Source organism: Clostridium sp. (assembly GCF_021372645.1).
Lineage (GTDB): Bacteria > Bacillota > Clostridia > Clostridiales > Clostridiaceae > Clostridium.
Map to the genome: position 1 here is coordinate 1 of NZ_JAJFUC010000089.1, position 57,671 is coordinate 57,671.

Here is a 57,671-nt window from a genome sequence, read left to right on the forward strand (position 1 = left end):
GATCCAACTCCACTCTCATAATCCATTAAAATTTTATACTTTTCATCCACTGCATATCTAGATCTTTTAGACATCAAAATACTCCCTTTCAAGTAACGGATTTTTATTTTTTAATCTGTCTACCTTAAAGGGAGCATATCATTTCTGAGTATACGGTATTTAATTATTTATTTTTTATTGTACATACTATACATGTATCAATTATACTTGTATTCCAACTATATTAGGTAATCTAATATTTGTTTATTATTAATTATCCATGTTTCTTTTCAGCAACTTATTCAGCAGGCTTAGTTACATGAACTACCCCGTGTGGATGTTGTGGTGGTGCATAGATAGAGTATACTTTAAGTGGTTTATTGCCCGTATTAATAACATTGTGCCAAGTACCAGCAGGTATCATAATTGCAAAGTCATCATATACGTTTTCTTGAAAATCTAGATTGTCTTTATTTCCTCCCATTTTAACAATTCCTTGTCCGTCTTCAATACGTATGAACTGATCAATTTGGGGATGAACTTCTAAACCTATGTCATCACCAACCTTGATACTCATCAATGTAACTTGAAGATTGTTTCCTGTCCATAAACCAATACGGTAATTATTGTTTTGCTTGGTGGCCTCATTAATATTAACTACGAAAGGTTGTGCCCCATAATCTTTCAATACAATTGGCACATTGTCCATTAATCTCGAATTATCTTCCGCTTCCTCATCAACTGGAACATAATGGTCATAAGAATAAGGAGACGGATAAGTTCTATAATCATTATAAATACCCTCTTGGTTATAATCACAATAAGGGCATGGTTGCAATCTATGAGTATTATTCATATTGTTTCTTCCTTCTATAATATTTCAAATTTATAATATGCTTTAGTTTTTTAAAGTGTTCTTATAATCATTGTGAAATAGAATAGGTACGGCTTTGATTGTATAATTTCCAACCTTTGCACGAAATTTATAAACTTCTTTTCCTTTGTTACCATTAGTCGATTACTCACCTCATGATTTTCATCTTTCCTTGCTAACATTTCATTGAAAACAAGTCCTCAATGCTATCAGCTTACCACGTTCCAATAATCATATCCTTACATATACTCTTAGGTAATTCCTTTAAGCCTGTTTGCTTGATACTGCCTGTAACATTTGACTTTTCAGATTATCAGTTCTACTAATTCATTCGAGTTAGTAGCTAATCTTTTCAATTAGCAACGTATCGCACTACCGCATTATTCAATTTTCAATTAATCAGTAACTATTCAGCTATAGTAAATTAATTATTTTGAGAATATAATTTCAGGTATGATAAATAGGGGTATCAACTTACAATTAATACCCCAAACACTATTTCTCTATAAAAAAAATTTTGCTTTGCTCAACCTTTTTAAAATTAACACTTCCACTTACTTACGATATAGCAGAACCACGGTCTCCACATGAGGAGTATTGGGAAACATATCCTTCACCTTAGTTTGAATCACTTCGTATCCTCTTTCTGTGAGTACCTTAAGGTCAGTGACTAATGTTTTGGGATTGCATGAAACATATATTATTTCTGGTGCATTGAATTTAATTACATAGTCAAGAGCTTTAGGATGCACTCCACTTCTTGGTGGATCTAGAATTATTATGTCTGGTTTATCTTTTACCTTTTTTATGATTTCTGCTACGTCTCCAGCTAAGAATTCGCAGTTATCTAATCCATTTAATTTAGCATTTTCCTTAGCTGCTTCAACTGCTTCTTCTATAAGTTCAATTCCAATAACTTTTTTTGCATTTGGAGCTACTATTTGACCAATTGTTCCTGTACCACAATAGAGATCAAATACAACTTTATTTTCACTATTGCCCATAAACTCTTTAACTATTGAATAAAGGCTTTCTGCACCTTTTGTATTTGTTTGGAAAAACGAGAATGGTGATATATTAAATTGTAGTCCAAGTACAGTTTCTCTAATATAATCTTTACCATATAATAAATTAACCTTTTCAGGTATTACTGCATCAGATAATGAATCATTTTCTGTATGTAATATTGATACAAGATTTCCTTTATAGCTTAGGCTTCTTAATAACTTAACATACTCAGTCAAATCAAAGTCAATTTGAGTTGTTGTTACTAGATTTACTAGTATCTCTCCTGTATTTTCAGCTTTTCTTATTACTAAATTTCTTAAATATCCTTCTGCTTTCATTATTCTATAATATGGTAAGTCTTGTTTACCAAAATAATCTGCAGTTAGTTTAATAATTTTTCTATAATCCTCATCAATAATTTGGCAATTATCTACAGTTAGTATTCCAAAAGATTTTCCTCTAATGTGCATCCCTAGTGATAGAGGTGCACCCTTAGCTTCATCACCAAAAGTAAATTCCATCTTGTTTCTATATTCCCATTGATTTGAACTTCCTTGAATCCCCAAGTATTCGCCTGTTGTAATGTCTGCATCCTTAAATAAATCTTTGACTTCTTCACTTAGAAATTCTAATTGGGTATCATATGGTATACTTTGTGATGAACAGCCTCCACAAATTCCAAAATGAGAGCATGGTGCTTCAATTTCATATTCTGCTTTTTCATCTACAGATAATAACTTAATTTCTGCATGATCTTCTCTCTTCTTTTTTACTCTTCCTGTTATTGTTTGACCAGGAAATGCATTTTTAACATATATTATTTTATCTTCTGCATAACCTATTCCTGTTGATGGAAATTGTGATTTTTCTATTTTAACTCTTAGATCGCTTCCTCTTCTCATTATTTACTCCTAATTGTATTAATATTTTTTATTATATTTATTTATATTATTATTTTAGCCTTAAGAAAATAGAAGAATATAAAAATATTTTTATATTCTATCCTTTGTTCAATGGTTAATTAAAAAAGTTAATTAATATTTAGTATCTTCTTTGCAATAGTATTTTTTGCCTTACTCTTCTCCATTATTGGAGCATAAATGCAGTTTAAAATAAAATATATAATTCCACCTGCTAACACTGTTGCCCCTGTTCCTTTTACAAACATATATCCGAATAACCTCAACACCATATCACATAATAATACTAAAACTGCAGAAGCTGCAACTAATAATGTTTGATCAAGAATAGTGGCTAAAATTAACTTAGTACATGAATTTTCCTTCTCATCTTTGTCGTTATTCTCATCATTTATCAATTTTTCAATTTCAACATTTGTATTTCCTTCCATGATATTCTGATTTTCAGAATTTGTCTGAGTTTCAGTACTTTCCATATTTGAAGTTTGAACTTCAGTTTCTTCTACCTCACTCTTTATTTCGTTTTCTTTTATATTGTCTTTTCCCAACAAAGTTTCCCCCTTATAATCTACTCCATACTCATTTCTGCATCTGCAAATTCATATTTTTTCGTAGATAATTTATATATAATACACGTTTGGGTGGCTATAATTTCTTCTTTTAAGCCATCTATTGTGTTATTTATCTCAACTTCTGTATCTCCTTTTTTTAATTTATCAATTATTTCTTTATTTATATTAGAATAATCTCTATTTTCTTGATCCGTAAATGCTTGTATGTACTTATTAAAGGATGTTTTTCCCAAATCAAAATTATTATTTTTTATAGCATTTTTACTATCAAAATTCAAACTTAACTTTAAGCTTATGTCTCCACTTTCTAACTTTTCACCATATGTTTTCATTCCAAAATACATACTTTCAATTTTGTTTGCTTCTGGCTTCTCATTATCAAAGTATATTGAATTATCATTGATGGACTCATTGTCTTCTTTCCTTATTTTTTCATCCTTCGTATATTTTACCCCTAATTCTTTTGTTATACTCTCTATTTTGGATAATTTTCCTTTAAAAAGCTTTTGTGTTTCTTCTAGTGTATACTTTTTTGCCCATTTCCCTTCTAAATTTGCATCATTCTTATCAGAATTATCTTCCGCTCCTGTTGCTGTTTCAGTTTTCTTTTCTACATTACTACCTAAACTTTTGCACCCTATTAATGAAGTTGCTATGATTAAACTCGTTACTATACTGATAATTTTCTTAGACAAAAAATCCTCCCCTTTTTACAGATGTTATTTATATTTATTATAAATTGTTTAATAATATCTCATCCATGTATAAATCTATTTAAAACATATATTATAACAATTAATTAATACATAACAAACTAATATAACAATCTTATCACTTTTGTATTACAACTATGTGTCAATATTATACTTTTGGGTTTGTTTACATATTTTTATAATCTTAGTAGTGATTTAAAGTTTATTTTATATAATTAAGTCACATGTATTTCTATTATATATTTTTTTATCATTCCGCGCAATTATAACCATTTTAATAATTCGAAATGTAGATACCCAGCTTTTTAACTAATTATTCTAAACTATTTAAAATGTCCTATGCTTAAAATCATATTTTAAGAAATGTTTATAAATAATAAATTCAAAGGCTTAAATGTAATATCAAAAAAGAATTAAAATAAATATTATTTTTAAGTTTCTATTTGTTCCTTTATTCTTTCAAACATCTTTTCGCCAATTCCAGTTACATTTTTTATATCTTCTTTTGATTTGAAGCCCCCATTTTGTTCTCTGTATTCAATTATGCTTTTAGCTTTTGAATCACCTATTCCATTTAATGTTTTCAGTTGTTCTATTGTTGCTGTGTTTATATTTACTATAGAATTGGTAACTCCTTGATTATTACTTGTATTTAATTCTGAATTTGTATTTCTGTCTTCTTTGGTTATATCACTTTTATTTGCAATATAAACCAACTCATGATTTTGTAACTTTTTTGCTCTATTTATATTACTTAAATCTGCATTTTCAGTAAGTCCACCAGCTGCTTCTATAAGCTCTTTTATTATAGCATTTTCATTCAATGTATACACATCTGGTTTTTTTACCTCACCTTTAATTTCTACCACTATGCTTTTATCCTTTATTGGAATAGTTACTTCTTTATTAGTTGTGCTAATACTATTATTGTTTGCTGTTCCTGCTGATGTATCAGTATCTTCCATTTCGTCAACAAAAATACTTTCTGTATCATTTTTCTTTAATTCTTTAAATCCAGATTTTAAATATAAAGTTCCAAATGCAATTAATACAATAATTAATATAATAAACATGCCTATTTTTTTCTTATCCTTTAGCAATTTTTGTATCATTTTTTGTCTCCTTGGCATACTATTTCTAGAAAACTTATATTTCTCTTTTACATATTGTTTCCATTTTTATTATACTTTAGACTATTATTGGAATTAATATTAACTTTTATATAGCATAATTCTAATTTTTTTGATAGAATATATTTTAATGTAACTAAAATATTTAATATATATGTTGTATCAACGAATCAATATAAAAATATCTAATAATAACTCAATTTAGTTAAAATTCACATTACAACATATATGGCATGGAGAATTTTATGAGAAGAATTTTAAAAACACTTAATATAATATTTTTATTTCTATTTTTCCTTACGTATATTAATGTACAAGCAGAGACAACTTCCCTTCAAATTAATGCTGAAGGATGTGTCTTAATAGATGCGTCTACTGGTGAAGTATTATATGGTAAAAATGAAGAAAAAGTTTTAGAGCCTGCTTCAACAACTAAAGTAATAACTGCACTTATAACTTTAGAAAAGTGCAAACTAGATGATGAAGTTACAGTTCAGGAAGACTTTACAAAAATAGATGGAACTACTATTGGACTATTAAAAGGCGATGTATTAACTGTGCGTGATTTACTTCTAGGTCTTCTTTTAGAATCTGGAAACGATTGTGCAAATGCTTTAGCTGATCATATATCCGGAAATATAACTGAGTTTTCTAAACTTATGAATGCTAAAGCAAAAGAACTTGGAGCCTTACATACAAACTTTAAAAATCCAAGTGGATTACCAGATCCAGAACATACAACAACAGCACATGATTTAGCATTGTTTTTAAAAGAAGCTATAAATAATAAAGATTATATTGATATTTCTACGACTCCATTTTATACAATAACACTGAAAAATAATCCTGCAAAATCTATCATAATAAACAATAAAAACTATATGATTAATAAAAATTCTAGATATTATTATCCTTTTGCCATATGTGGTAAAAATGGATATACAACTAAATCAAATCAAACTTATGTGGCTGCTGCTGAAAAGGATGGCCATGTACTTGTAGCTGCCTTTTTAAATGCACTTAATAAGGATCAAAATTTTCATGACATGCAAACTGTTTTTAATTATGGCTTTGATAATTATTCTTTAGTACATCTTTATAAGAAAGGTGATCAAATTTCAGAATATAAAATAAATAATGAACTTACAATACCCGTTATAAGTGCAAAGAATATAGATTATATTGTTCCTAAAGGAAAAGAGAATACAATATCTTCCAAGATTAAAATAGAAGATACTGATTTAAGTAAAAAATCTTTTAATAAAGGTGATCCTATATTAAAAGGAACAGTTTATGTAAATGATAAAGAATACATAACTGTTGATTTAGAAGCTGGAGTTTCTAGATCTTATGAACCTCTAATTTCAGTTAAAGCTTTATCTCAAAAATATAACATTCCAATTTATATTGGATCTAGTGTTGCTATTTTAGCTGGATTATTTGGTTTAATAAGATTTATAAATAATAAATTTTTAAAATAACCGAGCTATTTTAAAGTGAATTAATTGCTTTAAATTATTTTAATTTATTTATTAATTCCTTCATATCTTGTGGAAGTTCTGATTTAAGTGAAAGCATTTCTCCAGTTCTTGGAGATTTAAAATTTAGTGCATAAGCATGTAGTGCTTGCCTCTTTATTAATTCTTCTTCCTCTTCTCCATGTCCATATAAAGTATCCCCATAAATCGGATGGCCAATGCTACTTAAATGTACTCTAATTTGATGTGTTCTTCCTGTTTCAAGCTTACATTCAACTAAACTTGCATTTTCAAAATTTTCAATAACCTTATAATGAGTTATACTTCTTTGACCTCTTTCATCTATTATTCTCCTAATTCCATTTTCAATTCCTTCTGGCTTGTATATTGGTAAATCAATGGTTCCAGAATCTTTTTCTAAATTATCATGAACTATTGCTAAATACCTTTTCTCAACTTTATTTTCGCTCATTTCCTTTGATAGTGTTCCATGTGCGAATTGATTTTTAGCAATTATAATAAGTCCTGACGTGTTCATATCCAATCTAGAGACTAATCTAACTATACAGTTTTGATTACTTTCCATAAAGTAATTTATTAGTCCATTAGCAAGAGTTCCACTTTGATAATTTTTAGTTGGATGAACTACCATAAAAGGTTTTTTATTAACTACTAATATATCTTCATCTTCATAAATTCTATCTATATCCATCTTTTCTGGAGCTATATCTTGACTTTCATCTTTTGCTAAATCAATTTTTATAATTTCTCCAGCATTTAATATATGATTCATTTTTACCACTTCACCATTAACAAATATCCTTTTATCAATGGAAGCACTTCGTATTAATCTTGTTGATAATCCAAGCTCAGTTTTTAAATATTCTCTTATTTTAGTTCCTTCTTCTATCTTAATAATCTTTTTTTCTAAAATACTCATTTAATTTATCTACTCCTCATGTAACTGAATGATGAATGGATATTTTACTTATTCACCAAATGTTTTAAAATCTTTACCTAAAATTATGATTACATCATACTCATTATATTCTTGCTTATTATCTTTTTTATCACTATCTTTAATATTTAAATCTTGTTTAATAGTTTTTAATTTATCACTGTCATTAGCAAGTATTATACTCTTATCACTAATCTCAGTATTTCCTGTATCAATCTTTGTATATCCAGCATCATTCAATTCTTTTGTTACTTTAGCTGCTAATCCATTAATTTTAGTTGCATTTAATATTTTAATTCTAATATCATCTTTTGATGTATTTACAGATATATTTTTAGAAACAGAAGCTGAACTAAGTGATGATATTATATCTTTATTTACATTTTTATCAAATATTAAAAATGATTCTCCATTTATAGTCTTTGGTATTCCTGCTACTGTTAGCATTACTATATTTTCTTTTTTTATGTTCATGAATTTTAATCCATAACTTAAAATTTTAGTAGATGATATATTAGTTTCTATATTATTCCCTAAGGCTGACATTATACTCGGAACTCTAAATAATATAAAAGGACTTGTACACTTGTCAACAACTTTTGATATAAACTTTTGTTGATTTTCTATTCTATCTAAATCCCCATTAGCAAATCCACTTCCATCATTATTTTTTCTCCACCTAAAAAATTCTTCAGCTTTTTTACCATCTAAAGTTACAGTTTCTCCAGCTTTAAAATTAATATGAAGATTTTGACCTTCATCATCATAAATCATATTTCTTTCAATTTTCATTTCAATCCCCCCAATAGCATCAACAATTTCTCGGAAGGCATTATAATCTATTTTAACTATATAATTTATTTTTATATTCAACAAACTTTCAGCTTGCGATTTTATTTTAGGATATCCACCAATTGCGTAAGCTGCATTTATCTTAACATTTCTATCATTAAGATTTATTAATGTATCTCTTGGAATTGATATAATATTTAATTTCTTGTTTGTAGGATTATAATTTATCACCATTATTGTATCTGTTCTTTTAATTGATTCATTATCAACTTGCTTTGGATCTCCTATATCCATCCCAAGTAATAAAATATTTACTGGTTCATTTAATGATACATCTATGCCGCTTGGCATTGATTTACTTTCTATCTTCATTAAAGCAGAAATTCCTGATACCATTGAAATTATAATAAATGTTATTACAAGAGCTATTAATCCTAGAACTAATTTTTCGGGTATTATAGTAGAATTATCATTTTTTCTGAAAATTTTTGAAAATATTTTTTGCTTCCTTCTATTATCTGTTCTTCTCCCCATGTATCCACCCTCTTATATCTTGAGATCAGTTAATATATTTCACTAGAAATTATTTAACTTTATTCTAATTCAATGTAATTAACTACATTTTTTTAAAAATTATCCTTTAAATTTAGGATCAAATAAAAAATAATTCCTGGCTCTAATAGTGTTTTCATCAATTAGTAAATTCTTAGTTAATAAAAATTTTATACTATAAGTCAATCCATAATATACTCCCATGTCTAGACTTTCAAATGTAACTTTTCTTATGGATTCAACTCCCTCAAAGTTTCTGCTTGGTTCTACCATATCTGCAATATATATAATCTTCGTTAGAATAGACATATTTTCTTTTCCTGTAGTATGCCATCTTATTGCATCCAATATTTCTTCATCCTCAATCCCAAGTTTATCCTTAGCCTCTATATGTCCAATAATACTGTGCCATAAGTTTGCATTATTTTCTTCTACCTCTGAAAGAACAATGTTATGTTCTTTCATAATTTCTTTCATTTTATATTTAGATAAATTTTTGGCTACATCATGTGCAAGACCTGCAATTTCAGCTTTTTCTTCTACAACTCCATTTAACTTAGCTAATATTTTAGCTGTTTCTGCAACACCTAAAATATGTATATAACGTTTTTCTGTTAAATTTGCTTTAAGATATAATTTCATTTCTTCAATAGATAACAAAATTGTTCCTCCTTGTATTAGTCATTATATAATCCATTTTTATAAATAATATCCATAACTTTTAATGGTACAAAAAAGTCTATTTTTTTATTTTGATTTACTCTCTCCCTTATATCTGTTGAAGATATTTCAAGTTCTTTTAAATCTAAAATAATTATTTTCCCATTGTATTTTTTTTCTATTATTTGCTTCTTCTTTAGCATTTCTTCTTTGCTGATTCCACCTCTTGCAAAAACTACCAGGGTAGCTAATGAAAAAATCTTTTGAACATCTTTCCATTCTTCTAGACTAATTAAACAATCTGCTCCTGTTATAAAAAATAATTCTTTTTCTTGATTTTGAGCATCGTTTTTACCTTTAAAATATTGTAATGTCTCATGAGTAAAGCTAATACCTCCTTTTTCTATTTCATAACTTGAAATAGAAAATCCATCAAAGGGCTCTATTGCACTTTTAACCATTTCATATCTTAATTTAGAATCTGTTACTATATTGTTAGTTTTAAATGGTTGCTTTGCTGCGGGTATAAAAATCACTTTATCTAAACCTAATTGTTCTTTAGCTTCATAAGCTATATATAAATGTGCATTATGAATAGGATCAAATGTACCTCCTATTATACCATACCGTTTCATTAGCTTCCTCCTAAAGTAAAAATCACTATTTAAATATTATATCACGAAGTAATCTTAAATATTAAGCATATGAAAGAATATGCCTTATTTTAAATATATTAAGTTTTACAAAAAAGAAGTTGCTTCAAAATAATTTTTAAACAACTTCTTTTTATATACTAAAATTCTAAATTAAACTTACACTTTGAATATCTATTTATTTAGTTGGCAATTCTATCTTGGGCTTATTCTTTGATTGTTTATATAAAACTATCTTATTTCCAATTGCTTGAACTCCTTCACATTTAACAGCCTTACATATCATATCTGAAGTTTCTCTAGATTCTAATCCACTGTTTTCTAAAACCTTTATTTTAATTAATTCTCTAGCTTCTAATGCTTGAGAAACTTGTATTAAAAAGTTTTCTTCAACACCATTTTTGCCAATTTGAAATATTGGTGAAAGTTGATTAGCTAAGCCTCTTAAATAAGCTCTTTGTTTTCCTGTTATCATTATATTTTCCTCCTAAAATTTGTTTCAACATATATTTGTTGTATTAATTATCCTGGGGGGCTTTTTTAAATTCATTAAAGTACATATTCAAATTCAAAGTCATTTAATCTTACCATATCTCCATCTTTAATTCCCATTTCTCTAAGTTCATCAAATATACCTTTATTTCTAAGAACTTTGTGGAAATATCTTAAAGAATCTGCGTCATTTACATTAACAGCACTTAATAGTCTATCTACAAATGTACCGTTAACGACATAAACGTTATATCCCTCTTCTGCATTCTTTTCAATAGTAATATTATAAGTAAATCTCTTTTCTTCTGGTATATACATTTCATCTTCTGAAATTTCTAATTCTGTAACTGGAATTTCCTTAAGCATTCTTGCTGCTTCTTTCATTACAGCATCAACACCTTCATTTGTAGCTGCTGACATTTTAAATACCTTATCAAAGCCCATTTCTTGAACTTTCTTTTTAAACTCTTCAAAAATACTGTCATCATAAAGCATATCAGTTTTATTAGCTACTACAATTTGAGGTCTATCCCAAAGCTTAATAGAATACTTCTTTAATTCTTCGTTGATTTTAACAAAATCATCAAAAGGCTCTCTTCCTTCAACACCTGAAATATCTACTATGTGAACTAAAAGTCTAGTTCTTTCAATATGTCTTAAAAATTGTATTCCAAGACCAACACCTTCTGCTGCACCTTCAATAATACCTGGGATATCTGCCATAACAAATGGTTCAATTCCATCTACTGCAACAACTCCTAAGTTAGGTTTTATAGTAGTAAAATGATAATTTGCAATCTTTGGTTTTGCTTTTGTTGTCATAGAAAGTAATGTTGACTTTCCTACATTAGGAAATCCTAGTAGTCCAACGTCTGCAAGTAACTTTAATTCTAGAATTATATTTAGTTCCTCTCCCGGCATTCCTGGTTCTGCGTAGTGAGGTGCCTGTTTAATAGGCGTAGCAAACTTAGCGTTACCTTTTCCACCTTTTCCACCTTTTAATAGTACTAATTTTTGACCTTTATGAGAAAGATCTGCAATTATTTTATTAGTTTCAGCTTCTCTTATGATTGTTCCCATTGGTACTTTTATAAAAAGATCTTTACCATCTTTTCCATAGCACTTAGAACCACCACCTTTTTCACCTTCTTCTGCAACAAATCTCTTTTTATATTTAAAATCTAATAATGTAGTTATACTAGTATCAACTTGGAAAATGATGCTACCACCTTTTCCTCCATCTCCTCCATCTGGTCCACCTAATGGTACATACTTTTCTCTTCTAAAAGTAATAGCACCGTTACCGCCATCACCAGATTTAACGAAAACCTTGGCTATATCTATAAACATATAATCACCTTTCCTTATGTATTTTATTCTTTATCTGATATCTAGCAGCTCTAAAGCGCCCATATCCTTATATAGGAGTTTACTTAATAAGTATAATTTTTCTAAAGCATAATATAAATTATTATTCCCTAGAAAATCTCATCTTATTATATCATATTTGATTTAATATTTAATCTGAACTAAAAATTCTATTTTTTACTTATATTTAAAAAAGCACTCTTAAACTAAGAGTGCTTTTTTTCTAAAGTAATTATTCAGCTATTGCTTCAACGTTTATTGGGTAAACACTTGCTTTTTTCTTATCTCTACCAAGTCTTTCGAATTTAACAACTCCATCAACTTTAGCAAATAAAGTATCATCTTTACCTCTTCCAACATTTTCACCTGGGTGGATTTTAGTTCCTCTTTGTCTATAAAGAATGTTTCCAGCAAGAACAAATTCTCCATCAGCAGCTTTAGCTCCTAATCTTTGTGCTGCAGAGTCTCTACCATTCTTAGAACTACCAACTCCCTTTTTATGAGCGAATAATTGAAGGTTCATAATTAGCATGTGACTACACCTCCTCTTTTATTAAAATTATATATTCTCTACGTTTCTTTTCCCCTACTATTTGATCAAATCCTAAAATTACACTTTCCAAGCTTTTTTCAAAAGTTTTTAACAACACTTGAGCTTGGTTTAGTTCTTCTAAATTAAAATCTTGAAGATCTAATTTTAAGTATCCATCTTTGATTTCGTAAGTTGAATTAAGTTTTAAAACTTCATCCAATCCAATGATTACACTTTGAGACAACACTGCAACAGAATTACATATTAAATCAAATGCTTCTCCTACTAAAGCAGGATCAGTTGAAAAATTCCTGTCATCACACAACGCATGACCATTCATTACAAATCCAACAATATTATTATTATGTTGTTTGATTTTTACTTTAACCATAATTTTATTAAGCTTCGATCTTTTCGATTACTAGCTTAGTGTAAGGTTGTCTGTGTCCATTCTTTCTTCTATAGTCCTTTTTAGACTTATATTTGAAAACTATAACCTTTTTTGCCTTACCTTGTGCTGCAACCTTAGCTACAACTTTAGCTCCTTCAACTACTGGTGCACCAATTTTGATACCTTCGTCAGTTCCTACAGCTAAAACTTCGTTTAATTCAACTGTTGAGTCAACATCAGCGATAAGTTTTTCAACGTATATTACGTCTCCTTCTTGAACTCTGTATTGTTTTCCTCCTGTTGCTAATACTGCGTACATTAAAACACCTCCTCATAACGGTCTCGCCACTTTTGGTACAAAGATTTAACTTTGTTTTATTTAAACCTTACGTGCGCGGTCTACAAAAGCCATTTTACCACAATATTCTCGTCTTGTAAAGGATAAAATTAAAAATTAATGAATAATTTATTGATTAATGATGAATAATTTCTGAATGAAATTCCTACGAAATTTCTATATTTCTAGTTTATATGATTTTTAATTCTTAACTATTCATGATTTTAACATTTTTCTATAGCTATAACTTTATAGTCTTTTAAATTATCCTTCTGTCCTTGAAATATAAGTGGTTCGATTTTGTAGCCTTCTATCCCATCTACATAGTTTAAGTATATTTCTTTATCTAAAGCTTCTATCTCTTTTATAAAATCGAAAATATCTTCTTTGATTCTATCCTTATAAACACTATCTATTTGTATATGGAAACAATTTATTGAGTTTTCTTCTTGCATTCTTATTATTTCATTTTTTATAAGACCTTCAATATATGATAATTTTAAGAGTATTCCTTTCCCTTTGCATATAATACATTCTTCTTCCATGTACTCATATATGCTCTTCCCTTGCCTTTTTCTAGAAATTTGAACTAAATCTAACTGAGTGAATGGAAATATTTTTACGTTACCTTTATCTAATTTCAAGCTTTCTTTTAGAGCATCCATTACAATCTCTTTTTGACTCTTATCTCTCATATCAATAAAATCTATAACTATAATCCCACTTAAATTTCTAAGCCTTATTTGTTTTCCTATTTCTTTGGCTGCTTCTAAATTAGTTTCTAAAATGGTTTTATCGAAACTCTTTTCTTTTATATTTTTCCCACTATTAACATCAACAACATACATTGCTTCTGTTTTATCTATTACTATGTAACCACCACATGGCAAATTAACTTTATTATGTCTTAGTTTTAATAATTCTTTTTCCAATCCATAAAAATCAAAAAGGCCTCTATAACCTTCATATTTTTCTAATTTAAAGTTCTCTTCACCTTTGATAAAGTGAGATATTTTTTCAAAATCCATGTCATTGTTCACATAAACTTTTGTAACTTCTTCTCCAATAGAATTTATTAAAAGCTTAGATAAACTTAAATCTTCACCATAAAGTTTTTTCAAACCTAATGAATATCTCATCTTTTTGTCTATATTTTCAAACTCACCATAAAGTTTATTTATTTCATTTTTAAGAATTTCTAAACTTACATTAGCGCCTTCTGTTCTTATTGTGATGCACACATCTTTTAGGGGTTCAACATTCTCTAAAATTTCTTTTTTCTTTTCTTTATTCTCTATTCTTTTAGAAAATTCTATTCCTTCCTTATAACAATTTAAGACAATATATTTCCCAGGAATTGAAACTTTAGAAGTCAATTTAGCACCCTTATCATTAAGAGGCTCTTTTATAACTTCCACTAATATTTCCTCACCCTTTTTTATGCCTTTTGCCTTAAGTTCATCGCTGTAATACATATACCCTTCTTTATCTAATCCTAGCTCAACAAATATGGAATTTATAGCTGGAAGAATATTTTTAATTCTTCCTTTATAAATTTCTCCTGTTATAGGTTCATTTTTCTTTTCTTCTACAATACTTTCTATTAATTCATTATTAGATTTAACAGCTATCCTTAAAAGCTTTTCTCTTCTCTCAATAAAAATCTCTTTCATATCAACACACCTCATTCAATTGACAATTAACGCTGAAATTACTCCGTAACTTCTCTAATTAATCTGAATTTATCTATTATTTCTACTAAATCTCTAAAAGAGATTTACATAAAATATAATTTTGAAAAAACATTGTTTTTTCTTCATTAATTGTCAATTGTCATATACACTTATATAGTGGCACAAGTTTTTCGTTAATGTAAAAATACATTTCTTCTCTTTTTATATTAACGAAGGCATCTAAGAGTACATTTGAAGTTTTTTCTTGAATATAGCTAACTAGTAAATCTGCACTTAAATGTTCTCTGCTTCCTGTACTTATTAATACATTAAGTATCAAAAATTCATCCTTAATCCAAAAGTTAAATTCCTTAATTAAAGTTTTTAAATTAACTTCTCTCTCACCTTTTTTACTTTTCTTTATAGTAGTCCAAGCATCAGCTTCTAAAAGATTAGTCATTTCTTCTTCTAATTCCGAAACATCAAAATATTTCATTTTTATTGTATATCTCGCTGCATCAATCAATGCCATAGCTTGAGGAACTTTTTTGTCGCCTGGAGTATAAGGAATTGCAAGTGCACTTATGTATTTTATCCCACTTGGGGCAGTTGCATTCAATTTATCCACAATTTCTTGTTCATTCATCTCAGTTGTTAACACCATATCCATATATTCACCATTTGAACATACTCCAACAGATAAAGGTTGTGCTATTGATGTATTCATATGTGGATTAAATCCTTGTGAAAATTCTACTGGAAGTCCTGCTCTTCTAATATTTTTTTGAATAGTTTTAAGTACATCTAAATGAGATATGAACTTAATATTTTCTTCTTTTGTAAATTTAGTTAAGTATCGCACCTTCAAAACACTCCCCATCTTTAAAGTTTGCATTAATCCCACATCCTGTACATCCTTTTCTACAGTTTTGAGTTAATTCTGCTTTCTTTGCTTTTTCGCTTTCTACTTCTAAATATTTTCTATTTACTCCAATATCAATGAAATCCCATGGTAATACTTCATCATAAGTTCTTTCTCTATATGCATAAAAATCTACATCTAAATTGCATTCTTCCATAGATTCCATCCATATTCTATAGTTAAAATATTGACCCCATCCATCAAATTTAGCCCCTTTTTCAAATGCCTTAATTAAAACATCACATAATCTTCTGTCACCTCTTGCAAACACAGATTCCATAATAGATGTCTTTTGTTCATGGTAATTATAAACTATACATTTTGATTTAATTGCACCCTTAACAGCATTAATCTTTTCATTTACATCTTGAAGTCTTGCCATAGGAGCCCATTGGAATGGTGTAAATGGCTTAGGGATAAGTATTGATGTACTTACTGTAAGTCTCAACCCCTTGTAATCACCTTTTTTCTTAGGAACTGCTTTATATTCATCAACAATTTTTTCTGCGAGTTCTCCGATTCCTATACAATCTTCAAGTTCTTCATAAGGAAGCCCAACCATAAAGTAAAGCTTAAGAGTCTTCCAGCCTGCTTCAAAAGCATCTCTAGCTGCATCTAAAATTTTATCTTCTGTAAGTCCCTTATTTATTATATCTCTCATTCTTTGAGATCCTGCTTCTGGCGCAAAAGTTAATCCACTCTTTCTTACCTTTTGTATATCCTTAAGTAAATCAACTGAAAAAGCATCAACTCTAATTGAAGGAAGCGCAATTCCAACTCTATTTTCTTCATGTTCTTCCATTAAATCTGTAATTAATCCCTTTATATCAGAATAATCACATGTGCTTAATGAAGAAAGAGAAATTTCTTCATATCCTGTATTCTTAACTAATTCTCTAGCTAACTCTACAAGATCTTCTTTTTTCTTCTCTCTAACTGGCCTATAAAGCATTCCAGCTTGACAAAATCTACATCCATTTGTGCATCCTCTAAATACTTCTAAAACTATTCTGTCATGAACAATTTCTGAATAAGGAACTATAATATTTGTTGGAAAATCAACCTTTGTATAGTTATTTATGATTCTCTTTTTAATAGTTTTAGGAACATCATCATACTTTGGTTTAAATTCTTTTATGGTATTATCTTCATTATAAATAACATCATATAATGAAGGTACATATATTCCTTGAATCTTAGATATTTCTCTTAAGAATTCTTTCTTTTTTCCTTTTCCTTTATACTTTTTATAAACATCCAAAACATCATTCATCATTTCTTCGCCTTCACCAATTTCAAAGAAATCAACTATATCATATAGTGGCTCTGGATTATATGCACAAGGACCTCCTGCCATAACTATAGGTTCATCTTCGCCTCTTTCAGATGCTCTTATAGTAATATCAGACATATCTAACATATTTAAAATATTTGTAAAACTCATTTCATATTGAAGAGTAAAGCCTAAAATATGAAATTCCTTTAAAGAATCTTTAGTCTCCAACGTGAATAATGGAATATCATTCTTTCTAAGTTGCACTTCCATATCTGGCCATGGTGCAAATGCTCTTTCGCAATATGTATCTTGTCTTGCATTTAAAGTATGATAAAGAATTCTACTTCCTAAATGAGACATACCAACTTCATAAACATCAGGAAAACAAAATGCAAATCTTATGTCAACTTCACTAAGACTCTTAACAATTTCATTTAATTCCCCACCAGTATATCTACTTGGTTTTTCAACCTTATATAAAATATCATCTGAAATTTTATTCATTAATATATTTCCTCCTTAAAAGCACATTTCTTATGTGCTAATCTCTACCTAAACATTTTTCTTTAAATTTGGATAAAATTTAAAGAAATTAAATTGTTAATAATTTACTAAATACAAAAATAATAGAAGGGCTCATTATCCTAATTAAAGAATAACTATACCTTCTATTGTTTTCTCATTTATATTATAGCAAATTTTTATTTTAACGTCTATTATTCTTAATTAAATTATACGCAATTGCGGCCACTTCAGCATTACTTGCAATATATAATGCAAATAATAATCATATTGCACAGATCTTAATCTCTTTAAATCTTTTATCTAAATTTAGATTTTGCTAATATTAAGTATATTTATCGCCTTTATTATCTATTTCTCGTATTTGCATATATTCCTCCAATGTCATATTTCCATAATACTTCAATGCTTTTAAAAGTTCATCCTCATGAATTATTCCAATGAGATCCATATCATCATTAAGAACATAAAAACTATTAAATTTATTTTTGTCAACCAAGGTTAATACATTAACTAAACCCTTTTTATAATACACAGAAATAGCTTTATTTTCTATGTATTTATATTTTTTTAACTTTCTTACCTTCCTAATCATATCTCCCATTATTATATACATAATTTTTTCTCTTTCTAAAATTGTTGTATATGTGATTAATACGACTGCAAGAAATAAACTTATGTTTACTTTATGTAATAATAGCATTATACTAAATACTAATAATAGTGTTCCTGAAATAATAAAACTAAATATTTCTGTTATTTTCTTTGCTTTTTTATATAAAAATCTTTTTGATAATAATATTTCACATACCCTTGAGCCATCTAATGGATATGCAGGGATTAAATTAAATATACCTAAACATAAATTAATGCTTACACTACTTTCAATAAATTCCCATCTAAAATAATCATAAAAAATACATATAACCCCAGCCATAAAAAGATTAAATAATGGTCCAGCTAAATATAAAATTAATTTCTTTCCTTCAGTTAATTCATCAATATCACTTAATTCAGCTTTAGCTCCTAATATACTAATATTAAAATTATTAAATTTGCACTCAAATTTACTTGCAACTATTATATGTGCAAATTCATGTAGTATTACCCATAGAAAACTAATAACAACATAGCTTTTAAAATCTCCAAGCCACATCAATATTGATAATTCTACAATCAATACTATATACCACTTTTTCATTTCCGACTCCTATAATATTGCTATTCCAAGAAAATTTGCAATGTATAAGTTATAAACTAATTCTTAGCTTCAAATGGAGTTTGCTTTATTGTAAATTATTATTGCTTTTTAAATATTCCATAAAATTCGATGCTTTTATCTTTAAATTATCTATTTTCAAATCTTCCGTAGTAAAATTACCTATCTTTAAATCTTTTCCTTGTATGTTTCCTATTTGAATTGTATTAAATGCATCTATAGACTCATTATAATTAAAATTCTGTTCTAATGTTTCCTTACATTTACTATGCATTTCTTTGACTTGAGTTGATGGAATATATTTTAATCCAACAAAAAATAATAATAAAACTGTAGCTCCTGTTAGTTCTCTAATTATTCTTTTAATAACAATATTTATCATGGTATCATTATCTTTTATATTAATCCCATATTTTGAGCTAATAGAATTATCAGCTTTTTTACCTAGCTTAAAATATTTATTGTTATCTTTCTTTCCATTAGCTGTATTATTTATGTTCTTATAATAATTTTCATAAGCTGACCTATAGCTACTCATAATACACTCCTTTAAATTCATTATCATTAAATTATATTAAATAACAAATAAAATTATGAGAATAAAATAGAAACAAAAATAATAATTACGAAGAAAACTCTAGAAATTATATTTGGGAGTTTTTTATAATCTTACGTATAAATCATCAATTCTATTTTTATTAAGGCATATAAATTCCTTAATATTTTAAAAATATATCTTCTTCCTTCTCATTCCTACATTTATCACTAATCCTACTGAAATTACTGTTGTAAGTAGTGAACTCCCTCCATAACTTATGAGTGGCAATGTTATTCCTGTAATTGGCAGTAACCCTATTGTCATTCCTATATTTTGAAGTATAGCAAACAAGAAATATGAAACTATTCCAACACATATAACTGACCCGAATATATCTTTTGAAGTTCGCGCTATTGAAATCATTTTATAAATTAAAAATCCATATAAAGTTAATAATACAATAGCTCCTAAAAAACCCCACTGATCCGCTATTGCAGAAAAAATAAAATCTGTTCGGACTTCTGGCACATTTTGTGCTGAATAACTAGAACTCCCATCATTGCTTAAAGACGGCCTACTTCCAAGTATACCTCCTGAACCTATTCCAATTAAAGATTGTGTTAAATGATATCCTGTTTTAGCATCATCGGCTGCTGGGTTTAAAAATCCTGTAAATCTTGCCTTTTGATATGATTCTATCAATCCCGAATTCCAAACTATTACTATTGCAAGAATTAATGACATTAATCCTCCACCAATAATTTTAATATCTAAACCTATTGCATAGAAAATTCCAAGAACTATGAAAAAGCAAACCATACTCATTCCCATATCAGGTTGTGTAATAATAAATACAACTGGTACCGCCGCATAAAAACCTAAAATAAAAAAGTTCTTAATTTCATTTATTTTACCTTCCATGTCATCTAGCTTTTTAGCGAGCATAAGTATAATTCCAATCTTAGCAAATTCTGATGGTTGAATTTGACCTATTCCAATATTAATCCATCCCCTAGCACCATTGACAACAACTCCGATTCCTGGAATCTTAGTTAATATAAGAAGAATTACCACGCTCCAATAAAAAATAGGTACATAATTAAATATTATTGTATAGTCAACTGCTATAAATATATACAATGCTAACATAGATACTACAAACCAAAAGGCTTGCTTTTCAACATAAGACAAACCGTATTCTCCTTTTGTACATAAATATATATTTAATGTCCCATATAAAATTAAAAGAATTAAAGAAATTACTATAGTTTTATCAATTTCTTTAATCAATCTCATATCTAATTTAAAACTTTTAAACAATACTTCACCTCCTGCTTAAGTATACATACCTTTAATAAAATGTATATATACTCAATTACTTTTAATTATACATTATTATTACTTCATTCTCTATAATAATTATGTTCATCTGATAAAACATAATAATTTTGTAATAATTCAAACAAATTTTTTATAACTTTCATTATTTATCCTAATTGTTTCAACTCCCTTCTGGAAAAAGTGATAATCCAAAAGTAAGCATTAAAATTTTATATTTGGAACCTCAAACTTTTCATCTGTGAACTTGTTTCTTAATTACCCATAATGTACCCTGAAAGGCATGAATTGTGCATTGTTAACATTATATATCTCTCTAAAAAAACACAAAAATATAAGAAATATTACGTGATAGAAACTAATCTTATAGTTTCTTAAAACAAATATCTCTTATATCCTAAGTTCTTGGTTGTGCTTCGCACTTTTTTATATAGGTGAAATGCTCTTAGTTGTGCTTCGCACTTTTTTTATAGGTGAAATGTTCTTGGTTGTGCTTCGCACTTTTTTTATAGGTGAAATGTTCTTGGTTGTGCTTCGCACTTTTTTTATAGGTGCATAAATTATTTCAAACAATCTCTTGTCTTATCTTCCTCTTATATTTTTAATTGGAATATTTGCTATTAATGCAGAAGCATTTTCCCCTTCTTCATCGCCACTTCTATTTACAGATATTTCAACATCGTCTACTTGTATATCAATATACTTAGAAATTACTTGTAATATTTCTTCTCTTATTTTATCTATAATATCTGGAGCGATTTCCCCTCTATCATGTATAAGAATCAATTTCAATCTATCTTTTGCAACTTCTTTAGGCGTTGGTTTGTTACTTAAATTTTTAAAAAAACCCATTTTTCTCTTCCTCCCTTAATTACGCTTAAATAGCTTTTTTAAGGAGCCAAAAAATCCTTGATGATCTTCTATATGTAAATTCATAAGTGGAACTTCTTCTCCTGTAATTCTTCTTGCAATATTTTTAAATGCTTGTCCAGCGAACGACCTTTCTTCTAATACAATAGGTTCTCCTTTGTTTGTTGAAATTGTTATATTCTTATCATCAGGGACAACTCCTAATAATTCTATTGAAAGAGTTTCTATAATATCAGCCACATCAAGCATATCACCATTTTTAGTCATTTCATAATTTAATTTGTTTATAATTACTGAATGATCCTCTAATCCCTTTGAATCAAGTTTTCCAATAACTCTATCTGCATCTCTAACAGATGTAATTTCAGGATTTACAACTACAATTGCTCTTTCTGCACCTATAACTGCATTTTCAAATCCTTGCTCAATACCTGCTGGCGAATCTATTAATACATAATCAAATTCTTCTTTTAATTCATTCACTATTTTTAGCATATCTTGCGCACTTATATCATCTTTGTCTTTTGTTTGCGCAGTAGGTAACAAGCATAGATTTGGAAGCCTTTTATCTTTTATAAGTCCTTGCTTTAATCTACACCTTCCTTCTATAACATCTATTATTGTATATACTATTCTATTTTCTAATCCTAGTAATACGTCTAAATTTCTAAGTCCTGTATCACCATCTATAACAACTACTTTCTTTCCAATTGATGCTAAAGCAGTTCCTATATTAGCTGTGGTTGTTGTTTTCCCAACCCCACCTTTACCTGAAGTTATTACAATAGATACTCCCATTTACAAAATCCTCCGATATTCTAATATATATATTTGTTTGGTAAATATGGTTCAACTATTATTGACCCATCCTTAATCCTTGCTAGTTCTGGATAACTTGGTTTTTCAACATCATCTGGAGACATTGCTATGACATCTGCAATTTTTAAAATTTCTGGTTGCAATAAAAATGCAGCGATTACTGCCTTTGTATTTCCATTTGTTCCTGCACTTACTTTACCTTTTATAGCCCCTAAAACAATTACATTTCCGGCTGCATAGATTTCTGATCCACTATTTATATCACCAATTATAACTATATTACCTTGGTAACTTATAGATTGTCCCCCTCTAATTGTTTTTCTTATAAATTTAGTTTTTCCTTCATATACACCAGAAAATATTCTAGTCTCTTTTTCATTTACTTGTTCAATTTCTTTTTCAATATCTTCCAAAACAATATCCTTTATTTCTATTTTAGTTAATAACACTTCCTTAAGGATTCCAAGTTCTTTCTTATTAATCAATTTTAAATCTATTTTCAAAATTAACGTTGTTCCTTTATAAAAATGCTTTCCTTTAGAAAGTTTTTTTATTAACATTTCAAGCATCTCTTCAAAACAAGTAAATCTATTCATCTGAATAGTTGTATTTATTCCATCTTTATTCCCTTTTATTAAAATACCATCATTATTATACATTCATTCCCTCCAATGAATTTGCAGGTTAAAATATTTAAATTCTTTTCAAATGACAACCTCTCTACGATTATATCATTATAACAACTATTTTTGTATATATCTTTCAATATTTTCAATTAATTTTTACTAAAACATAATATAGATTTAGCTCAAGCATGTAATTTGAGCTTAAAAGTTTTAATTTAGGTATATGAAAAAAATATCCCTATAGGTATACAACTTTGGTTCTTGTATACCTATAGAAATATTTATAATAATTGTTTTTATTATTGTTAATTTTCCTTATCTATTTGTATTGTTATTTACCTTTACGTTCTGTGTATTAATAGTACTTACTTGTGATATGGATTATCAACAACATACTTCTTAAAAGATGCTGATTGCGAAGCATAATTGGGATTATCTTTTAATAATTCATCCTTAAAATATGCGTCATAAACTGCTCTAACTGCTGATGCAATATTACCTCCATGCCCTCCATCAAATACTACTGCAACTACAGCTATTTGTGGATCATCTGCTGGGGCATAACTTACATAAGTCGCATAAGGTTTTCTTCCTTTTTCTCTTTGATCAGAGGCAAAATCGGCCGTACCAGTTTTACCAGCTGTTGGTATCGGAAATCCACTAAATGCAGTTGCTGCTGTACCTTCTTGACTATTATTAACTGCTTTCATACCGTCTTTAACTGCCTTTTGAGTACTCTTTGATATTGATACTGTATTTAATACTTCCGGTTTAAATTCTTGTACTATATTACCATCATTATCAGTAATCTTATCAACCAAATGAAGCTTATATCTTGTTCCACCATTAGCAAGGGTTGAAATATATGATACTAACTGCATTGGAGTAAAATTATTCATACCCTGACCTATTGATGCATTAACAATTTGAGCTGGAGTTCTTATTTCTCCAGGTTCATTATTAATTGTAAATTGAGCTATAGCTTCTGCTATACTTGTAGCTTGATTATCTAAATTTACTTGCTTCCCTGCAATTCTATTCTTATATATATCAGAATATTCCATTATATTCTTAATATCATTTTTAACATCCTTTGCAAAATTATCATGGCTCATCATTGATGTTTCATCAACGCCGACCTTATTTAAACTTTCTGTAACTTTATCCTTTATAGCTTTTTTGGAATTTTTAACTTGGTCATTATCATCATCTAAAGCACGTATATCAAATGGAATGAAAGTTTTTCCATTATAATTTCCGTTTTCTAATGCGTCAACTAAGTTAAATTTAGCATATGCTATTTGATTTTCTTTCCATGATGTAAAGTTATATGTTTGCCCAAAGTTTTCTCCTATTTCTATCCCTGTTGTAGCTTTTTGCTTGCTGCTCGGATCATTAGGATCAACACCTAAACCAAATTGCCAAGCATATTTTGCAATAGAATCTAAAGCCTCAATTTTACTTTCTCCTTGCTCTAGCTTTTGAATATACATTCTATATGCTGTTTCATAGAAGTAATAGTTAATTGATTGTCCTATAGCTGTAGTTAAATTTATTGGTCCCATTGCAGCTTCTAGTCCTGATGGATTAAAACCAGTACCAAAAGTTTCTGGATGTATATTAAATTTACCTGTATCATTTATAATTGTATCAGGGCTTATTGCACCAGATTCTAAACCTGCAACAGCTGTAAGTGGCTTAAATGTAGACCCTGGTGGATTTAATGACATAGTAGCATAATTATAAGTTGGTCTTGGATACAAATCATATTTATCTGTTCTGTATCCATCAGTTCCTATTGGGAATAGATCATCAACAGTTTTATTTAAACCCATTCTTTGTATTAATTGTTTTCCAAATGTTTCGTAGTCAGGATTAAAATATTGTTTGTTTTCTTCCGCTGTTAATTGTCCTGGAACTGCAAATAAATTAGGATTAAAATTAGGATAACTTGCTAGTGATAAAATTCTTCCTGTTTTAACCTCAACTGCAACTAACGCTCCTCTTGTTGCATTTGGGAATGTAGTTCCATCAGTATCGAATACATTCTTTTGTAAATTCTCCATTGCATCAGTCAAGCCTTGTTCTGCTGCATATTGAATATCATTGTCTATGGTAAGATGAACATCATTTCCAGGATAAGATTCAAGTTTAAATAATTCTTGAGTAACTCTACCTTGTGAGTTAACCTTAACAGTAGTTCCACCCTTAACACCCTTTAATTGTTCTTCAAAAGCTGATTCTATACCAAACGTACCAATTAAGTCTGATGAAACATCATACCCCTTAAGTTCATATTTTTCTTTTTGAGTATCATTAATTGAAGATACATAACCTAAAACTGAAGATGCTAAATTATTATATGGATAATACCTTATTGGTGCTAAACTAACATCTATTCCTGGTAAGTCAGTAAGTTTTTGACGAACTATTAAAGATGTATCTCTATTAATATTTCCTGCAATAGTTGTCGATCTATAGCCTTTGAAACTTTGCATTTTTATAGCATCTTTTATAACCATAAATCTTCTAATATCATTCAAAGAATATCCTTTTTCTAAAATTACATTAGTCAAATCTTTATCTGACATTTTGGAATATATTTTGATTTTATCCTTTGTCTTATAATCTGGGTCTACAAGTTCAATCAAGTTATAAGATCTAACTAAAGCATAAAAAGCGTCTTCAGGTGTTATCTTTAAAAGAGCTTCATCTAATTGTGAACTTTGTACATCAGATAACTCTTCAACATCTTTAAACATTGTATTTTTTAAAGTATCATTTAACCCTCTATCTTTTTTAAATCTTAATTCCTCATTGTTTTGAGACTCTTTCTCACTACTTTTATACTCAAAATATATATTATTATCACTGTCTATTTTCAATGGCAATGTATCTTGAGTTTTTTCTTCATTTTCATCTAATATTTTAAAAAGTTCCTCCATTGTTGTATAAAATTGTTTCTCTGCATCATCTGTCTTAGTATATGTAAGTGTATATGTTTGCTTATTAGTTGCTAAAACATTACCTTTTTGATCATATATCTTTCCTCTTGGAGCTTTATCTGATACAAACCGTGTTGATGTAACATCTGCTTTATCCTTATATTCTTGATAACTAAATACTTGAATATACAATAATTTCAAAATAATAGTTCCAAATATAAACCCCATGATAATGCACAAAACAGTATACCTGGAGGTTTCTTTTTTCTTTTTGTTTGTTGGTTTATTTAATATCATTTAAACCTCCACCTTTGTTTCGTATATTCATCATCATAAACATTCATTACTATTTTATATGCAAAGAACATTACTACTCCGTTATATATTCCCATAATAATACTTTTTGAAAGTTGTATATCAATATGTGACAAATAAAATATTACAAAAACTCCCATGTACTTTATTATTGTAATAAAAAAAATTGAAACTACAGGTATTAATCTCTTATTTTTTATAATTCCATTTCCAATGAAGCTTGCTAAAAGACATAATAATAAATTCAATAAAGAATTCACTCCAAATCCATGAAAAAAGAAAATATCTTGCAATACACCACTAACAGTACCTACAAATGTGGCCTTTTCTTTCCCATTTATTATTGAATAAGCAATAGCAAATGTAAATAATAGACTAGGATAAGCCCCTTTTATTGAAAAAAATGGAACTAATGAATTGTCTAATATAACTAAACCTATAGAAACTAAAATAATAATTAATTTTTCCATTTACGAACCCCTAATTATATTTAACTTCTCTCGTATCCTTCGGAGAGACAATAAATAATTCTTCTAATTTATTAAAATCTACATATGGTTTTACAACTGCGCTTTTCATTACTTTTACATTATCTTCTTCAACTGAAATTACTTCTCCAATTCTAATTTCCTTTGGGTAAAGCATCCCTACTCCAGATGTCATTATTACATCGCCTTCTTTAACTTCAGAATCCATTGGAAGATCATATACTTTAGCTAAATTTCTATTTTGTCTATCCTTAAATCCTTTTATATATCCAGTAGTATCTCTAGTACTCTGAACCATAACACTTACAGCTATATTTTCGTTAACCAATGATTGGATTATACACCAATTGCTATCTACACTCGTTACTTGACCTACTAGTCCTTGAGCTGCTATAACAATCATGCCTTTTTGAATATTATCATTTTTACCTTTATTAACTATATAGCCATCTAAAAAATTTCCTCCACTATACCCTATAATGTCACATGCTATATAATTATAATTATTTCTTTCTTCTGCAAAATTCAATATTTCTCTTAATCTATCATTTTCTCCTTTTAAATCTGAATAAGTGCTCAATTTATTTTCAAGCTCTTGGTTTTTATTAATCAATTCTTTATTTTGTGCTTTTACTTCTGAAAAATTCAAGAAAAAGTCTAAAGTTTCTTTAATTTTATCAGTTCCTTTATACACAAGATTTTGTACAGGATTTAAAGTACTACCGGCACCACTTTCAATAATACTTCTATTTTCTTTCTTAACAGTATAAACTATTAATCCTAAAAAGCTAACTGACAGTACTATAATAGTTACTGCCAGTTTATTTCTAAGAAGCTTCATATATTAACCTCTTTGATCCCTACTAATTTTATCAAAATCTTCTAGTGCCTTCCCTGCTCCAAGTACTACACAATCAAGAGGTGCCTCTGCAATATGTACAGGCATGTTTGTTTCTTTATTTATCAATACATCTAAGCCTTTTAAATAAGCTCCACCGCCAGCAAGCATTATTCCTTTTTCTATAATATCTGCTGCAAGCTCTGGTGGTGTTTTTTCTAATGTGGTCTTAATTGCCTCTATAATAGCATATATAGGTTCTTTTAATGCTTCTCTTACTTGAGTTTCTGAAATTTGAACTGTCTTTGGAAGACCCGAAATCAAATCTCTTCCTTTTATGTCCATTACCATTTCTTCATCTTCAACTTTATAAGCTGATCCTATTTCCATTTTGACTTGTTCAGCAGTTCTTTCTCCAACCATTAAGTTAAATTCTTTTTTAATATAAGATATTATTGATTGATCTAATTCATCCCCTGCTTTTCTAAGAGATTTACTAGTTACTATTCCACCTAAAGAAATAATAGCTACTTCTGTAGTACCTCCACCAATATCAACTATCATACTTCCTGTTGGCTCACTTACTGGAAGCCCTGCTCCAATTGCTGCTGCCATAGGTTCTTCCATTAAAATAACATCTCTAGCTCCTGAAAGCTTTGTTGCTTCTTCAATCGCTCTCTTTTCAACTTCAGTAATACCTGATGGATAACAAACTATTATTCTTGGGTTCTTAAATGCATTCTTTGTTGATACCTTTTCTATTAAGCTTTTCATCATTGTTTGAGCTATATCAAAATCTGCTATTACCCCATCTTTTAATGGTCTTATAGCTACTATATTCCCTGGAGTTCTACCTATCATCAGTTTAGCTTCTGATCCAACTGCTAATGTCTTTCTAGTCAATGTATTCACAGCAACAACAGATGGCTCTCTTAAAACAATTCCTTTACCTTTTACAAATACTAATGTATTTGCAGTTCCTAAATCTATCCCCATATCTTTTCCTGATCCAAAAAATCCCATTTATTTTTTCCCCTTCCGATTCTATATTAGTCCTCTCTCTTTGAGGCTAACAAATTTATTATTTCCTATTATAATATGGTCTACTAATTGAATTCCTAGTATATTTCCACATTCTTTAATTCTTAATGTAATGTTTATATCTTCCTTACTAGGCGTTGGATCGCCTGATGGATGATTATGACATATAATTATTGACGCACTATTTTTATCTATTGCTTGCTTAAATATCTCCCTTGGATGAACTACAGATGTATTTAAGCTGCCTTTGAAAACATCTTTTGTTCCAATAATTATATTTTTTGTACTTAATAATATTACCTTTAAAATTTCTTGATTTAATTCGTTCATTTCACCCATAAGAAGATCCGCTAAATCTTTTGGCGAACTGATCTTAATATCTTTTTTCATTGCTTTTAATGTTCTAAATCTTCTAAAAAGCTCACACAATGCCAAAATCTGAGATGCTTTTCCTTCTTTAATACCTTTTATAGATGTTATGTCATTAAAGCTTGCACTCAAAACTCCATCTAACCCCTCTAATTCTGATAAAAGTCTACTACTCAATTGGAGTACATTTTCTCCTTGAGTTCCAGTTCTGAGTATAATTGCTAATAGTTCTGAATTACTTAAACTCTCAGCTCCATAGGTCAATAATTTTTCTTTAGGTCTTTCATTTTGTGGTATATCCTTAATTTTAAGGCTGCTGTCCATTAATATATTACCTCCACATATATGATCCCCTTCTAATTCCCTCAAATTATTGTATTTCTTCTAGCATAAATTTTAATTTATTTAACGGAAGTCCAACAACATTATAATAACATCCTTTTATTTCCTTAACAAATATTCCACCTATGCCTTGAATTCCATAAGCTCCAGCTTTGTCTAAAGGTTCACCAGTTTTTATGTATTCTAGTATTTCATCATCACTTATTTCAGAAAAAGTAACCTCTGTAGCTAAACTTTCTTGTTTAATTAAATTTGTAGCAGTATTAATAACAACAATACCTGAATAAACTAAATGTTTTCTGCCTTGAAGTGATTTTAAAATATTAAAAGCATCTTCTTCATCCTTTGGTTTTACAAGTATTTTATCTTCTAATGTAACTATAGTATCCGCTGATATTATTATTGCATCACCATTTAGCTTGTTTTTAACATGCAACGCTTTCCCTAAAGCTACATTTTTAACATATCTATCTATACATCCTTCAAAGAGAACTTTACTTTCATCAAAATCACTGGCTATTATATCAAAATCTTTAATTAATCTACTTAAAAGTTCTTGACGTCTCTCTGAAGCAGAAGCTAATACTATTTTCATATATTCACATCCTAAATAAAGAATCTAATGTATACTATTGACAAATAATATGCATTATAGACATGTTAATTATTTAACTAAATTAATTTTTTAACGTATAGAAATGATATGTATTCCTATAAACCATTTCTACATCCTATAGTTTATCATTTAAGATGTTCTTAAACAAGTCTGTTATATTAAGTTATGACTTTTTTTATATAAATTTAATTTTGTTGTAATAAATATTCTTCATTTTTTTTAGTTTTTAAGCAATTTGTATAATTCCGGTATATTTATATTGCTATTTTCTTTATTTATTTCATCTGGCAAATTTTTCACATAACTACTTAAATCATTTATTTTTTTAGATTTTGCAATACTATCATCCGTTATAATTTTATCAGTCCATTCTTTAAATTCTGTTGTTTTTATACTTTTAACTCCATTATCTTCAAGTTTATTAGTAATTGTTAAAAATCCATCTATAACCTCTATTATTTTTTTACTTTCTATATTATCACTTGAAATATTTAAATTAACCTTCGCAACATCAATATTATTTGCTTTAAATTGTTCTATTTTTTTTAGCCCATCCTCTTCTTTATATATTCCAGCTAATACCCTATATTTACCATCCTCTTCTACTATAAAAGGCTCACAATATTTTGATATTGCAGTTAATAATTCTTTTGCATTTTCTTCTTTAGAATAATATCCACATTGCAATGCTATAAGGCTCGGAACTTTACCTTTACCATTTCCCTCAATTGAATATCTTGAATTATTACTATTGTTATCTTGAATCTGTTTTCCATTAAAAATAAATTTACTAATAAATAATCCACCACCTATAGATATCAAAGCAATAACTGCAACACTACATAAAAACTTTATCTTATTCGATTTTCTATATTCATATCTTGTGTACCTCATAATATCCCTCCTTTTTTTCATATACTATATTTATTCTATAGGTCACACATATATGAGTTATGTTAAATATAAAATACATTATTCTATACTTAACTTTTGCAGATATCCTACACAAAAAAGTATTGAGTAGCAAAAAACGTATTATTCACTTTTTTAGTTTTATTGAATAATACGTTTTTTTAATTTATTATTTAATTTTATCAATTCATAATGTATGTATTCTCTTTTGAGGGGTATTGCCGCATTATAAGTATTACACAATACTTATAATTTCTTAGTTAAATATTCTTCTTGCAGTTGCGTATCTTTTTGAATAATATTCATCATATAAGGAACTTATCATTACTGGTTTTCCTGCTCTTGGTGCATGAATAAATTCTCCATCCCCAATATAAATACCAACGTGACTTATTGAACCTTCTGTATTAAAGAACACTAAATCTCCTGCTCTTAAATCACTTCTTTTTGCGTCAGTTCCTTGCCCTACTTGAGTATATGTAGTACGTGATAGACCTACTCCAAATTTATTATATACATATTGTGTTAGTCCTGAGCAATCAAAAGCATTTGGACCAGCTGCACCATAAACATATGGTTTTCCTAAAAATTTATATGCATAATTAACAACTTCATTTCCTTTGCTAACAGTACCCCTTGAAGCTTTATTTCCGCCATCTGTTGTTTCTGTATCTGAAGGTGCTTTAATTACTTTAGTTGCTTTAAGTTCACTAGTTTTAAGTGTAATCCCCTTATTAGGTATTAGTATAGTATCAGCTTCAGCATTTTGAGTATTAATAAAGCAAGCTCCTGAAAAAACTAAAACTGTAATTATGCATTTTATAAGCATTTTTATTTTATTTTTCATCTATATTCCCTCTTCATTACCTAATTTATATTATTATAGAAAACATTTTCATTTTTGTTTACATTGTCTTCTATTTTTCATACATTAATTAGTATATTCACAAATTTACTATTGGTCAAACTATTAACATTTTTATATATTTCTATTAATAAATTTATTAATCTCTTATTTCCTTAAGAACTTCTAATAAGTATTTAAAGCATCTACGAGTAGAAGATATACTCATATGTTCTACAGGAGTATGTATATCGATTATGTCTGGTCCAAAGCTAATCATATCTAAATCTCCAAGCTTTTCCCTTAATATTCCACATTCTACACCTGCATGCATAGCAAAAATATCAGCTTCTTTGCCATACATTTTAGAATATACTTTTTTGCATATCTCTCTTATTTTTGAATCAGTTTTATATGACCACGCTGGATATCCTGCATTAGTTGTAAATGTTCCACCTAAAATTTCTGTTATACATTTATTTCTTTCAACTATTTCTTCTCTTAATGAAAATACAGAGCTTCTCACTGCACTGTCATATTCCACCTCATTTTGATTAGTTGTTACCACTCCAAGGTTTGTTGAACTTTCTGTTAATCCTTCTATATCTGAACTCATTGTATTTACTCCATTTGGGTACATATACAATAAATTAATTGTTTTGGTTGTAGTATCATCTGAAAATACCTTTCCTACACTATTTTCACATTCTAGTAAATATATTCCTAAATTTGAATCCTTTTTACTAAATTCTTTTTTTAAATTTTCACATACTTTTGTCTTTAAATCCATCAAATTTTTTTCATCAGTTGAATTAATTGATACAACTGCTGTAGCTTCTCTTGGAATTGCATTATTTTTTGAACCTCCATTTAATGAAACTAAATTTAATTTTATTTTATTTGTGATTTCCTTTAATAATCTTCCCATTAATTTATTAGAATTTCCTTTTCCTAAATTAATATCTGTTCCTGAGTGTCCTCCCTTTAATCCTTTGATTATAAGGGTATATTCTTTTGTGTTTTCCTTTTTATCTATCCATTCAATAGGAAGAGTAGATTTTGTTCTAATACCTCCTGCACAGCTAACTAAAAGCTTTCCTTCTTCTTCCGAATCTATATTTAAAACAATTTTGCCATTAATATAATCAGCTTGAACTGCTAAAGCACCACTCATTCCAGCCTCTTCATCAGTTGTTATTAATACTTCAAGAGCTGGATGCTCTATAGTATTATCTTCTAATATAGCCATTGCATAAGCAAGTGCAATCCCATCATCTCCTCCAAGGGTAGTTTTATCAGCATATATATAATCACCCTTAACAATTAATTTAATAGGATCTTTTGTAAAATCATGTTCTTTATCACTGTTTTTTTCACATACCATATCCATATGGCCTTGAATTATAACTACTGGAGCTTTTTCATAACCCTTTGATGCTGGTTTTTTAATTATCACATTTAAAGCTACATCTTGAATACAATCTAATCCTAAATTTCTTCCAAAATTAAGTAAGTAATCGCTGATTTGTTTTTCATTACCGGACCCTCTTGGTATTTTACTTATCTCTTTAAAATGATAAAAAATTCTTTCGTCTGTGATATTTTTAAAATTTTTCATACTTTACTCTTCCTTCCGCTAATTACGTGATAAAATATCAATATGTATATCTTTTTTAGTTTATCATAAAATATTGTTATATGATGTATATATTTTTATTTTATGATTTATTATCTTACACACTATAAACATAATGTATAAAATTTTAATGTGAGGTGTTTGCATGCAAAAAACAAAAATGATTTTTACTATTGGTCCAGCAAGTGATAATGAAGAAACTTTAAGAAAATTTATTGAAATTGGAATGAGTGCCGCAAGATTAAACTTTTCTCATGGTACACATGAATCACATAAAGAGAAAATTGAATTAATCCAACGTATAAGCAAAGATATGGATTCTGCAACAGCTATTGTACTAGATATAAAGGGCCCTAAAATTAGAACTCATAACTTCATTAATGATGGTGTAATTCTTACTGAAGGAAATGATTTTGCTTTTGTTTGTGGAGAAGAAATCCTTGGGAATGAAAAAAGATGTTCAGTTTCATATGACATACTTTATCAAGATATAAAAGTCGGAGGAAAAATTCTTGTTGATGATGGTCTTTTAAAGTTCAAAGTTATTGGCGTTGAAGGTAAAACAATCCATACTAAAGTTATAGTTGGTGGAGAAATTAAAAATCACAAAGGTGTTAATGTTCCTGATGCAGTTATTAATTTACCATCAATTACTGAAAAAGATATAGAAGATATTAAATTTGGTTGCAAAATGGGAGTTGACTTTATAGCTGCTTCTTTCATAAGAAAAGCTGATGATGTTCTAGATGTAAAGAAAGTTTTAAAAGAAAATCATTGTGAACACATTAAGGTAATAGCTAAAATAGAAAATCAAGAAGGTGTAGATAATATAGATTCTATCATCAAAGTAACTGATTCTGTAATGATTGCCAGAGGAGATATGGGTGTTGAAATCCCAATTGAAAAAGTTCCCATAAATCAAAAGATGATAATCAAAAAATGTAATGAAGCAGGTAAAATTGTTATAACAGCAACTCAAATGCTTGATTCAATGATTAGAAATTCACTTCCAACTAGAGCTGAAGCAAGTGATATTTGTAATGCTATTTTTGATGGAACTGATGCAATCATGTTAAGTGGTGAAAGTGCTTCTGGTCTTTTCCCTATAGAAGCTGCAACGACAATGTCCAAAATAGCTCAAGAAGTTGAAGAATATTTAGATTATAACGATTTAACTGCAAGACTTAGAGAACCTTCTCTTAATGATTACGCTTCTGCAATAAGTTACTCTGCTTGTAGAACTGCAAATCTTTTGAATGCTAAGGCTATTGTTGCTGCAACAAAGAGTGGTGCTACAGCTAGAATACTTTCAAGATATAGATCAAAAGCTCCAATTATAGCTATAACTCCTTATGATCAAGTAAGAAGAACATTAAGCTTAAATTTTGGTATATGTCCTATGAAATGTTCTATATTTCATACAACAGATCAAATTTTAACTGAAGCTAAAAATGTAGTGCATAAATTAGGCATAACTAAGCCTGGAGATGACATAATAGTTGCTGCTGGAATGCCAATAACTCATACTGGTGGAACTAACATGTTAAAGATAGAAAAAATTTAACATATTTACAATTCACAGTTCCAGATAGATAATTACGGTACAATTTCTATTGGAAATTGACTAATAAAAAAGACCCACTAATCAAATCGTAGCTTTGATTAGTGAGTCTTTTTTATTTCAAATCCAATTAGAGATTTGTTCATTTATTGTCAATTGATTTAAATTCTACTCAAATTTAAACCCTTTAAGTAAATCACCTAAAGATGTTCCTTCTTCTTCATCAGTATCAACATAATTAAGATACTCTTTATTGCTTTCTGTTGCACCTTTAATACTTAAAGCTATTTTCTTATCTTCTTTATTAAAAGTTAATACCTTTACTTTTACTTTTTGATTAACTTCTAATATATCTGAAGGTTTTGCAATATGTTCATCTGTAATTTCTGATATATGTACTAATCCTTCTATACCATCAAATAATTCAATAAATGCTCCAAATGTAGTAAGACGTACAACTTTACCTTCTAGCAAATCCCCTTCTTTAATGTCTTCACTATGAACTGTCCATGGTTCTTTAGTTACATCTTTTAATATTAGCGATAATCTTTCCTTTTCCTTATCTACATTTCCTATGAATACTTCGACTTTGTCGCCTTCTTTAACTACATCTTCTGGCCTATTTACTCTTTCCCATGATAGATCTGAGATATGAATTAACCCCTCTACTCCACCAATATCTACAAATGCACCAAATTTAACTAGTTTTTTAACAACACCATTTCTTTTTTCGCCTTCAATCAAACTATCCCATATACTTTTTTTGTTTTTGTTGTATTCTTCTTCTTCAATAACTCTTCTCGATCCTACAACTTTTTTATTTCTAAAATCTAATTCTGTAATTCTAATTTCTAATTCTTTTCCTACCAAAGTGCTAAGCTCAATTCTTTCTCTGCTTGCAAGTGAACCTGGAATAAAGACTCTTACATTGCCATAATAAGCAATTACACCACCTTTAGTTTCTTCTTTGACTTTAACAGTAATATTTTTTTGTTCTTTAAAAGATTTCTCTATTTCTTCCTTTTCTTTTATTTCTAATACTCTTACTAATGAAAGCTCAACATATCCTTCTCCATCGTTTGGAGATATAACATATACATCAATTTCATCATCTTTACTAACTACTTCCCTAGGATCTTTTTCATCTGATGATAATTCCTCTTTAGATATTAATCCATCAAAAGCATAGTTTATATTAACTGAAACCTCTTTATCATTTACATCTATTACTTTGCCTTTTAAAATGTCTCCCCTATTCAATCTCTTCACATCATACTCATTTAAAAGTTCACTCATACTGCTCATTGTTTCTTCATTAGACATTAATCCTCACTCCTTAATTGTTTTATTTTTATTCTACTTATAATATTAATCTAATAAAAACGTTTATACAAGTTTATGTTAATGTACTCTGAATGTACTTATTGATATAATTAAATAAAAGCCTTTATACATAAACGTATATTTTTTTCTTTATTGTAAGTATTCTTAGTTTTAAAATATATATAAAACTTTATCAAGTAGTATTATATACTATTTAAAACTATAAATATTTCTATTATAAGTAAGATATTTAAACCTATAACTGTGATATTTAATTGTAGTTATCTTTTTTAGCATTTTTTCGTTGTTTTTCCATATTGTATATAAGTAATCTTTTTTATATAATAAATACATAATCTTTTAAGGGGTGATCACTATTCATAAGATTAATAAAAAATATGTTCTAGCTATACTTTTAACATTTATATTTACATTTTCAAGTTTACCCTTAGATGCATTATCATTTACAAGTATAAGTCCATCAGATAGCACAACAGCTTTTGCTAAATCTAGTGGTAGTAAGTCAAGCTCTAGCAGTTCAACGTCAAAAAGTGGATTTAGTTCAGGCTCTGTTAGCAGTTCATCGAGCAAATCTTCTACTAGTACCAGTAACAATTCAACTAGTTCAAAGAGTGCTGAAGGATTTAAATCAGGTGATTTTTCAAGTGGCAGTAGTGATTCTAAGGCTAGTACTGATTCAAGTACCTCTTCAAAAAGTGATGGTGCTACGCAGGGTTTTAAGAGTGGTTCATATTCTACAACTGATAAAAATAAAAATGAAGATTCTTCAAGTTCTTCTAATACAAATAATAATAAAAGCAATAATACTCAGACCTATAGTAATGGATCTAACAGGAGCTCCTTCTTTCCATTCTTTGGTGGAGGCGGTGGTTTTTACAGACCATTTTATTTTGGCTCAACTTCGAGTTCAATAGTTAATGCTTTAGCTTTAGCTGTAATATTCATATTAGCTATAATATTAATAAAAATATACTTAAATAAAAAAAGAAAATAATAAATATTAGGAGGTATTAACATGGGAATTTTTACAAGAATGTCAAATATGATTAAAGGAAAGGTAAATTCTACATTAGATAATATGGAAAATCCAGTTGAATTATTAGATCAAAAATTAAGAGATATGGACGAGCAATTTAATAAAGCTAAGTTAAGTTCAGCTCAAATTTTAGGTAATGTTCATGAAATAGAAAAGAAGCTAATTGCTGCAAAAAAAGAAACTGAAGATTATGAGCAAAAGGTAAAATTAGCTTTAAGTAAAGGAAATGAAGAATTAGCTAAAAGGGCTTTAGCTAAAAAAATTGAAACAGATAAAAAGATCTCTTCATTACAAGCAAGCTATGATAATTCAAAAATTCAAGCAGATACATTAAAAGCAAATCTTCGTGCTTTAGAAGAAGAAATCACAAAAACTAGAAACTACAGAGACGAAGCTGCTGCAAGATACGCAAATGCTGAAGCATCTCAAAAAGTTAATGAAATACTTGCTAATGTACAAACTAAAAGTGATTCAATCAAAATTGATAGTATAGAAAGAAACATTCAAAGAAAAGAATCCCTTGCTCAAGGCTTAGGAGAATTAAGAGACTTAGACAATTTTGACAGTGAATTTGAAAAATTGGATGAGGTTGACTTAGACCTTGAATTAGCAAAATATAAAACTAACTAGGAGATAATATGGATATTGGTAAAGATATTGATTTTATAAATGAAGAAAGAAGACATTGGGGAAAGGTTTATACTGATGTAGCTTATGCTATAAGCGAAATATCCCCCTTTGTCTCGGAAAGAGATTTAACTATAAGAAAATATTTTACTAAGGCATCACTACTTCAAGAATACACTAAACTTTTAGATTCTGCTGAAGCTGACTGCAAAAAGAAATCTTTATTTTCAATGTTTAAATCTAATTCAAGCATTACCCTAATTAAAGACTTTAAGGCTAAAAATAAAGATAATTTTAAGCAATTGGAGAAATGCTCTAATTGTGAATGCTTAAACTGTACTTTTGAATGTAATTTCAAAAAATGTTCAAGCTGTAGAAGTGGATCTATGATTTGCTCTTGTGATAAAGAAAGAGTTAATGTAAGAAAATTTGAAAATTTCACATTAGATCTTACTAACAATGATACTGGAAGATCTTCAAAATATAAAACTTTAGCTGTTGTTGAAGATTGTACATTAGATAATTTATACATTTTACTAGAAAATATAACTAATTCCAGTGATAAATTAGTGCTATACTATTATCCAGGAATTAAGGAAGACTCTTATGGTGAAATAACAGATGCTACTGAATTTGATTTTGTAGTTGAAACTTATCAAAGTGCAGAATAATTGATTCTCTAAATATAGGTATTGTGGAATATCGATGTCCAAGCTTATACGTATAACCTACTAAAATAAAGGATACTCTAATGTAACATGGAACAAAAGAGTATCCTTTATTTCTGGTATTATTTATATTAAAGGTATAAGTGCAATTTATAAACTAGATACATATAGTGCACCTTAAATTTACACTAATCAATAGTAACCTTAAAGTTTTAATATTACTGCAAGTATTTTTATATTTCATGATACATATATTAGTGAAAGTTATCTTACCCTTCATCATACATGGAAAAATGTTGTATTTCTAAAGCTTTCCTCTTTTCCATTTCATTGAAACAATAATGTATTATATCACTTCTTTTTATTATTCCTATAAAGGTTCCATTATCATCAGTTACTGGCACAAAATTTTGGTTCACTGCTAATGATATTAGGCTTTCTATATTAGAAGTTATAGACACAGATTTGTGTGTTATTCTCTTAGGTATATCTTTAACTTTTACAGATTCAGTATTCTTAAAATCTAAATTATGAGTATCTTTTAATTTCCATAGTAAGTCCCCTTCTGTTAATGTTCCCACATATTTTCCTTCTTTATCTATAATTGGTATTGCTGTATAACTGTATTTCTCCATTTTCTCTATAACTTGTTTCATTGTTGCATCTTGATTTTCGCATATTACTTCATTTTTAGGTGTAAGAAAAAAGGCTATATTCATAAATAAAATCCTTTCCTTAATGTATTTATTTTATTTTTGTTTACAAATGTATTTTACCACATTTTAAGTCGAAATCCTTTAAAAAAATTATTACTTATCCATGAATATTTATTAAAATTGATTTTTAATCACCATATTTCTCTAATTTGTAAATGTAATTCAAATATGTTTCATTTTTTAGAATACTATTAACTTCACTATACCCTTCTTCTCCTTGAAGAGTTTTCTTCACTATAACTTCACACAAAACATTACTTTTACATTTAGGGCATGTACCAACTGCTGCGAATCTCCAATTTAAAAGTTTTATTGGCGTTTCTAGTTCAACTTTCTTTCCGCATTTAGGGCACTTTAACATTAATTTCTCTTCATCAATTTTCACATTTTCAAGATTTGATACATGTATTGCCGGCATATTATATATATCTTTAACTAAATAATTACCAATCGCTCTAGAATTGTATACCCTTCTAAATACCTCTACTGTGTATTTAGCATCATTTAATGCATCATGTAATTTTGTATCATCTACCTTAATTTTCAGTTCATCTAAAGCTGATTTAAGCCCTAATGCTTTCTTATGAGCTAAAACTTTAGTTGCATATTCTTGAATATCTAAATATTCATCTAACCAACTTAAATCCGTATAATTATATTCATTAGCATTTATAATCAATTCTACCACATCATCTTTTGCCCATGAGCAAAGGACATCACCTTCTTCAAACATATCTTTAAGTTTGTTTATAGCTTCCTCAAAAGGTATTCCCTTTTCACTCAGTATATCCATGTCTATTTTAGTAATTTCAGTTACTATAGGATTAATTACAGGAAACACTGAAGGTTTTACATATTCTCTAATTTCGCTTATAGGTTTCATATATTTATCTACTTTTACAGCTCCTATTTCTATAATCTCATTTTCTAACCCTACTGAAGCAAAATCTCCATGTGTTTCAAAAAAATCCTTGTAATAATTAGTTATGTTTTTTAAATTGTTAAACTCTAAATCAATAATAATGTACCCCATATCTATCCCTTTCTAAAGTTAAATTTCTATCCCTGCAAGCTTCATTAAATGAATTGCATTTTGTGTCTCACTCTTTCCATTTCTTAATATATAATCAAATTTAATTTTATCATTTTTATAGAACTCTCTAAAGCTATAATTTATTATACTTCTGTTTTCTTTTTCTAAATCACATAATTCTAAATCATGAGTAGATACAAGCCCTACTCCTCCATATTGAATTAATTGTTTAATTAGTACTCTAGCTCCAATATGCCTATCCATAGAATTAGTTCCTTTAAATATTTCATCCAAAAGAAAAAATATCTTTTCCCCTCTTTTACATGCTTCTATTAATATTTTTATTCTTAAAATTTCTGCATAAAATGATGAAATACTTTCTTCTAAATTATCTTTTGTTCTCATGCAAGTATAAATATTCATGATTCCACAAGAGAATTTATCTGCACATACTGGCGCTCCTATATAACTAAGAAGTAAATTTACACCTAAGGTTCTTAAGAATGTACTTTTGCCAGACATATTAGAACCTGTAATTAGTGATACCTTTTTTTCTCCTTTTAATGAAAATGTGTTTCTAACTGCTTTCTTTCCAAGCAGCGGATGACCTATATTACTTCCTTGTATTTCATTTTCATTTAAAATGACGGGATAAGTCCAATTTTCGTTTTCAAAAGAAAGAATACTTATACTACTTAATGCATCAATCTCATGCATTACTGCAAGCCATTCTTCAAGTTTCTCACCATTTCTTTCTCTCCATTTTTCTAAACTTCTTATTAAAAATACATCTGAAAATAAAAATACATTTAATATTAAATAATATGCATTATATGCACTATTACCTGCCCAATCTAATATATTTGAGAATTTTTTCATTTCTTCTTTACAGCTTAACTTTTCATTTTTTAATTTATTATTTAAATTTTTTAAATATAAACAATCAAATTTTTCCTCTTCTATTAAACATAAAATTTTACTATATCCCTCTACACTATTTTTTATGGATTCAAACAATCTAAGTTCTTTTCCCATACTCTTCGACAACATCTTTACAACAATAAAATTCACCATAAAGTCTAAAATTAAAAATGACTCTGGTATTATTCCTTTAATTGCTAAATATATTGAAAAAATAGTAGCTAGCATAAAAGTACAAGCAATTGCTACTCTTAAAGGACTTGAAGATTCTTTGTCCTTGCTCCATTTAATTAAAGTATTTAAATCCATATCTTTTGATTTCTTTAAGCTACCTTCAACAATTATTTTTTGTCTCCATGCAGCTTTTTTTCCCAGCTCTCTTGTAGCTTCTTGCCTTTCTTTTATCTCATTATCACTTAAAGCCTTTTCTCTTTTTAATAATTTTGCTAATTCCGCTCTTCCACCTTTAGTAATTGTAGTATTAATGTATTGAAAAATCGAATTATTACCAAACACATCTAAATCATTTATAAATGAATGTTCATTATCTAAATATTCTGATCCATTATCTTTAAAATTTTTAAACTCTCCAACTAGTCTTTTAAGCCCCGTTTCATTAATATTTATTAGCAAATCAACTCTTTTTTTATATTCAAATATATTATTATGATAAAATACTAAAACTAAAAAAATGATTATAAAAAATATGGTTACAACCAAAATCAATGTTATTTTATTTTGTCTATATAAAAAATAATCAACTAACACACATAATATTACTACAACTAATCTACTCCATCCAACTATACTTACTTTAGTACTTATAGCACTACTTTCTTGACTATTGTTTTCTATATTATTTTTATAAAATTCTTCTGCTAAACTCATAAGTCCTCCTATATTACTTTATTCTTATTATTAACATCAAGTTTTACATTATCTATTATTATTAACTCTTACTATTCTATTTTACGTTATTAGAAAAATGTGTCAATTACTTACCTTACAATTATTAATTTTATTTTTAGCAATAAAGCAGATTACTCAATTGTATTTAATGTCCTCGGATACATAAAAAATACCCGTAGAACATTTTACTGTCCCACAGGTATTATAATAATCCTGTTGCCTATTGGCCCAGCACTACGAATTAAGACACATGTAATAATGAAACTAATCTATTTTGCATCATATGCCTATTTATCATTATTGCAATTACTCTTTTGATAGACAACTATATATTTCATCTAAGTTATATCTCATAGCTTGTAGATAATCCTTATCATCTTCTTTAGATTCTAATGTTAATATTGGTACAACTTCTGCTTTAACTTCTTTTGCCAAAGTTTCTGAAACTTTAGGACTTGCTAGTGATTCTGAAAACACAGTCTTTATGTTATTTTCCTTGCAAAAATTAACTAAATCTTCTAATTGTTTTGGAGTTGGCTCTCCTTCAGCAAATAGATTTTCTACTGATTTTTGTGTTAATCCAAAATCTCTACATAAATATCCAAAGGCAACATGACCTGTTATAAAATTCTTTTTATTTAATGTATCAAATTTAGGTTTATACTCGTTATATAAATTTTCTAGTTCTTCTTTAAATTTCTTATAATTCTCTTCATAGTAATCTTTATTTTTTTCATCTATTTTAACAAAAGTATTTTTTATATTTTCAGATTGTATTTCTGCATTTTTTAAGCTTAACCAAATATGAGGATCAATAGCATTTTCTTCTTTTCTACTTTCAATGCCTGCACTTGAGTCAAGGATGACTACATCTTTACCTTTAATAACTTCATTAACTTGATCTACCCATGACTCAATACCTAATCCATTATAAATGAAGGCCTTACTCTTAGTTAAATCTTCAAAATCTCTAGTTTTAGGTTCATAATCATGCGGTTCCATATTTTCTGGCACCAAACAAGTAACCTCTACTTTATCTCCACCAATTTTCTCTGCGAATTCTTTCAATGGATATATTGAAACAGTAATCTTTAACTTATTATTTGTTGTGTTTTGTGTTGTAGTTCCTGTCTTAGCTCCACACCCTATTAGCATTACCCCCATTAATATAGCTAACGTACCTGAAACGATTTTCTTTATCATATTATACCTCCGTTTTGCATCTGATTTGCATTTGCAACTCTGTTTATCATATTACTGCTAAAGTTTAAATATGTCAAGATAAGCTAAATTTTAATAATACTGATTATTTTATTCATATCCTTTTATATTGCACTTACAATAAGGAATATAAAAAAATAAATTAAAGATGCAATATATATTATGCCTTAATTTAAATTAATTAAGTTATATACATAAGAATCATTATCTAAAATTGACTTTTCTATTTCTTGGCAAGTAAAGAAAATTATTTGAGCAAAATCTTCCTTAATTAAAAGTTTTAATGCCTTTTTTCTTCGTTCATCATCATATTGAACAAAAGCATCATCTAAAAATAGTGGAACTTCTTTATTTTTAAATAACATGTTTATAAAAGAAAGTCTTAAAGCTAAATACAGCTGATCTTTAGCACCATTGCTTAATATATCTCCATCAAACAATATCCCATTATTTCTTATCTTAAGCTTATAATCTTCTGATATTTTAGCTTCTTCATAGCCTCCATCTGTTAATAAATTAAAGTTCCTTACAACTTTATCATTTAAATCTGGACCTACATTTTTCCTGATTTCATCAAATGATTCTTGAAATATATCACTTGCTAATTCTAGGGCTTTAAATTCTTTTTCTAACCTTATAATTTTTTCCTTATTAATTAATATGTCTTCTTCTATTTCTGGAATTTCTCTCTTTCCCAAATATCTTTTTTCTATAAGATGCTCTAAGTCCTTTATTTCTTTTTCTGCTTTTAACAATTCATTTGATTGTCTTCTAATTTCAACATCTATTTCTTCTTCTGATTCATAAGAATAATTTATGTCTTGGCTTATTATCTGTCTCATTTCTTCCTCTATTTCATCTATATTCCTATCTTTTAGTAAAACCTTATAAGTTTCTTCTACATTTTGAAGTGCATTTTGAATTTCTTTCATCTTATTCATTTTATCTTTATATTCTTTTAACGTAATATGTAAATCTACGATTTCTACATTTTGTAATCCAAGTATAGAAACTTTTTTTCTTATCTCATCTTCTTTATCAACTAATTGTTCATTAATATTTTCCATTTCTTGCTTAATTCCATTAATTTCATATTCACGTCTATTTATATCTGCCTTTAATTCCTCATAAAATTCCACTTGTTCTAATACTTGATCCAATGACTCACATGACAATACACTATATAACGAAGCTATTACCCCTTTGTTTCTATTATAATTCGATTTTAGATCAGTAATACCATATTTATTAATCTCATTCTCTTTGTTTTTAATAACTAAAGTTATACTATCTTTATATCTTTTATACTTATCATATTGAGTAAGTTTATTAATAAACTCTTCATAAGTTGCAGAATTAGTTTCATTAATATACAAATTCAATTTGTCTTCATATTCTATAATTCTTTCTTTTAGATTCTCAACTGATTGATTATTCTTTTTAATAAAATCAATATTCTTTATTGCTATAGAATATTTTAAGTATAATCTGATCAATACAATAAATAGAGGTATACATGTAAGAACAGCAGGGATTACTTGATTTATTACTGCATAAATAAACATACAAATACTAATAATTCCAATTAGATAAACAAACTTTATTTTTTTATGAGAATTCTTTAAATTTTCTTGTGGTTTACTATAACTTTCATTTTCTATTTTATATTTTAATTCCTTAAGTCCTTGCTTATAAAAATGAAGTAATTCTTCTATTTCATCTCTGTGTTTTTCTATAAATTCTAAATTCCCAATACTAGTAGCTTGCTTACTTATATCCATTTTAAATTTAGAAATTGAATTTTGAATATTAACAATATCATTAAACTTTTCTTCTAGACTCTTTTGTTCGAGCTTTAAAATATATATTTTTTCTTTTATGTTATTTCCTATTGAAGAAAATACACTATAGTTTTTCATGTTTTCATTTTTTCCCTTTAATTCCTCTTGTAACTCATAAAGTTTATTTAGTTTTTCTTGTTTTACATCTAATAAACTTAAATACCTTGAACATTTTTCATTAATTTCATCTAAGATCTCAAATGTTATATACTCATCACCCTTTTTAAGTTCTTCACTTATAGCTTCTTGTTTTCTTTTTAGCTCTTCTCCTTTTATGAAATAGTTACTTATCTCTTTATAATCTTTTTGAAGCTTTATCTTCTTAATATATTTTTTATATAAGTCTAATTTCTGAATTTGTTCTTTTATATTAACTTTATATTGTTTCTTTTTTAATAAAATTTCCTCATTATCAACATTTTCTTCTCCTAATTTATAAGCTTCCCATAATTCTGTTTTAAGAGAATTATCATTTTCCTTCAATAAATCTAATTCTCCACCTTTTCTACTTGCCACCAATTGTTTTTTTCTCTTTTCTAATTTTTCAATAATTTTCCTTACAGAAGTATTTTCGTCTCCAGTATTATATATGTTAGTTATTTTCTCCATTATTTCTTCTTCTTTATCTTTTGAAATTATAATGCCTAACTGACTTATGAATAAAGTTTTTACAAAAGTAGCTAAATTTATATTAAAGAAATCTTTTCCCGGCTCATTGTTATGCTCAAGTTCTATGGTTTCACCAGTTATTTCATCTAAAATTTCACAAGTATCTTCTTTTTTAGTTATTCCAAAACTTCGTTTTATAATATAACCTTTCCCTTTATAATCTACTATTAATTCACCTGAAATTTTTTCTCCAGTTAAAGGTAAATATTTTTTTCTATCATTAAACTTTCCTCTAGAGCTATCAATTCCATATAACAATATTTTAATAAAATTTTCTATTGAGCTTTTTCCTTGTTCATTCTTTCCATAAATTAAATTAAACCCTTTTGTGAAATCTAAACTTTTCGCCTTAAGCCCTGCAAAAAATTCAATATTAACTTTTTTAATTATCAAGAATATCACCTCTTTTATGGAATAAGATTACCCTGTGTTTGTATTCATCTTTACTCTTATTTCTATCTAATTTAAATTTATAAATTATAAATCTATTCTTAATTAATTTATCCTTCATAAATCTTTACCTCTTCCCCTGAAATACTTTGAAGTCCTATCTTTAGTGCTAAAGTTATATTTTCTCTTTCTTCTTCTGTTTCTGCATTTTGTAATCTTTCGTATATTTTTTTAGCAAATATACTCTTTAATGAATATCCCTTAATTAATTGATCTATATCTAATTTAATTTCACTTTTATCTATAACTTTTATAAAATGAAATTCATCCTTAAGTGATTCTTGCAAAAATTCTTCATTTAATGTAAATTCTTCACATACCTCTCCTATTAAAATTATCTTATAAAAGTTATTTTTTCTTTCATGGTCTGGAACTTCATTAATAATCTTATTTTTAACTTCACTATATCCAAAGCACCCTTGAATATTTATTTCTTTTTCATAATAATTTCTAATTGATGTTCTAATAAACTTACTTTCTATAAATTTTTCTTTAAACTCTATTAAAATTATTCCCTTATCTTCAAGCTCATCAAATCCTCTGCCTTGAGGGCAACCACTATAACTATAATAAGTATTCCCTATTTTTTTAACTTCTGAAAACTTATGTCTATGTCCTAGCGCTACATAATCCATATTACTTCTAGCTATCTCTTCTTCAGTAATGGGATTATAGTCATTTCCATCTTTAGTAGTCGTGATTTCACCATGAAGAACCATTATATTATTATATTTATCTACTCTTTCAACTTCTTTTAATAATGATTTATTAACATGAGAAGTATTAAAACCAGCACCCCAAACCACAGTATTCAAATCTTCCAAAATGACACTTTCCATGTTACCTTTAAAAATATGAACGTTATCAGGCCAATCTACAATGCTATAAAAAGATTTTTCGTTAAATGGATCATGATTTCCTGGACTTATAAAAACCTTAACTTTGCTTATATTTTCAAAACAGTTTTTAATAAAATAAAGCGTAGTTTTATTTACAGATAAATTATCAAATATATCACCTGCAATTAAAAGAATATCTATTTCTTTTTCCAAAGTCATTTTTATTATATTTTCAAACACCTGTTTCAATTCTTCTTTATTTTTCAAAGCTTGTTTGGGAGTCATCCCACTAAATGGAGTATCAAAATGTATATCTGCACTATGTAAAACTTTAATTTTTTTCATATAATCACCTATAATCAATTTTTATTGCGAACCTTTGTTCTATTTTATCACGAAATTTAAAAAGAGTCCAAAATCATTATTAATTTTTTTAATATTAATATGCTACATGCTGACATTATTATTTTTTTTAATAACAAAAAGAAGAGATACATTACATCTTTGTAATGTATCTCCTTGTTTTAGAATATGATTATGTTATTTTTAACATACGCATTTTTTAAATATAATTTAGAAACTATGATTCTTAATTATATCCTATGCTCATATTCCTCCACCATTCTTTTTACCATTTCTCCGCCTACTGAACCACATTGTCTTGAACTTAAGTCTCCATTATATTCTTTAAATGGTACTCCAAGTTCTTGTGCTACTTCGTTCTTGAATCTTGCCAAACCTTGCTTTGCTTCTGGAACTAATGTATTACTCCTTGACATATACAATCCCTCCTCGGTTAATTTGGTATTTATCAGTAGAAAAAATTTTATCAACTTCTCCTGCCGACAATAGTATTTTAACCCTTAAAATATTTTTTATCCTTATTAATATAAGGAACATATTCAAAATCTATCCTTATATTGAATTAAAAAGAAGTGTTTCAAAATTAGTTGGCTTGAATTGAATTCTTTATGTCAAATTCATACATTATGATTTTGATATAATCCCTTTTATATTGTTTTAGTTTATATTTATTAAACAACTATACTTTTTAAAGTAGCTTCTATATCTCTTTCTATATCTACAAAAGCATTGTTTTTTTCTCTTATAAAATGATTTAATAAATCAATTGTTATTAAATTCATTTCATTAATATCTTTATCTGTAATTAAGTTATTATCTTTAATCTTCTTTAAATATTTATTCATATCTTTAAAAAAATTAAATATATAATCCTTAATTAAATCTTTTGATTCTATTTCTTGGCTTATACTTAATAATCTTTTTTTAAGATCTATTACTTTAATTGGAAATAATAAACACATATTTTTTTCAAATAACTGTTTAAAATCACATTTCCAACTCTTAATCACATTAACTTTACAATCTATATTTTGCCCCTCAGAATTTGATTTAAATTCATATACATCAGGGACTTGAATATTTGAATTTATCATTATTAAATATCTTGTATAGTTCTCATTTATGCTTTCACTTACATTATCTTTTTCATATTCTCTTCTTTTCTTTGTAAGACTTATTATATTATCATAATTATTATTGAAATCTATCTTGCTCATCATTATTGCTATATTTTCATCATCTTTAGTTTGAAACTGTATTTGATATTCAAACTTTCTATATTCATCTTCTGCCAAAATTCTAACATTATAGTTAGCACTTCTTGAAATTAGCACTTGATTACTGTTTATAATATCTTTATTTTTAATATATTCAATTCTAGTATTTTCACTTAAGTCATCATTATATATTGAATTAAAAAGCTCTATTAATAAAATCTTATTATCTAATGAAAAAATTCTTTTCAGAATTCCATTTAATCTTTTTTCACATTTAGTATAATTGCTTTTTCCACAATTTAAATCCATAAAATTTTCTTCATTCTGAAAAAATTCAAATTTCTCTTTAAATTTAAGATATAAGCTATTAGAGTCTTCTTGTACACTTTTATTTTTATTGAATTCTAATGATTTATCTTTGTTTCTTCCTTTTCTTACTTCACTTAGTAAAACCAATTTATTCATACTGTATTCCACCTCATAATGGATTATTACCATAATATGCTTATACTATACTAATATTGAATTAATTTCAATGGAATATAATTGAATTACGACATGAAATTACATATAATGGAATTGTGATTTTTTGTTTTTTGAACATCTTATATTAAATTAATAAAATATAACCTTTGTTTAAAATAATCTCAACATTTTTTCGTGTTAATTTTTGCATATTATAAAAATTTATTTTTAAAGGTATTACTTATAGGTTTAAAAACATATCATTGTTTACAGACTTAGTATTTATATTTTAAATTTAAATTTAAACTCCTGTAAATCGCTTTAGCAACTCCAGCATTATCATTTGTGTCTGTTATATATTTTGCTGCTTCTCTTATATGTGGGACTGCGTTTCCCATAGCAAAAGATTCTGTAAATTGAGTAAACATAGAATAATCATTAAAGCTATCACCAATAACCATAACTTCGTCTCTTTTTATCCCCATTTTTTCCGCAACCTTGGTTAATATTAGTCCCTTTTGTGCTTGCTTATTATTTATCTCTATATTTTTAGTAAAAGTTGAAGAAATAGCAATACCACCTATAGATTCTAATTTTCTTTTTACATTTAATGTAGTTTCTTCATCATTATAAAAGGCAACAAATTTTCCTATTTTAGTATCACTATTTAAAAATTGATCAATATCTTTAATATATTTTAAATTCACAAAATGTGGATGCATTTCAGCTAATTTTATAGCATCTTCAAAACTCGTTTCTGGATCATAAGCCATAATTCTATATGTAACTTCTGTCAACATTTCTTCCTTAGTATTAATAGTATACAGTCCTTTATTTGTATAAATTTCAGCTACAATACTTTCTTTTATTACAATATCTATAATTTCACTCGCTTGCTCTCTTTCTATATAAATTCCTTCTAATACTTTTCCTTCTTCGTCTATATATTCTCCACCATTTAAAACTATACATTGACATTTTAAGTCATATTCATCAAGCAGTGGTTTAACATCTTCATACATTCTACCTGTTGCAATTGTAAATTTTATTCCCATTTCCTCAGCTTTTTTTATAGCTTCTGTATTTTCTTTTGATATTTTATGTTCATTATTAAGTAATGTTCCATCCATATCTGATGCTATAAGTTTTATCATAATTTTAATTCCTCCATATTCACTCTCTATATTTCCTCATTTGTTGTCGAATATTTTGTGGCAACTTCTTTAAAATTTATGCGTATATTAAATCTCCTCAAAAACACAATAAGTGTCTTTGCCCTTGTTTTTAGCCAAATATACTGCTTTATCTGCATTTATAAAAAGCTCTTTAAATGAATCACCATGCTGTGGATACTTAGCAATTCCTATGCTCCCTGATACTTTGTAATCTTCTGTTTCCCCTGCAAAATTTGTTCTAAATCTCATTACTAAATCCTCAGCTTTTTTACATATTAATTCTTCTGAATCTATATTCTTTAAAAATACAATAAATTCATCTCCACCTATCCTCCCTACAATAGAATTTTCTTTAAATACTTCTGAAAGCATTAAAGAAATACTAGTCAAGGTATAGTCTCCAGCTAAATGTCCTAAATTATCATTAATAGCCTTAAAATTATCAACATCTATTACAAATAATGCGCCCTTAGCCTTTAGCCCTTCATTCTCCATATATTCTTCAATCATGCTTTGTGCAATTCCTTTGTTATATAAGCCAGTTAAAATATCTCTTTGAGCTTTAAATAAAAGTTCTTCTGTTTCTTTTTTTTCTTTATCTATATCAATTATTATACCCATAGCCTTAATTATATTTCCATTTTCATCAAACATAGCAGTCATTCTTATTTTGAACCAAATATATTTATGATTATTTTCTCTAAGTCTGATTTCAGTTTCTTGATATGTGTCTCCATATATAATATTATTTATAAATTTTTCAAATTTTTCAATATCATCTTTATAAATCATCTTAGTTTTATATATCTTCTTGCTAATGTCCACTACAGTTAGCTCATAATTAAATCTATTTTTCCAGTTCTCTGAAAAACATAAAGTATCCGCCTTAATATTCCATTCAAAAATTATATCTTCTGTTTGAGACATAATTATACGATAGCGTTCTTCACTGCGCCTAAGTTCCTCTTCTGTTATTTTAGATTCAGTTATGTTTATCATTACACTATAACTAAATGATCTTCCATCTTTATTTTTCACTACTTGCCCATTATCTATCACCCATATGAAACTTCCATCATTTCGCTTAACCCTATATTGTAGAGTATATTTATTAGATTTGCTTAATTGTTCTGTAATTTCACTAGCGACTCTTTGACGATCTAGCTCATAAACTAAATCAATTAATTTTTTATCAAAAACTTTTTTAAATTCATGGTTTTCATATCCTAAAAGATTTAAGCAACCACCACTTACAAAATCTAAAAAGAATTCTCCATTTTCTATTCTACAACGATGAACTCCACCTGGTATATTGGATGCTAGAGACTGTATATCTCTATTCTTATCTTCTATATGTTTTTTATTTTTTTCTACAGTATCTATTAAATCATTAAAGGCTATGGCTATTTCTCCAAATTCATTGTTTTTATCATATATAAATCTATCTTTAGTATCTCCTTGCTTTATTTTTCTTATAACTTCTAACAACTTATACACAGGTTTTGAAAAATGATTAATTATAAATGCATAAGACGCTATTATAAGTATCAAAATAAATATTACAACTGTAATTATACTAACTATATTTTTATAAATAGAAGCCTTAAATTCATCCCATTCAACTCCACATAATACTATCCATCCAGTATTCTTAATTCTTGAGTAATATCCTATTTTCTCACTTCCATTTGTCTCATACTGTATTAATCCATTTGGATTAATATCAAAATCTATTTTTTCCCACTGTTCAGATAAATTATTAGGGGCATTAATATTCTTAATACTCTCTTCCAAATTCTCACCACTATTGCTAGCTACAACCTTTTGGTTCGAATCCATTATTGTCACTTTTTCACGTTCAAAAAAATGTATATTACCCATAATATTTTTAAAATATTCCATGTTTATTACATTAATCATAGATCCTTGATACCTATCTCTAAAAAATATTGGGTTTGCTATTATTGCACTTTTAATTCCACTATTAAAATCTTCTCTTTCTATAATATTTGTCACAACTACTTCATTATGTGCAAGTCTTCCTAATTCTTCACTAGAAAGTATAACTTTTGTATCTATATATTCATTATTACTAGATGAAATTATAATTCCATCCTTATTAATAAGAAATTCTGTATTCAAATAAAATTGTTCATTTACTCTTCTACTAAAAATTTCATTTAATATTTTTCTATTGCTTTTTTCGTTTTCAATATTTATTTTATTATTTGAATCAATTAATAAGTCTTTAACTACTGGTATACTTGCAGTAATCTTAAGATCATTAACATTTTGATTAAAGAAGGATTCTAAGTTCGTTGACTGATCATGAGATGATATTATAACATTTTGCTTAATCATTTCTATGATTTTATCATTAAAGTTTGTAATACATATACTTGTCGAAATAATTACAGGCACTATAGCCAATATAATCGAAAAAATTACAAATTTCTTTCTTATATTCATTTTTTCCTCCTACAATCATTAATATACAAATTATACACTAATTTTATCAAACTTTTAAATTATTTTATATATATTCTTTATAATTAAAGTAAAAAATTTGTAATTAATTTTTCATAAGTAGAAAACCCAAAATCAAGAATAAAAAAAATACTATAATTTCCTTGTATACATAAAAAAAATGTTAAATAAGCTATTCCAAAATAACTTATCTAACACTTCTATTTTAATTTACTTATATTCAAAAAATAACAAGTCAGTATACCTTAATATTATTCAACTTCTAGAATATTGAGTACATCTTCTGGCTCTTCTTCTGGTGCTTTTGCTACAAAATAAACCCCACCTATAACCATTATACTACATACAATTGTTTTTAAACTTATTTCACGTCCATTGATTAATATATCAAATACAATTGACCAAACAACATATGTTATATTTAATCCCATAGCTCTTGTTGCACCAATTTTATAAATTGCATTGTAATAAAATAAATATGATATTGTTCCTGCAAGTGCAGTTGCTCCAATCCACCAAGCTACGCTTGTCCTTAGAATTTCAAAACTAAGTCCTATTCCACCAACAACTGGAATTATTAGAACTCCATATACAATTGCTGATGTTAATTGTCTTATTTGAAGTGCAAATTCTGAAGATACTTCATCACCCTTCATTCCATATGCACATATAACACATTCACTACCCCATCCAAATACACACAATAAGGCACATAAAAATCCTACAATACTAACTCCAGCTTCACCTGGTGTATATAAAATTATTGATACACCTATAATTGCAAATATTAATCCAAGCCATGCTTTTTTGTTCATCTTTTCTTTTAATATAAAATAAGCTAAAATTGCTCCAACTGCTGGGTATAATGATGAAATTATGGCAGTATAAGATGGTCCAATAAGTTTAACTGCAACTAAATATCCAGTCATCCCAACAGGGCCTCCCATAAGTGCTGCTAAAACAACGAATAATGCACTCTTAGTTTTCATGGATTTAAATAAATTTCCCAATTGTTTTTTAAACGCAAGATATATGAATGTCCATACAGTTGAAAAGGCATCATGTAAAAATGCTGTTATGAACGGTGCTAAAAATACTGCACCCTCTGGTAAAAATGGACTCATCCCAAGTATTATTGCCATTAAAACTGTGTCTAATCCCCAAGTTATTGCTGAAGTTATTCCACTCATTACACCTACTTTGTAATTACCTTTATTATTTTCCATTAAAAATCCCCCTTAAATATAATTACTTATTCTTATTGTAGATACACAAAAACACAAATCTATTTATTAATTGAAGTAACTCTCATGTAATCTAAGTTTTAATACTTTTCCAATTTTTATTGTGAATTATCTTTTCATAATTGCATAACTAAAACTTTTAGTCTTGGTTATCTATATTTTATACATAAAAATATTCGCTATACGTATATTGGGCATAACTTTGTTCATTTTTTTCCAGTTCATTTTGTGAACAATATTATATTATCATTGTTCAACGTTCATAACAATATGTTCAGATAAAAAAATGATAATTTATTTGAAAATAAAAAATAAACTATCTAAAATAGAAATATAATTCCTATTTTAGATAGCCATAAATGCCAAGTTCTAAATTGCACTTATACTTTTATGAATATATATACTAAAAATGCATAACCTTGATTTCTATAGATTACATAAATAAGTGCTATTTTTAAATTTAACCCCTTGCCATAGCTCCATCTTGATTAAAGTAATACCAACTATATCCATCATAATAAGAGCTTGTTCTCATAGTTCCATCATTATTAAAATAGTACCAATTATATCCATCGTAATACCAGCCTGTCCTCATAGTCCCATCATTATTAAAATAATAGTAATAACCATTTTCGTAGTACCAGCCTGTTGTCATAACTCCATCAGTGTTAAAGTGATACCAACTATATCCAATGTTGTACCAACCTGTTCTCATGTATCCATAGTCATTGTAGTAATACCAATTGTATCCATCACTATACCAACCTGGACCTTGATATCCATAATCATATCCATATCCTTGGTCATATCCATAATCATATCCATATCCTTGGTCATATCCATAGTCATAAGCATTTGCTTTTACAGAAGAAGATGCTCCTACTGCAAATATACTTGCAGCCATCATAATAGATATTATTGATTTTTTTAAAAACTTACTTTTCATTAATATAAATTCCCCTTTAATTATTATTTTTGTATGGTTTAGCTACAACATTCCCCTAAAATGTTTAATTATATAGCTATAGTCCTAGATTTTCTCATTGAAACACTATATTTTAAATGAGATCATCTATATAATAAAAGTTAAACTTTTATGCTTCAATTATATCATGATATTTTTTATTTTTATATACCCATTTCGCTCATATTTTTATCTATATGACATATTTTTCATATTTAATTCCATAAAACTTACGCTATTTTATATTATGATTAAATTTTCATTTGTAAATAACATCTTGTGTGGGGAGAATTATATAAAAGGCTTTCATTATAAAATCATTATATATTAGTTTAACTTGCCTTTTTAATCTTAAGCTTTATAAGTACTTTATAAAATAATTCAAAAAACACTGCATCTTTAGTAATTACAAGTATACCCAAATAAACTAATCCACATATTAAAACTTCTATTACACAGGCAATAAGTATATTGGGTATAACAAATTTTATTCCAAATGTTATTGGAATAAATATTAATGAATAATAAAAATATTTAATGTTCTCATATGCAAATAAATGTATATCTAGTTTTATTACCTTTTTAACCATTCTATATTCTAGTGCTATTACAATTAAGTTAGCTATAAGGGTAGTTGTTATAGCACTTATCATATTAAAATTTCCTGTGAGAGTTAATGTTACATTGAATATTAAATTAATTACTCCACCAATCAAAACTAATATGGCATCCTGTTTTTCTTTTCCATGAAGATATATCATTTGATTAGCTATTACACCTTCAACCCCAATGCTTAACATATATATTGAAAATACTATCATTACTGGAACTGCTGCTAAGAAAGCTGGTCCTCCAAAAATATATATTGCTTCTTTAGAAAGGCATAAGAGACCTATAGATGCTGGAAACAATAATAAGAAATATATCTTTATTACCTTTTTCAATAATATCAAATATTCTTCTTCAGAATTATTTCCCAAATAATTAGAAAGTCTTGGCATAGTAACTTGAATTATTGTTAAGAGTAACGTATTTACTATTAGCATTATTCTTTGAGCCATATAATAATATCCAACAGCTGTAGTCCCACCAATACTATCCTTTAACATTATCTTATCAAGCTGAGTATATAAAACTCCTGTGTTAGAAAGAATTACAACATAAAGCATTGGCTTAACATGTCTAAGAAATTGTAAATTAGAAAAATCAAACTTTAATTTCTTCTTTACATATATAAAACTTATTATATTATTTATAAAATTAAAGCCTATAACTAAATATAAATAAAATAGGAAGTCTTTTTTTTCTCTCACAAATAATAAAATCAGTGCAGAATATATTATTCTAATCACCATGGTTTTAATAGCAATAAAATCGTAATTTTCTAATGCTTCATTAACCCATTCCACATAAAAAAGATTGAACACCAAATTAAAGCCCATAATTATGCATGTATAAAAATATGGTTCATTCTTATAAAAGATAGCCACAAATATCATATATGCAGCTGATGCAACAATATTAGTAAGACTTGTAAAAAGAAATAAACTTGTGAAAGTTTGCCTAAGTTTAGTTTTATCATCACGAACTTTACTTATTTCTCTTAAACCATATTGATAAATTCCAAAACTTCCAAATATCAAAAAGTATGCAGTTAAGGAATCTCCATATCCCATGTATCCATATAATTCGTCTCCAAAAGATCTACTAACTAAAGGCATTACTAATATAGGTAAAATTATATTAAATAGATTGAGCATTGCTTTGAAAATTGCATTTTTTGAAATTGATTTAGCCATTTGTTTAGCCTCCATAAATATAAGGATATTTTAAATTACCTATCCTCTTATCTTTTTTACTTTTTTACTTTTTCAATTGTACATTCTACGCTATTTATTGTCAATTTGCATTTTAATTTTGTATATTTTTATAAATTTACATAACTATGGTTAAAACAAATACATATAGAAATAAAGGTCATGCTTTTGTGTAAAAAATGCATGGCCTTTATTTCAACAGGTATGTCTATAATTTAAGTGTTCTTTTTAGGTATTCTAAATCTTCAAGTGAGTCTATTTCAAATATGTCGTTTGACTCTATTTTTTTAATATATACATTCATATCTTTAAGATTATCTACAGCAATATTATCCCAATATAGATCCCTAAAATATCCTTTGTTTACTACTTCTTCAACCTTTTTTGCTATAAGTCTCCCATCTTTCTCTGTCCAAAAAGATGCTCCAGACATTATGTAGTTAGGTTTATCTCCTTCTTTTCCAATATCAACACCAAATATTTTTTGATCATTATCATATTTTAAAATCCACTCGCCTACTAAGTTTTCCTTGCAAGCTGAATAAT

53 protein-coding genes (1 of these 53 running past the window's edge) are annotated in these 57,671 nt (G+C 27.5%); 5 read left to right on the forward strand and 48 right to left on the reverse strand.

The window, feature by feature from the left end:
* Window positions 1–277 precede the first annotated feature (277 nt).
* From LLF98_RS13095 to LLF98_RS13115, 5 genes are all read right to left on the reverse strand, one after another.
* Entirely contained in the window at window positions 278–835 is a 558-nt protein-coding gene (locus tag LLF98_RS13095) for a cupin domain-containing protein (protein ID WP_291704281.1), read from the reverse strand.
* Between the two features lie 572 nt (window positions 836–1,407).
* Window positions 1,408–2,763 (reverse strand): 23S rRNA (uracil(1939)-C(5))-methyltransferase RlmD, encoded by a 1,356-nt coding sequence (rlmD, locus tag LLF98_RS13100; protein ID WP_291704283.1) that lies wholly within the window; start codon window positions 2,761–2,763, stop codon window positions 1,408–1,410.
* Between the two features lie 128 nt (window positions 2,764–2,891).
* Window positions 2,892–3,329: an RDD family protein gene (locus LLF98_RS13105; protein WP_291704285.1), complete on the reverse strand. Its 438-nt coding sequence runs from the start codon at window positions 3,327–3,329 to the stop codon at window positions 2,892–2,894.
* A gap of 20 nt (window positions 3,330–3,349) precedes the next feature.
* Window positions 3,350–4,048, reverse strand: a complete 699-nt coding sequence (locus LLF98_RS13110) for a hypothetical protein (RefSeq protein WP_291704288.1) — start codon at window positions 4,046–4,048, stop codon at window positions 3,350–3,352.
* Window positions 4,049–4,497: 449 nt separating this feature from the next.
* Complete coding sequence (locus LLF98_RS13115) at window positions 4,498–5,178, reverse strand: helix-hairpin-helix domain-containing protein (protein WP_291704289.1); 681 nt, start codon at window positions 5,176–5,178, stop codon at window positions 4,498–4,500.
* A 263-nt stretch (window positions 5,179–5,441) separates the two neighbouring features.
* Between LLF98_RS13115 and LLF98_RS13120 the strand changes: the two genes are divergently transcribed.
* Window positions 5,442–6,677, forward strand: a complete 1,236-nt coding sequence (locus tag LLF98_RS13120) for a D-alanyl-D-alanine carboxypeptidase family protein (RefSeq protein ID WP_291704291.1) — start codon at window positions 5,442–5,444, stop codon at window positions 6,675–6,677.
* Between the two features lie 34 nt (window positions 6,678–6,711).
* On the opposite strand, the gene LLF98_RS13125 is transcribed toward LLF98_RS13120, so the two are convergent.
* The 27 genes from LLF98_RS13125 to LLF98_RS13255 form a co-directional block, all read right to left on the reverse strand.
* A complete protein-coding gene (locus LLF98_RS13125; RefSeq protein ID WP_291704293.1) occupies window positions 6,712–7,614 on the reverse strand; it encodes an RluA family pseudouridine synthase in 903 nt (300 codons plus the stop codon).
* A 48-nt stretch (window positions 7,615–7,662) separates the two neighbouring features.
* Window positions 7,663–8,958, reverse strand: coding sequence for an LCP family protein (locus tag LLF98_RS13130; RefSeq protein WP_291704295.1), 1,296 nt, complete (start codon window positions 8,956–8,958; stop codon window positions 7,663–7,665).
* A gap of 99 nt (window positions 8,959–9,057) precedes the next feature.
* Complete coding sequence (gene yqeK, locus LLF98_RS13135; protein ID WP_291704297.1) at window positions 9,058–9,636, reverse strand: bis(5'-nucleosyl)-tetraphosphatase (symmetrical) YqeK; 579 nt, start codon at window positions 9,634–9,636, stop codon at window positions 9,058–9,060.
* Window positions 9,637–9,653: 17 nt separating this feature from the next.
* Window positions 9,654–10,271, reverse strand: a complete 618-nt coding sequence (gene nadD, locus LLF98_RS13140; protein ID WP_291704300.1) for a nicotinate-nucleotide adenylyltransferase — start codon at window positions 10,269–10,271, stop codon at window positions 9,654–9,656.
* A gap of 196 nt (window positions 10,272–10,467) precedes the next feature.
* Window positions 10,468–10,764, reverse strand: coding sequence for a ribosome assembly RNA-binding protein YhbY (gene yhbY / locus LLF98_RS13145; RefSeq protein WP_291704302.1), 297 nt, complete (start codon window positions 10,762–10,764; stop codon window positions 10,468–10,470).
* 74 nt (window positions 10,765–10,838) lie between these two features.
* Window positions 10,839–12,131, reverse strand: a complete 1,293-nt coding sequence (obgE, locus tag LLF98_RS13150; protein ID WP_291704304.1) for a GTPase ObgE — start codon at window positions 12,129–12,131, stop codon at window positions 10,839–10,841.
* A 250-nt stretch (window positions 12,132–12,381) separates the two neighbouring features.
* Window positions 12,382–12,681: a 50S ribosomal protein L27 gene (gene rpmA / locus LLF98_RS13155; RefSeq protein WP_291704306.1), complete on the reverse strand. Its 300-nt coding sequence runs from the start codon at window positions 12,679–12,681 to the stop codon at window positions 12,382–12,384.
* 4 nt (window positions 12,682–12,685) lie between these two features.
* Window positions 12,686–13,072: a ribosomal-processing cysteine protease Prp gene (locus LLF98_RS13160; protein ID WP_291704308.1), complete on the reverse strand. Its 387-nt coding sequence runs from the start codon at window positions 13,070–13,072 to the stop codon at window positions 12,686–12,688.
* 7 nt (window positions 13,073–13,079) lie between these two features.
* Complete coding sequence (gene rplU / locus LLF98_RS13165) at window positions 13,080–13,391, reverse strand: 50S ribosomal protein L21 (protein ID WP_291704310.1); 312 nt, start codon at window positions 13,389–13,391, stop codon at window positions 13,080–13,082.
* Between the two features lie 242 nt (window positions 13,392–13,633).
* Window positions 13,634–15,082, reverse strand: a complete 1,449-nt coding sequence (locus LLF98_RS13170) for an Rne/Rng family ribonuclease (RefSeq protein ID WP_291704312.1) — start codon at window positions 15,080–15,082, stop codon at window positions 13,634–13,636.
* Window positions 15,083–15,242: 160 nt separating this feature from the next.
* Window positions 15,243–15,944, reverse strand: coding sequence for a TIGR03936 family radical SAM-associated protein (locus tag LLF98_RS13175; RefSeq protein ID WP_291704422.1), 702 nt, complete (start codon window positions 15,942–15,944; stop codon window positions 15,243–15,245).
* Entirely contained in the window at window positions 15,928–17,784 is a 1,857-nt protein-coding gene (locus tag LLF98_RS13180; RefSeq protein ID WP_291704314.1) for a TIGR03960 family B12-binding radical SAM protein, read from the reverse strand. The genes LLF98_RS13175 and LLF98_RS13180 overlap by 17 nt, the downstream gene beginning before the upstream one ends.
* 343 nt (window positions 17,785–18,127) lie before the next feature.
* The gene (locus tag LLF98_RS13185; RefSeq protein WP_291704317.1) at window positions 18,128–19,003 is read right to left on the reverse strand and encodes a site-2 protease family protein; all 876 of its coding nucleotides are present in this window, start codon (window positions 19,001–19,003) and stop codon (window positions 18,128–18,130) included.
* 85 nt (window positions 19,004–19,088) lie between these two features.
* Entirely contained in the window at window positions 19,089–19,559 is a 471-nt protein-coding gene (locus tag LLF98_RS13190; protein WP_291704319.1) for a hypothetical protein, read from the reverse strand.
* Window positions 19,560–19,745: 186 nt separating this feature from the next.
* Window positions 19,746–20,879, reverse strand: a complete 1,134-nt coding sequence (rodA, locus tag LLF98_RS13195) for a rod shape-determining protein RodA (RefSeq protein ID WP_291704322.1) — start codon at window positions 20,877–20,879, stop codon at window positions 19,746–19,748.
* Window positions 20,880–21,479: 600 nt separating this feature from the next.
* A complete protein-coding gene (gene minE, locus LLF98_RS13200; protein WP_291704324.1) occupies window positions 21,480–21,749 on the reverse strand; it encodes a cell division topological specificity factor MinE in 270 nt (89 codons plus the stop codon).
* A gap of 15 nt (window positions 21,750–21,764) precedes the next feature.
* On the reverse strand, window positions 21,765–22,565 hold the full coding sequence (minD, locus tag LLF98_RS13205) for a septum site-determining protein MinD (RefSeq protein WP_291704326.1): 801 nt from the start codon (window positions 22,563–22,565) through the stop codon (window positions 21,765–21,767).
* 20 nt (window positions 22,566–22,585) lie between these two features.
* Window positions 22,586–23,245, reverse strand: coding sequence for a septum site-determining protein MinC (gene minC, locus LLF98_RS13210; protein WP_291704328.1), 660 nt, complete (start codon window positions 23,243–23,245; stop codon window positions 22,586–22,588).
* A gap of 332 nt (window positions 23,246–23,577) precedes the next feature.
* Window positions 23,578–26,454 (reverse strand): penicillin-binding transpeptidase domain-containing protein, encoded by a 2,877-nt coding sequence (locus LLF98_RS13215; protein WP_291704330.1) that lies wholly within the window; start codon window positions 26,452–26,454, stop codon window positions 23,578–23,580.
* Window positions 26,451–26,942 (reverse strand): rod shape-determining protein MreD, encoded by a 492-nt coding sequence (mreD, locus tag LLF98_RS13220; RefSeq protein WP_291704332.1) that lies wholly within the window; start codon window positions 26,940–26,942, stop codon window positions 26,451–26,453. Before mreD ends, LLF98_RS13215 begins: the two co-directional genes overlap by 4 nt.
* A gap of 10 nt (window positions 26,943–26,952) precedes the next feature.
* On the reverse strand, window positions 26,953–27,801 hold the full coding sequence (gene mreC / locus LLF98_RS13225) for a rod shape-determining protein MreC (protein WP_291704334.1): 849 nt from the start codon (window positions 27,799–27,801) through the stop codon (window positions 26,953–26,955).
* A gap of 3 nt (window positions 27,802–27,804) precedes the next feature.
* Entirely contained in the window at window positions 27,805–28,821 is a 1,017-nt protein-coding gene (locus LLF98_RS13230; protein WP_291704336.1) for a rod shape-determining protein, read from the reverse strand.
* 21 nt (window positions 28,822–28,842) lie between these two features.
* Window positions 28,843–29,532 carry a DNA repair protein RadC gene (gene radC, locus LLF98_RS13235; protein ID WP_291704339.1) on the reverse strand — a complete coding sequence of 230 codons (690 nt, stop codon included), beginning with the start codon at window positions 29,530–29,532 and terminating at the stop codon, window positions 28,843–28,845.
* 46 nt (window positions 29,533–29,578) lie between these two features.
* Entirely contained in the window at window positions 29,579–30,145 is a 567-nt protein-coding gene (locus LLF98_RS13240) for a Maf-like protein (protein ID WP_291704341.1), read from the reverse strand.
* A 240-nt stretch (window positions 30,146–30,385) separates the two neighbouring features.
* Entirely contained in the window at window positions 30,386–31,060 is a 675-nt protein-coding gene (locus tag LLF98_RS13245; RefSeq protein ID WP_291704343.1) for an SPOR domain-containing protein, read from the reverse strand.
* Window positions 31,061–31,334: 274 nt separating this feature from the next.
* Window positions 31,335–31,925 carry a C40 family peptidase gene (locus LLF98_RS13250; RefSeq protein ID WP_291704345.1) on the reverse strand — a complete coding sequence of 197 codons (591 nt, stop codon included), beginning with the start codon at window positions 31,923–31,925 and terminating at the stop codon, window positions 31,335–31,337.
* Window positions 31,926–32,082: 157 nt separating this feature from the next.
* Complete coding sequence (locus tag LLF98_RS13255) at window positions 32,083–33,540, reverse strand: aminoacyl-histidine dipeptidase (RefSeq protein WP_291704348.1); 1,458 nt, start codon at window positions 33,538–33,540, stop codon at window positions 32,083–32,085.
* Between the two features lie 163 nt (window positions 33,541–33,703).
* On the opposite strand from LLF98_RS13255, the gene pyk reads away from it, so the two are divergent.
* Window positions 33,704–35,122, forward strand: coding sequence for a pyruvate kinase (gene pyk / locus LLF98_RS13260; protein WP_291704350.1), 1,419 nt, complete (start codon window positions 33,704–33,706; stop codon window positions 35,120–35,122).
* Between the two features lie 165 nt (window positions 35,123–35,287).
* On the opposite strand, the gene rpsA is transcribed toward pyk, so the two are convergent.
* A complete protein-coding gene (rpsA, locus tag LLF98_RS13265) occupies window positions 35,288–36,442 on the reverse strand; it encodes a 30S ribosomal protein S1 (RefSeq protein ID WP_291704352.1) in 1,155 nt (384 codons plus the stop codon).
* 367 nt (window positions 36,443–36,809) lie between these two features.
* Here rpsA and LLF98_RS13270 point away from each other — a divergent pair, with 367 nt between their 5' ends.
* The 3 genes from LLF98_RS13270 to LLF98_RS13280 are packed head-to-tail and all read left to right on the forward strand — an operon-like array spanning window position 36,810 to window position 38,797.
* A complete protein-coding gene (locus tag LLF98_RS13270; protein ID WP_291704354.1) occupies window positions 36,810–37,457 on the forward strand; it encodes a hypothetical protein in 648 nt (215 codons plus the stop codon).
* A gap of 21 nt (window positions 37,458–37,478) precedes the next feature.
* The gene (locus tag LLF98_RS13275) at window positions 37,479–38,129 is read left to right on the forward strand and encodes a PspA/IM30 family protein (RefSeq protein WP_291704356.1); all 651 of its coding nucleotides are present in this window, start codon (window positions 37,479–37,481) and stop codon (window positions 38,127–38,129) included.
* Between the two features lie 8 nt (window positions 38,130–38,137).
* Entirely contained in the window at window positions 38,138–38,797 is a 660-nt protein-coding gene (locus LLF98_RS13280) for a DUF1292 domain-containing protein (RefSeq protein ID WP_291704359.1), read from the forward strand.
* A 266-nt stretch (window positions 38,798–39,063) separates the two neighbouring features.
* Here LLF98_RS13280 and LLF98_RS13285 read toward each other — a convergent pair whose 3' ends face one another.
* The 15 genes from LLF98_RS13285 to LLF98_RS13355 all read right to left on the reverse strand — a co-directional run.
* Window positions 39,064–39,513, reverse strand: a complete 450-nt coding sequence (locus tag LLF98_RS13285) for a CBS domain-containing protein (protein ID WP_291704361.1) — start codon at window positions 39,511–39,513, stop codon at window positions 39,064–39,066.
* A 124-nt stretch (window positions 39,514–39,637) separates the two neighbouring features.
* Window positions 39,638–40,543, reverse strand: a complete 906-nt coding sequence (locus tag LLF98_RS13290) for a 3'-5' exonuclease (protein WP_291704363.1) — start codon at window positions 40,541–40,543, stop codon at window positions 39,638–39,640.
* 18 nt (window positions 40,544–40,561) lie between these two features.
* Window positions 40,562–42,352 (reverse strand): MutS family DNA mismatch repair protein, encoded by a 1,791-nt coding sequence (locus LLF98_RS13295; protein WP_291704365.1) that lies wholly within the window; start codon window positions 42,350–42,352, stop codon window positions 40,562–40,564.
* A gap of 327 nt (window positions 42,353–42,679) precedes the next feature.
* Window positions 42,680–43,576, reverse strand: a complete 897-nt coding sequence (locus tag LLF98_RS13300; protein WP_291704367.1) for a zinc ABC transporter substrate-binding protein — start codon at window positions 43,574–43,576, stop codon at window positions 42,680–42,682.
* A gap of 185 nt (window positions 43,577–43,761) precedes the next feature.
* Window positions 43,762–46,497 carry an AAA family ATPase gene (locus LLF98_RS13305; protein ID WP_291704369.1) on the reverse strand — a complete coding sequence of 912 codons (2,736 nt, stop codon included), beginning with the start codon at window positions 46,495–46,497 and terminating at the stop codon, window positions 43,762–43,764.
* Window positions 46,487–46,615: a hypothetical protein gene (locus tag LLF98_RS13310; RefSeq protein WP_291704371.1), complete on the reverse strand. Its 129-nt coding sequence runs from the start codon at window positions 46,613–46,615 to the stop codon at window positions 46,487–46,489. The genes LLF98_RS13305 and LLF98_RS13310 overlap by 11 nt, the downstream gene beginning before the upstream one ends.
* Window positions 46,605–47,738: a DNA repair exonuclease gene (locus LLF98_RS13315; protein WP_291704374.1), complete on the reverse strand. Its 1,134-nt coding sequence runs from the start codon at window positions 47,736–47,738 to the stop codon at window positions 46,605–46,607. Before LLF98_RS13315 ends, LLF98_RS13310 begins: the two co-directional genes overlap by 11 nt.
* Before the next feature lie 248 nt (window positions 47,739–47,986).
* On the reverse strand, window positions 47,987–48,172 hold the full coding sequence (locus LLF98_RS13320; protein WP_291704376.1) for an alpha/beta-type small acid-soluble spore protein: 186 nt from the start codon (window positions 48,170–48,172) through the stop codon (window positions 47,987–47,989).
* A 255-nt stretch (window positions 48,173–48,427) separates the two neighbouring features.
* Window positions 48,428–49,438 carry a hypothetical protein gene (locus LLF98_RS13325; protein WP_291704379.1) on the reverse strand — a complete coding sequence of 337 codons (1,011 nt, stop codon included), beginning with the start codon at window positions 49,436–49,438 and terminating at the stop codon, window positions 48,428–48,430.
* Between the two features lie 275 nt (window positions 49,439–49,713).
* Window positions 49,714–50,592: a Cof-type HAD-IIB family hydrolase gene (locus LLF98_RS13330; protein WP_291704381.1), complete on the reverse strand. Its 879-nt coding sequence runs from the start codon at window positions 50,590–50,592 to the stop codon at window positions 49,714–49,716.
* A gap of 87 nt (window positions 50,593–50,679) precedes the next feature.
* Window positions 50,680–53,082, reverse strand: coding sequence for a diguanylate cyclase (locus LLF98_RS13335; protein ID WP_291704383.1), 2,403 nt, complete (start codon window positions 53,080–53,082; stop codon window positions 50,680–50,682).
* A 269-nt stretch (window positions 53,083–53,351) separates the two neighbouring features.
* Window positions 53,352–54,326 carry a DMT family transporter gene (locus LLF98_RS13340; RefSeq protein WP_291704385.1) on the reverse strand — a complete coding sequence of 325 codons (975 nt, stop codon included), beginning with the start codon at window positions 54,324–54,326 and terminating at the stop codon, window positions 53,352–53,354.
* 478 nt (window positions 54,327–54,804) lie between these two features.
* The gene (locus tag LLF98_RS13345; RefSeq protein ID WP_291704387.1) at window positions 54,805–55,290 is read right to left on the reverse strand and encodes a hypothetical protein; all 486 of its coding nucleotides are present in this window, start codon (window positions 55,288–55,290) and stop codon (window positions 54,805–54,807) included.
* A 350-nt stretch (window positions 55,291–55,640) separates the two neighbouring features.
* Window positions 55,641–57,107, reverse strand: coding sequence for an oligosaccharide flippase family protein (locus LLF98_RS13350; RefSeq protein ID WP_291704389.1), 1,467 nt, complete (start codon window positions 57,105–57,107; stop codon window positions 55,641–55,643).
* Between the two features lie 226 nt (window positions 57,108–57,333).
* On the reverse strand, window positions 57,334–57,671 hold the end of the coding sequence (locus LLF98_RS13355) for a sugar phosphate nucleotidyltransferase (protein ID WP_291704391.1). The gene runs 358 nt beyond the window's last position; only the last 338 of its 696 coding nucleotides appear in the window; its start codon lies beyond the right edge, outside the window — the gene reads right to left on this strand; it ends in the stop codon at window positions 57,334–57,336.

What these genes read in the sequence shown, in the direction of transcription:
- LLF98_RS13215 (WP_291704330.1), bottom strand. Translation starts at nt 26,454, where the DNA reads ATGATATTAAATAAACCAACAAACAAAAAGAAAAAAGAAACCTCCAGG.
- LLF98_RS13130 (WP_291704295.1), bottom strand. Translation starts at nt 8,958, where the DNA reads ATGGGGAGAAGAACAGATAATAGAAGGAAGCAAAAAATATTTTCAAAA.
- LLF98_RS13125 (WP_291704293.1), bottom strand. Translation starts at nt 7,614, where the DNA reads ATGAGTATTTTAGAAAAAAAGATTATTAAGATAGAAGAAGGAACTAAA.
- LLF98_RS13250 (WP_291704345.1), bottom strand. Translation starts at nt 31,925, where the DNA reads ATGAAAAATAAAATAAAAATGCTTATAAAATGCATAATTACAGTTTTA.
- LLF98_RS13325 (WP_291704379.1), bottom strand. Translation starts at nt 49,438, where the DNA reads ATGAATAAATTGGTTTTACTAAGTGAAGTAAGAAAAGGAAGAAACAAA.
- LLF98_RS13290 (WP_291704363.1), bottom strand. Translation starts at nt 40,543, where the DNA reads ATGGGGTACATTATTATTGATTTAGAGTTTAACAATTTAAAAAACATA.
- LLF98_RS13310 (WP_291704371.1), bottom strand. Translation starts at nt 46,615, where the DNA reads ATGAAGGATAAATTAATTAAGAATAGATTTATAATTTATAAATTTAAA.
- minD (WP_291704326.1), bottom strand. Translation starts at nt 22,565, where the DNA reads ATGGGAGTATCTATTGTAATAACTTCAGGTAAAGGTGGGGTTGGGAAA.
- mreD (WP_291704332.1), bottom strand. Translation starts at nt 26,942, where the DNA reads ATGGAAAAATTAATTATTATTTTAGTTTCTATAGGTTTAGTTATATTA.
- LLF98_RS13350 (WP_291704389.1), bottom strand. Translation starts at nt 57,107, where the DNA reads ATGGCTAAATCAATTTCAAAAAATGCAATTTTCAAAGCAATGCTCAAT.
- LLF98_RS13345 (WP_291704387.1), bottom strand. Translation starts at nt 55,290, where the DNA reads ATGAAAAGTAAGTTTTTAAAAAAATCAATAATATCTATTATGATGGCT.
- LLF98_RS13180 (WP_291704314.1), bottom strand. Translation starts at nt 17,784, where the DNA reads ATGAATAAAATTTCAGATGATATTTTATATAAGGTTGAAAAACCAAGT.
- LLF98_RS13095 (WP_291704281.1), bottom strand. Translation starts at nt 835, where the DNA reads ATGAATAATACTCATAGATTGCAACCATGCCCTTATTGTGATTATAAC.
- LLF98_RS13335 (WP_291704383.1), bottom strand. Translation starts at nt 53,082, where the DNA reads ATGAATATAAGAAAGAAATTTGTAATTTTTTCGATTATATTGGCTATA.
- LLF98_RS13120 (WP_291704291.1), top strand. Translation starts at nt 5,442, where the DNA reads ATGAGAAGAATTTTAAAAACACTTAATATAATATTTTTATTTCTATTT.
- mreC (WP_291704334.1), bottom strand. Translation starts at nt 27,801, where the DNA reads ATGAAGCTTCTTAGAAATAAACTGGCAGTAACTATTATAGTACTGTCA.
- pyk (WP_291704350.1), top strand. Translation starts at nt 33,704, where the DNA reads ATGCAAAAAACAAAAATGATTTTTACTATTGGTCCAGCAAGTGATAAT.
- LLF98_RS13185 (WP_291704317.1), bottom strand. Translation starts at nt 19,003, where the DNA reads ATGAAAAAGTGGTATATAGTATTGATTGTAGAATTATCAATATTGATG.
- LLF98_RS13190 (WP_291704319.1), bottom strand. Translation starts at nt 19,559, where the DNA reads ATGAGTAGCTATAGGTCAGCTTATGAAAATTATTATAAGAACATAAAT.
- rpmA (WP_291704306.1), bottom strand. Translation starts at nt 12,681, where the DNA reads ATGCTAATTATGAACCTTCAATTATTCGCTCATAAAAAGGGAGTTGGT.
- rplU (WP_291704310.1), bottom strand. Translation starts at nt 13,391, where the DNA reads ATGTACGCAGTATTAGCAACAGGAGGAAAACAATACAGAGTTCAAGAA.
- rpsA (WP_291704352.1), bottom strand. Translation starts at nt 36,442, where the DNA reads ATGTCTAATGAAGAAACAATGAGCAGTATGAGTGAACTTTTAAATGAG.
- rlmD (WP_291704283.1), bottom strand. Translation starts at nt 2,763, where the DNA reads ATGAGAAGAGGAAGCGATCTAAGAGTTAAAATAGAAAAATCACAATTT.
- LLF98_RS13115 (WP_291704289.1), bottom strand. Translation starts at nt 5,178, where the DNA reads ATGATACAAAAATTGCTAAAGGATAAGAAAAAAATAGGCATGTTTATT.
- minE (WP_291704324.1), bottom strand. Translation starts at nt 21,749, where the DNA reads ATGGGTTTTTTTAAAAATTTAAGTAACAAACCAACGCCTAAAGAAGTT.
- LLF98_RS13330 (WP_291704381.1), bottom strand. Translation starts at nt 50,592, where the DNA reads ATGATAAAACTTATAGCATCAGATATGGATGGAACATTACTTAATAAT.
- LLF98_RS13255 (WP_291704348.1), bottom strand. Translation starts at nt 33,540, where the DNA reads ATGAAAAATTTTAAAAATATCACAGACGAAAGAATTTTTTATCATTTT.
- LLF98_RS13245 (WP_291704343.1), bottom strand. Translation starts at nt 31,060, where the DNA reads ATGAGGTACACAAGATATGAATATAGAAAATCGAATAAGATAAAGTTT.
- LLF98_RS13285 (WP_291704361.1), bottom strand. Translation starts at nt 39,513, where the DNA reads ATGAATATAGCCTTTTTTCTTACACCTAAAAATGAAGTAATATGCGAA.
- LLF98_RS13300 (WP_291704367.1), bottom strand. Translation starts at nt 43,576, where the DNA reads ATGATAAAGAAAATCGTTTCAGGTACGTTAGCTATATTAATGGGGGTA.
- LLF98_RS13230 (WP_291704336.1), bottom strand. Translation starts at nt 28,821, where the DNA reads ATGGGATTTTTTGGATCAGGAAAAGATATGGGGATAGATTTAGGAACT.
- obgE (WP_291704304.1), bottom strand. Translation starts at nt 12,131, where the DNA reads ATGTTTATAGATATAGCCAAGGTTTTCGTTAAATCTGGTGATGGCGGT.
- LLF98_RS13280 (WP_291704359.1), top strand. Translation starts at nt 38,138, where the DNA reads ATGGATATTGGTAAAGATATTGATTTTATAAATGAAGAAAGAAGACAT.
- yhbY (WP_291704302.1), bottom strand. Translation starts at nt 10,764, where the DNA reads ATGATAACAGGAAAACAAAGAGCTTATTTAAGAGGCTTAGCTAATCAA.
- LLF98_RS13160 (WP_291704308.1), bottom strand. Translation starts at nt 13,072, where the DNA reads ATGGTTAAAGTAAAAATCAAACAACATAATAATAATATTGTTGGATTT.
- LLF98_RS13295 (WP_291704365.1), bottom strand. Translation starts at nt 42,352, where the DNA reads ATGAGTTTAGCAGAAGAATTTTATAAAAATAATATAGAAAACAATAGT.
- LLF98_RS13275 (WP_291704356.1), top strand. Translation starts at nt 37,479, where the DNA reads ATGGGAATTTTTACAAGAATGTCAAATATGATTAAAGGAAAGGTAAAT.
- LLF98_RS13320 (WP_291704376.1), bottom strand. Translation starts at nt 48,172, where the DNA reads ATGTCAAGGAGTAATACATTAGTTCCAGAAGCAAAGCAAGGTTTGGCA.
- radC (WP_291704339.1), bottom strand. Translation starts at nt 29,532, where the DNA reads ATGGACAGCAGCCTTAAAATTAAGGATATACCACAAAATGAAAGACCT.
- nadD (WP_291704300.1), bottom strand. Translation starts at nt 10,271, where the DNA reads ATGAAACGGTATGGTATAATAGGAGGTACATTTGATCCTATTCATAAT.
- LLF98_RS13170 (WP_291704312.1), bottom strand. Translation starts at nt 15,082, where the DNA reads ATGAAAGAGATTTTTATTGAGAGAAGAGAAAAGCTTTTAAGGATAGCT.
- minC (WP_291704328.1), bottom strand. Translation starts at nt 23,245, where the DNA reads ATGTATAATAATGATGGTATTTTAATAAAAGGGAATAAAGATGGAATA.
- LLF98_RS13315 (WP_291704374.1), bottom strand. Translation starts at nt 47,738, where the DNA reads ATGAAAAAAATTAAAGTTTTACATAGTGCAGATATACATTTTGATACT.
- LLF98_RS13240 (WP_291704341.1), bottom strand. Translation starts at nt 30,145, where the DNA reads ATGAAAATAGTATTAGCTTCTGCTTCAGAGAGACGTCAAGAACTTTTA.
- LLF98_RS13340 (WP_291704385.1), bottom strand. Translation starts at nt 54,326, where the DNA reads ATGGAAAATAATAAAGGTAATTACAAAGTAGGTGTAATGAGTGGAATA.